58 protein-coding genes, 3 tRNA genes and 1 other RNA gene (2 of these 62 only partly in view) are annotated in these 55,688 nt (G+C 75.2%); 36 read left to right on the top strand and 26 right to left on the bottom strand.

Annotated elements, in window-relative coordinates:
- The 6 genes from ACUN9U_RS11055 to ACUN9U_RS11030 all read left to right on the top strand — a co-directional run.
- Nucleotides 1-193: the final stretch of a TadE/TadG family type IV pilus assembly protein gene (locus ACUN9U_RS11055; RefSeq protein ID WP_445485017.1), read on the top strand. It extends 290 nt beyond the left edge of the window; the window shows 193 of its 483 coding nt (coding positions 291-483); its start codon lies off the left edge, out of view; the stop codon is at nt 191-193.
- Nucleotides 193-651, top strand: a complete 459-nt coding sequence (locus ACUN9U_RS11050; RefSeq protein WP_445485016.1) for a pilus assembly protein TadG-related protein — start codon at nt 193-195, stop codon at nt 649-651. Before ACUN9U_RS11055 ends, ACUN9U_RS11050 begins: the two co-directional genes overlap by 1 nt.
- Nucleotides 648-3,716 carry a BTAD domain-containing putative transcriptional regulator gene (locus ACUN9U_RS11045; RefSeq protein ID WP_445485015.1) on the top strand — a complete coding sequence of 1,023 codons (3,069 nt, stop codon included), beginning with the start codon at nt 648-650 and terminating at the stop codon, nt 3,714-3,716. Before ACUN9U_RS11050 ends, ACUN9U_RS11045 begins: the two co-directional genes overlap by 4 nt.
- A gap of 172 nt (nt 3,717-3,888) precedes the next feature.
- Nucleotides 3,889-4,296, top strand: coding sequence for a hypothetical protein (locus tag ACUN9U_RS11040; protein WP_445485014.1), 408 nt, complete (start codon nt 3,889-3,891; stop codon nt 4,294-4,296).
- A gap of 95 nt (nt 4,297-4,391) precedes the next feature.
- Complete coding sequence (locus ACUN9U_RS11035) at nt 4,392-5,231, top strand: hypothetical protein (RefSeq protein WP_445485013.1); 840 nt, start codon at nt 4,392-4,394, stop codon at nt 5,229-5,231.
- A 443-nt stretch (nt 5,232-5,674) separates the two neighbouring features.
- Nucleotides 5,675-6,034 (top strand): hypothetical protein, encoded by a 360-nt coding sequence (locus tag ACUN9U_RS11030; RefSeq protein ID WP_445485012.1) that lies wholly within the window; start codon nt 5,675-5,677, stop codon nt 6,032-6,034.
- A gap of 124 nt (nt 6,035-6,158) precedes the next feature.
- Here the strand turns inward: ACUN9U_RS11030 and ACUN9U_RS11025 are convergent, their stop codons facing one another.
- Complete coding sequence (locus tag ACUN9U_RS11025; protein ID WP_445485011.1) at nt 6,159-7,649, bottom strand: hypothetical protein; 1,491 nt, start codon at nt 7,647-7,649, stop codon at nt 6,159-6,161.
- A 4-nt stretch (nt 7,650-7,653) separates the two neighbouring features.
- Nucleotides 7,654-8,217 (bottom strand): hypothetical protein, encoded by a 564-nt coding sequence (locus ACUN9U_RS11020; protein ID WP_445485010.1) that lies wholly within the window; start codon nt 8,215-8,217, stop codon nt 7,654-7,656.
- A gap of 475 nt (nt 8,218-8,692) precedes the next feature.
- Between ACUN9U_RS11020 and ACUN9U_RS11015 the strand changes: the two genes are divergently transcribed.
- Entirely contained in the window at nt 8,693-9,835 is a 1,143-nt protein-coding gene (locus tag ACUN9U_RS11015) for a tyrosine-type recombinase/integrase (RefSeq protein ID WP_445485009.1), read from the top strand.
- 120 nt (nt 9,836-9,955) lie between these two features.
- On the opposite strand, the gene rnpB is transcribed toward ACUN9U_RS11015, so the two are convergent.
- An RNA gene (gene rnpB / locus ACUN9U_RS11010) (RNase P RNA component class A) lies at nt 9,956-10,387 on the bottom strand.
- 61 nt (nt 10,388-10,448) lie between these two features.
- On the opposite strand from rnpB, the gene ACUN9U_RS11005 reads away from it, so the two are divergent.
- Complete coding sequence (locus tag ACUN9U_RS11005) at nt 10,449-11,246, top strand: YaaA family protein (RefSeq protein WP_445485008.1); 798 nt, start codon at nt 10,449-10,451, stop codon at nt 11,244-11,246.
- On the top strand, nt 11,243-12,511 hold the full coding sequence (locus ACUN9U_RS11000; protein WP_445485007.1) for an SLC13 family permease: 1,269 nt from the start codon (nt 11,243-11,245) through the stop codon (nt 12,509-12,511). Before ACUN9U_RS11005 ends, ACUN9U_RS11000 begins: the two co-directional genes overlap by 4 nt.
- Before the next feature lie 10 nt (nt 12,512-12,521).
- On the opposite strand, the gene ACUN9U_RS10995 is transcribed toward ACUN9U_RS11000, so the two are convergent.
- The 5 genes from ACUN9U_RS10995 to ACUN9U_RS10975 form a co-directional block, all read right to left on the bottom strand.
- The gene (locus tag ACUN9U_RS10995; RefSeq protein WP_445485006.1) at nt 12,522-12,944 is read right to left on the bottom strand and encodes a rhodanese-like domain-containing protein; all 423 of its coding nucleotides are present in this window, start codon (nt 12,942-12,944) and stop codon (nt 12,522-12,524) included.
- Nucleotides 12,941-13,693, bottom strand: a complete 753-nt coding sequence (locus ACUN9U_RS10990) for a zinc ribbon domain-containing protein (RefSeq protein WP_445485005.1) — start codon at nt 13,691-13,693, stop codon at nt 12,941-12,943. Before ACUN9U_RS10990 ends, ACUN9U_RS10995 begins: the two co-directional genes overlap by 4 nt.
- Nucleotides 13,690-14,535: a Nif3-like dinuclear metal center hexameric protein gene (locus ACUN9U_RS10985; protein ID WP_445485004.1), complete on the bottom strand. Its 846-nt coding sequence runs from the start codon at nt 14,533-14,535 to the stop codon at nt 13,690-13,692. The genes ACUN9U_RS10990 and ACUN9U_RS10985 overlap by 4 nt, the downstream gene beginning before the upstream one ends.
- An 18-nt stretch (nt 14,536-14,553) precedes the next feature.
- Nucleotides 14,554-14,626 (bottom strand) — tRNA-Val (locus ACUN9U_RS10980).
- A gap of 17 nt (nt 14,627-14,643) precedes the next feature.
- Complete coding sequence (locus ACUN9U_RS10975; RefSeq protein WP_445485003.1) at nt 14,644-15,066, bottom strand: DUF3052 domain-containing protein; 423 nt, start codon at nt 15,064-15,066, stop codon at nt 14,644-14,646.
- Between the two features lie 128 nt (nt 15,067-15,194).
- Between ACUN9U_RS10975 and fdhD the strand changes: the two genes are divergently transcribed.
- The 7 genes from fdhD to fabF all read left to right on the top strand — a co-directional run bounded on the left by fdhD (nt 15,195) and on the right by fabF (nt 24,291).
- Nucleotides 15,195-16,145, top strand: coding sequence for a formate dehydrogenase accessory sulfurtransferase FdhD (gene fdhD, locus ACUN9U_RS10970; protein WP_445485002.1), 951 nt, complete (start codon nt 15,195-15,197; stop codon nt 16,143-16,145).
- Between the two features lie 133 nt (nt 16,146-16,278).
- On the top strand, nt 16,279-19,086 hold the full coding sequence (gene aceE, locus ACUN9U_RS10965) for a pyruvate dehydrogenase (acetyl-transferring), homodimeric type (RefSeq protein WP_445485001.1): 2,808 nt from the start codon (nt 16,279-16,281) through the stop codon (nt 19,084-19,086).
- Nucleotides 19,087-19,238: 152 nt separating this feature from the next.
- A complete protein-coding gene (locus ACUN9U_RS10960; RefSeq protein ID WP_445485000.1) occupies nt 19,239-20,465 on the top strand; it encodes a PucR family transcriptional regulator in 1,227 nt (408 codons plus the stop codon).
- Nucleotides 20,466-20,577: 112 nt separating this feature from the next.
- A complete protein-coding gene (locus ACUN9U_RS10955) occupies nt 20,578-21,564 on the top strand; it encodes an ACP S-malonyltransferase (RefSeq protein ID WP_445484999.1) in 987 nt (328 codons plus the stop codon).
- Entirely contained in the window at nt 21,561-22,583 is a 1,023-nt protein-coding gene (locus ACUN9U_RS10950) for a beta-ketoacyl-ACP synthase III (RefSeq protein ID WP_445484998.1), read from the top strand. The genes ACUN9U_RS10955 and ACUN9U_RS10950 overlap by 4 nt, the downstream gene beginning before the upstream one ends.
- 96 nt (nt 22,584-22,679) lie before the next feature.
- Complete coding sequence (locus ACUN9U_RS10945; RefSeq protein ID WP_109776135.1) at nt 22,680-22,928, top strand: acyl carrier protein; 249 nt, start codon at nt 22,680-22,682, stop codon at nt 22,926-22,928.
- Nucleotides 22,929-23,040: 112 nt separating this feature from the next.
- Entirely contained in the window at nt 23,041-24,291 is a 1,251-nt protein-coding gene (fabF, locus tag ACUN9U_RS10940) for a beta-ketoacyl-ACP synthase II (protein WP_445484997.1), read from the top strand.
- A 105-nt stretch (nt 24,292-24,396) separates the two neighbouring features.
- On the opposite strand, the gene ACUN9U_RS10935 is transcribed toward fabF, so the two are convergent.
- Complete coding sequence (locus ACUN9U_RS10935) at nt 24,397-24,900, bottom strand: DUF3145 domain-containing protein (protein WP_139712483.1); 504 nt, start codon at nt 24,898-24,900, stop codon at nt 24,397-24,399.
- A 255-nt stretch (nt 24,901-25,155) separates the two neighbouring features.
- Here ACUN9U_RS10935 and ACUN9U_RS10930 point away from each other — a divergent pair, with 255 nt between their 5' ends.
- Together ACUN9U_RS10930 and ACUN9U_RS10925 are read left to right on the top strand one after the other, a co-directional pair.
- Nucleotides 25,156-25,563, top strand: coding sequence for a hypothetical protein (locus ACUN9U_RS10930; RefSeq protein ID WP_445484996.1), 408 nt, complete (start codon nt 25,156-25,158; stop codon nt 25,561-25,563).
- A 36-nt stretch (nt 25,564-25,599) separates the two neighbouring features.
- On the top strand, nt 25,600-26,352 hold the full coding sequence (locus ACUN9U_RS10925; protein ID WP_445484995.1) for a hypothetical protein: 753 nt from the start codon (nt 25,600-25,602) through the stop codon (nt 26,350-26,352).
- A 92-nt stretch (nt 26,353-26,444) separates the two neighbouring features.
- Here ACUN9U_RS10925 and ACUN9U_RS10920 read toward each other — a convergent pair whose 3' ends face one another.
- A complete protein-coding gene (locus ACUN9U_RS10920) occupies nt 26,445-26,975 on the bottom strand; it encodes a hypothetical protein (protein WP_445484994.1) in 531 nt (176 codons plus the stop codon).
- A gap of 56 nt (nt 26,976-27,031) precedes the next feature.
- Between ACUN9U_RS10920 and ACUN9U_RS10915 the strand changes: the two genes are divergently transcribed.
- The 5 genes from ACUN9U_RS10915 (at nt 27,032) to ACUN9U_RS10895 (ending at nt 29,527) form a co-directional block, all read left to right on the top strand.
- Entirely contained in the window at nt 27,032-27,181 is a 150-nt protein-coding gene (locus ACUN9U_RS10915; RefSeq protein WP_445484993.1) for a hypothetical protein, read from the top strand.
- A 53-nt stretch (nt 27,182-27,234) separates the two neighbouring features.
- Entirely contained in the window at nt 27,235-27,672 is a 438-nt protein-coding gene (gene arfB, locus ACUN9U_RS10910; RefSeq protein ID WP_445484992.1) for an alternative ribosome rescue aminoacyl-tRNA hydrolase ArfB, read from the top strand.
- Nucleotides 27,673-27,744: 72 nt separating this feature from the next.
- Nucleotides 27,745-27,817, top strand: a tRNA-Asn gene (locus ACUN9U_RS10905).
- A gap of 264 nt (nt 27,818-28,081) precedes the next feature.
- Entirely contained in the window at nt 28,082-29,413 is a 1,332-nt protein-coding gene (locus ACUN9U_RS10900) for an ATPase (RefSeq protein WP_445484991.1), read from the top strand.
- A gap of 40 nt (nt 29,414-29,453) precedes the next feature.
- Nucleotides 29,454-29,527, top strand: a tRNA-Ile gene (locus tag ACUN9U_RS10895).
- A 22-nt stretch (nt 29,528-29,549) separates the two neighbouring features.
- Here ACUN9U_RS10895 and ACUN9U_RS10890 read toward each other — a convergent pair.
- The 3 genes from ACUN9U_RS10890 to ACUN9U_RS10880 all read right to left on the bottom strand — a co-directional run bounded on the left by ACUN9U_RS10890 (nt 29,550) and on the right by ACUN9U_RS10880 (nt 32,138).
- Nucleotides 29,550-30,419, bottom strand: a complete 870-nt coding sequence (locus ACUN9U_RS10890) for a fructosamine kinase family protein (protein WP_445484990.1) — start codon at nt 30,417-30,419, stop codon at nt 29,550-29,552.
- Nucleotides 30,420-30,549: 130 nt separating this feature from the next.
- Nucleotides 30,550-31,452: a trypsin-like serine protease gene (locus ACUN9U_RS10885; RefSeq protein WP_445484989.1), complete on the bottom strand. Its 903-nt coding sequence runs from the start codon at nt 31,450-31,452 to the stop codon at nt 30,550-30,552.
- Between the two features lie 167 nt (nt 31,453-31,619).
- Nucleotides 31,620-32,138, bottom strand: coding sequence for a GNAT family N-acetyltransferase (locus tag ACUN9U_RS10880; RefSeq protein WP_445484988.1), 519 nt, complete (start codon nt 32,136-32,138; stop codon nt 31,620-31,622).
- A 55-nt stretch (nt 32,139-32,193) separates the two neighbouring features.
- On the opposite strand from ACUN9U_RS10880, the gene ACUN9U_RS10875 reads away from it, so the two are divergent.
- The 3 genes from ACUN9U_RS10875 to ACUN9U_RS10865 are packed head-to-tail and all read left to right on the top strand — an operon-like array spanning nt 32,194 to nt 34,300.
- The gene (locus ACUN9U_RS10875) at nt 32,194-33,111 is read left to right on the top strand and encodes a bifunctional methylenetetrahydrofolate dehydrogenase/methenyltetrahydrofolate cyclohydrolase (RefSeq protein WP_445484987.1); all 918 of its coding nucleotides are present in this window, start codon (nt 32,194-32,196) and stop codon (nt 33,109-33,111) included.
- Nucleotides 33,108-33,566 (top strand): GNAT family N-acetyltransferase, encoded by a 459-nt coding sequence (locus tag ACUN9U_RS10870; protein WP_445484986.1) that lies wholly within the window; start codon nt 33,108-33,110, stop codon nt 33,564-33,566. Before ACUN9U_RS10875 ends, ACUN9U_RS10870 begins: the two co-directional genes overlap by 4 nt.
- Complete coding sequence (locus ACUN9U_RS10865) at nt 33,563-34,300, top strand: HpcH/HpaI aldolase family protein (protein ID WP_445484985.1); 738 nt, start codon at nt 33,563-33,565, stop codon at nt 34,298-34,300. Before ACUN9U_RS10870 ends, ACUN9U_RS10865 begins: the two co-directional genes overlap by 4 nt.
- Before the next feature lie 16 nt (nt 34,301-34,316).
- Here the strand turns inward: ACUN9U_RS10865 and ACUN9U_RS10860 are convergent, their stop codons facing one another.
- Nucleotides 34,317-35,486 (bottom strand): SPL family radical SAM protein, encoded by a 1,170-nt coding sequence (locus ACUN9U_RS10860; RefSeq protein ID WP_445484984.1) that lies wholly within the window; start codon nt 35,484-35,486, stop codon nt 34,317-34,319.
- Between the two features lie 114 nt (nt 35,487-35,600).
- On the opposite strand from ACUN9U_RS10860, the gene ACUN9U_RS10855 reads away from it, so the two are divergent.
- The 5 genes from ACUN9U_RS10855 to ACUN9U_RS10835 all read left to right on the top strand — a co-directional run bounded on the left by ACUN9U_RS10855 (nt 35,601) and on the right by ACUN9U_RS10835 (nt 38,180).
- The gene (locus ACUN9U_RS10855) at nt 35,601-36,332 is read left to right on the top strand and encodes a GAF and ANTAR domain-containing protein (protein ID WP_445484983.1); all 732 of its coding nucleotides are present in this window, start codon (nt 35,601-35,603) and stop codon (nt 36,330-36,332) included.
- Nucleotides 36,333-36,474: 142 nt separating this feature from the next.
- Complete coding sequence (locus ACUN9U_RS10850) at nt 36,475-36,669, top strand: hypothetical protein (protein WP_445484982.1); 195 nt, start codon at nt 36,475-36,477, stop codon at nt 36,667-36,669.
- A gap of 37 nt (nt 36,670-36,706) precedes the next feature.
- A complete protein-coding gene (locus tag ACUN9U_RS10845; protein ID WP_445484981.1) occupies nt 36,707-37,240 on the top strand; it encodes a hypothetical protein in 534 nt (177 codons plus the stop codon).
- Between the two features lie 103 nt (nt 37,241-37,343).
- Nucleotides 37,344-37,727, top strand: coding sequence for an ATP-binding protein (locus ACUN9U_RS10840; RefSeq protein ID WP_445484980.1), 384 nt, complete (start codon nt 37,344-37,346; stop codon nt 37,725-37,727).
- A gap of 108 nt (nt 37,728-37,835) precedes the next feature.
- The gene (locus ACUN9U_RS10835) at nt 37,836-38,180 is read left to right on the top strand and encodes a hypothetical protein (RefSeq protein ID WP_445484979.1); all 345 of its coding nucleotides are present in this window, start codon (nt 37,836-37,838) and stop codon (nt 38,178-38,180) included.
- Between the two features lie 78 nt (nt 38,181-38,258).
- On the opposite strand, the gene ACUN9U_RS10830 is transcribed toward ACUN9U_RS10835, so the two are convergent.
- Nucleotides 38,259-39,206, bottom strand: a complete 948-nt coding sequence (locus ACUN9U_RS10830; protein WP_445484978.1) for a GAF and ANTAR domain-containing protein — start codon at nt 39,204-39,206, stop codon at nt 38,259-38,261.
- A 265-nt stretch (nt 39,207-39,471) separates the two neighbouring features.
- Between ACUN9U_RS10830 and ACUN9U_RS10825 the strand changes: the two genes are divergently transcribed.
- A complete protein-coding gene (locus tag ACUN9U_RS10825; protein ID WP_445484977.1) occupies nt 39,472-40,146 on the top strand; it encodes a class I SAM-dependent methyltransferase in 675 nt (224 codons plus the stop codon).
- 50 nt (nt 40,147-40,196) lie between these two features.
- Here ACUN9U_RS10825 and ACUN9U_RS10820 read toward each other — a convergent pair whose 3' ends face one another.
- Nucleotides 40,197-40,979, bottom strand: coding sequence for a restriction endonuclease (locus ACUN9U_RS10820; RefSeq protein ID WP_445484976.1), 783 nt, complete (start codon nt 40,977-40,979; stop codon nt 40,197-40,199).
- A gap of 160 nt (nt 40,980-41,139) precedes the next feature.
- On the opposite strand from ACUN9U_RS10820, the gene ACUN9U_RS10815 reads away from it, so the two are divergent.
- From ACUN9U_RS10815 to ACUN9U_RS10805, 3 genes are read left to right on the top strand one after another with little or no spacing between them, the layout of a single operon-like run.
- Nucleotides 41,140-42,234, top strand: a complete 1,095-nt coding sequence (locus tag ACUN9U_RS10815; protein ID WP_445484975.1) for a hypothetical protein — start codon at nt 41,140-41,142, stop codon at nt 42,232-42,234.
- Nucleotides 42,235-42,243: 9 nt separating this feature from the next.
- A complete protein-coding gene (locus ACUN9U_RS10810) occupies nt 42,244-44,256 on the top strand; it encodes a primary-amine oxidase (RefSeq protein ID WP_445484974.1) in 2,013 nt (670 codons plus the stop codon).
- Nucleotides 44,257-44,292: 36 nt separating this feature from the next.
- Nucleotides 44,293-44,496: a hypothetical protein gene (locus tag ACUN9U_RS10805; RefSeq protein WP_445484973.1), complete on the top strand. Its 204-nt coding sequence runs from the start codon at nt 44,293-44,295 to the stop codon at nt 44,494-44,496.
- A gap of 30 nt (nt 44,497-44,526) precedes the next feature.
- Here the strand turns inward: ACUN9U_RS10805 and ACUN9U_RS10800 are convergent, their stop codons facing one another.
- The 4 genes from ACUN9U_RS10800 to dnaG form a co-directional block, all read right to left on the bottom strand.
- A complete protein-coding gene (locus ACUN9U_RS10800; RefSeq protein ID WP_445484972.1) occupies nt 44,527-45,057 on the bottom strand; it encodes a mycothiol transferase in 531 nt (176 codons plus the stop codon).
- A gap of 38 nt (nt 45,058-45,095) precedes the next feature.
- Nucleotides 45,096-45,371, bottom strand: coding sequence for a hypothetical protein (locus tag ACUN9U_RS10795; protein WP_445484971.1), 276 nt, complete (start codon nt 45,369-45,371; stop codon nt 45,096-45,098).
- Between the two features lie 91 nt (nt 45,372-45,462).
- Entirely contained in the window at nt 45,463-45,825 is a 363-nt protein-coding gene (locus tag ACUN9U_RS10790) for a hypothetical protein (protein ID WP_445484970.1), read from the bottom strand.
- A 166-nt stretch (nt 45,826-45,991) separates the two neighbouring features.
- Nucleotides 45,992-47,896, bottom strand: coding sequence for a DNA primase (dnaG, locus tag ACUN9U_RS10785; RefSeq protein ID WP_445484969.1), 1,905 nt, complete (start codon nt 47,894-47,896; stop codon nt 45,992-45,994).
- A 114-nt stretch (nt 47,897-48,010) separates the two neighbouring features.
- On the opposite strand from dnaG, the gene cls reads away from it, so the two are divergent.
- On the top strand, nt 48,011-49,546 hold the full coding sequence (cls, locus tag ACUN9U_RS10780) for a cardiolipin synthase (protein ID WP_445485056.1): 1,536 nt from the start codon (nt 48,011-48,013) through the stop codon (nt 49,544-49,546).
- A 20-nt stretch (nt 49,547-49,566) separates the two neighbouring features.
- Here the strand turns inward: cls and ACUN9U_RS10775 are convergent, their stop codons facing one another.
- The 6 genes from ACUN9U_RS10775 to ACUN9U_RS10750 all read right to left on the bottom strand — a co-directional run.
- Nucleotides 49,567-50,427, bottom strand: a complete 861-nt coding sequence (locus tag ACUN9U_RS10775; protein ID WP_445484968.1) for a DUF4253 domain-containing protein — start codon at nt 50,425-50,427, stop codon at nt 49,567-49,569.
- 160 nt (nt 50,428-50,587) lie between these two features.
- Nucleotides 50,588-51,904, bottom strand: a complete 1,317-nt coding sequence (locus ACUN9U_RS10770) for a deoxyguanosinetriphosphate triphosphohydrolase (protein ID WP_445484967.1) — start codon at nt 51,902-51,904, stop codon at nt 50,588-50,590.
- Complete coding sequence (gene dusB, locus ACUN9U_RS10765) at nt 51,901-53,127, bottom strand: tRNA dihydrouridine synthase DusB (RefSeq protein ID WP_445484966.1); 1,227 nt, start codon at nt 53,125-53,127, stop codon at nt 51,901-51,903. Before dusB ends, ACUN9U_RS10770 begins: the two co-directional genes overlap by 4 nt.
- 44 nt (nt 53,128-53,171) lie before the next feature.
- Entirely contained in the window at nt 53,172-53,570 is a 399-nt protein-coding gene (locus ACUN9U_RS10760; RefSeq protein ID WP_445484965.1) for an STAS domain-containing protein, read from the bottom strand.
- 136 nt (nt 53,571-53,706) lie between these two features.
- Nucleotides 53,707-55,113 carry an MDR family MFS transporter gene (locus tag ACUN9U_RS10755; RefSeq protein ID WP_445485055.1) on the bottom strand — a complete coding sequence of 469 codons (1,407 nt, stop codon included), beginning with the start codon at nt 55,111-55,113 and terminating at the stop codon, nt 53,707-53,709.
- Between the two features lie 108 nt (nt 55,114-55,221).
- A protein-coding gene (locus ACUN9U_RS10750) for a response regulator (protein ID WP_445484964.1) crosses the window boundary here: on the bottom strand, nt 55,222-55,688 show its 3' portion. Its footprint extends 283 nt past the window's final position; 467 of the gene's 750 nt are visible here — the last part of the coding sequence; its start codon lies off the right edge, out of view; it ends in the stop codon at nt 55,222-55,224.

The following is a 55,688-nucleotide window of genomic DNA, read 5'->3' as shown; positions in this document are numbered from 1 at the left end:
CCTGCAGTGCAGTGCCTCAGAGGTGCATGCCAACACCAGCGGCTTCTCCGTGCCGGTGGGCCAACCCGCACAGGTGACGGTGTCCGTCGGCTGCACCGTGCGGTTGTCCGACATCGCCATGCCCGGCCTCAACGGCGACCGGCTCGTGACAGCAGAGGTCACCAGCCCGCTCGACCGCTACAGGGAGCGCTGATGTCACGACTCGGCGCGCCGCCCACCAGGCCATGCCGCAAAGCGGTCGGCTCACGCGATGAGGGTTCGGCCTCCCTGTTCGTCCTCATCGCCGTCGTCGCACTCATGCTGGCCATCGGCCTCGTCGTCGACGGCGGGCGCAAGGTCGAGGCCCTCCAGCGCGCGGACGCCCTCGCGCAGGAGGCCGCGCGCACGGCGAGCCAGCAGCTGATCGCTCACCGCTCAGTCCGAGGGCTCAGCCCCCAGATCGACACCGCCACCGCTCAGCAGGCAGCTGACGCCTACCTCGCTGCCGCGGGCGTTCAGGGCACCGCCACGGCCAGCGCCACGACGGTCACGGTCACCGCCACGGTGACCGAGCCGACCACCTTCCTGGCCGCCATCGGCATCGCCGACGTCAGCGCCACCGCCACCGCCACCGCCCGCATCGTGCGCGGCCTCGACCAGGAGGTGCCATGAGCGTCACCGCTCCCTCGCCGCCGACAGGCAAACCTTCTGCTGAACACCGCCGGCATTCTGCGGCCAGCCACCGGGCTCCGGCCACGGGTCGCAGGCGGCCCGTGCGCCGAGCCGGAGACGTGCTCCGTGGCCTTGGCGCCGCGGGAGCGCTCGTCACGCTGCTCGCCGGTCCGCCCGTTCTGCTCTGGCAGCTGGCGCCGGTGCTGGTGCCGACGAGCATCCCCGACGCTGGAGACTTCGTCGCGGCACTCACGACGCCCGACGACGGCACTCTCTTCCTTCGAGCGCTCGCCCTCGTCGCCGGTGGGGCCTGGCTCTCCTTCGCCGGCGCTGTCGCCCTCGAAGCGCTGGCTGCGCTCCGAGGATGGCGCCTGCCTCTCCTGCCTCTCCTGGGCGTCCAGCAGCGCATCGCTGGCGGTCTGGTGGCCGCCGTCGCGGTGCTCTTCGTGGCGCCAGCAGCTGTGGCCGCCCCGCCGGTCATGACAGCTGCTGCCGCCCCGCCGCCGAGCCCTGCGACGTCGCCGGAATCCCGGGAGACTCCACAGACCCCTCCGCTGACCGTGCAGGTCGCGGTGCACCGCGGTGACACCCTGTGGGGCATCGCTGCGCACCACCTCGGTGACGGTGCTCTCTACCCCGAGCTCGTCGACGCTACCCGCGACGTCATCCAGCCCGATGGACGGCACCTGCAGGATGCAGACCAGATCTACCCCGGCTGGATCGTCGTGGTCCCCTCGGGCTCGCCGGTCACAACGCCTCGACCTCCCGGCGCGGAGGCAGGCGCGGAGGGGAGCACCGAGACGCCGGGGGCGTCGGCGTCACCCGCCCGTGATGAGGTGCAGAAACCAGACGTCGGATCGGTCGGGCCGGTGGCTCCGCCAGCTCAAGTGCTGAACACCGCCACGTCACCATCCCCGAGGTCGGTCACCACCGAGCAGGGTGTTGCAGCCGGCGACTCCGGCGACGATGCGGTCGACGACGCAGCCGCCACCGACCTGTGGGCCCTCGGCATGGGTGTCGCCCTGAGCGGCCTGACGGCTGCCGGGATCGCCGGGCTCATCCGCCGCCGGCGCCAGCGCCAGCAGCGGCACCGCCGCCAGGGACAGCGACTTCCCACGGCCCCGCCCTCGGCGCAGACGGTGCAGCGCCAGGTGCACGCTGCCCAGGACCCGCTCAGCGTGGCGCAGCTCGACGAGGTCCTACGGGCGCTCAGCGGTCGGTGCCACCGCGACGGGAGCGACTTGCCCGACGTGCGGTCGATCCGTCTCACCGGTGGCCGCATCGAGCTGCAGCTGGTCGCGCCGGCACGCCCCACCCCGCCTTTCACGGCCACCGATGAGAACGACTCCCTGTGGCACCTCGACCGCCACGTCGCGCTGGACACCCCGGGGCCCGGGTCTGACGATCCGACTCCCTTCCCGACGCTGGTCGTACTGGGCCGGGACCTCGACGGCGGGCTCGTCCTGGTCGACCTCGAGGCCGTCGGCGAGTTGTGCGTCGCGTCTGCTCGTGGAGGCTCGGCAGACGAGGTCGAGGCGGTGCTGAGCGCCATCGTCGTCGACCTGGCGACGTCTCCGTGGGGCGCGGAGGCCGACGTCGTCGTCACCGGCTCCCTGAGCGGGCTCGTCACCACTCTCGGGGTGCCCCACGTCGAGCACACCGATGACGTCGATGGCCTGCTGGCCCAGGTCGAGCGGTGGGCCGACGACCTGCATCGGGCCGTGACCCTCGTCCCCCAAGCACGTCCTGCCGCGGGGCGCGCCTCGGGGGACTGCGGTGACGCGCTGAGGCCGCGAGTCCTCGTGATCGGTTCCACGCTCCGAGCGGACCAGAGTGCTCGCCTGGCGAGGCTGACGACCGGCTCAACGTTCCTTCCCCTCGCTGTCGTCAGCACGTCCGCCATCACTACGACGGCATGGACGCTGGCTGTGGAAGAGAACCCAGAACTCGCGCTCCTGCAGCCGTTGGGTCTGCGCCTCAGCCCGCAGTACCTCAGCGGCGAGGCCCGGCAGGTTCTCGCGACGGCGGTCCGCACCGCGACCGATATGAACCCCAGCCCACCACAGCTTCCTGCCGAAGCGTCTGACGTTATGTCCGCGGGAGACGAGGCCCAGGAGCGCCTGATCACCCCTGCACCCGTCGGCTCCTCGGCGGACTCTGCTGCGCCGGTGGCGCAGACCTCCCATGACGAGGCTTCGAGCGTGGATCGCGTTGCGCCGCTGGAGGACGTGACCGCCGAGGACGTCGGCACCAGTCGGACCGCCGAGGACTGCAGTGACCGCACCACAGCGCCTCCGCCCCGTGTCCTGGTCCTGGGGCCGGTGGAGGTGCAGGGCCCGCGGCCTGGGTCCGCCCCGAGCAACAACCTGTCGACCATGACCGAGCTCGTCGCGCTGCTCGCCCTGTACCCAAACAGCCAGCCTCACCTCGTCGACGGCCTCCTGTGGCCAGGGGAGCGCGTGCCGCGCACTCGTCGCAATCAGCTCATCTCGAGGACTCGTGCGTGGCTGGGGAGTGACGCCGACGGCGCTCGCTACCTCCCCCTCGCGACGTCCGAGGGCTACCAGTTGGCGCCGGCCGTTCGGAGCGACTGGGACGACTTCCGCGACCTGGTGGGCGACGATCCGCCGTCAGTCGCGACTGGACGGCTCGTCGAAGCGCTCGAACTCGTCCGCGGTCAGCCCTTCGCCGGCGTCCACCCGTACCGCTACGCGTGGGCCGACGTTCCGAAGCAGAGCATGATCGAGCTCATCGTCGACGTGGCCGTCGAGGTGGCCGAGCGGGCACTCGGCGATGGCGATGCGGCGCTGGCCCGCCGAGCCGCAGCCATCGGGCTGCAGGCCGAACCCGGCTCCGAGCAGCTGTGGCGGGCCGCCATGCGTGCGGAGCACCTGGCGGGCAACCGAAGGGCCCTGGAGGCCCTCGCCCAACGGTTCACGGGTCTGGCCGAGGAGCTCGGTGACGATTTAGAGGAGGAGACCCATGAGCTCATCTCACGGCTGCTTCCTCGAACTGCCCGCGACCATGACGATCTCTCGGAAGGCTCTCGTCATGTCTCGTCGTGACCTGCTGGCGCGCGCACGGCGCGCATCCGTCGTCATCTGCCTGAGCACGCTGTCGATCGTGTTGGCCGGGTGCAGTGCGGAGTATGACGCGACTCCTGCCGCAAGCACGGAGTCGGCCACGACAGCGTCTCCTTCAGCGTCATCCACGGCGGTTGCCGAGACGGACGCAGCTGTGGCCGCAGCCACAGAAGCGGTGCGCTCGTACTACTCGGTCACCGACAAGCTGCTCAGCGATCCGCAGGCATCCGTCGATGACGCCGCTTCCGTGGCCAGCGGCGAGGAGCTGGACCTCCTCCGTCGACAAGTGCAGGAGCAGCGCGTCAAGGGCCTGCACCAGACGGGCAGTGTCGTGCTCTCGGACCTCACCGCGACGGGCGCGGATCTGCAAGATCCGCCGACGGTCACGCTCGACGCGTGCGTGGACGTCTCTGCGCTGGACGTCGTCGACAGCACCGGTGCTTCTGCACTCGCGCCGGATCGGAGCACCACCTCCATCGTCCACCTCACCGTGGTGGCAGCCGGGGACGGTCGATGGACGGTCCAGCAGACCTCGGCGCAGGGCGAACCATGCGCTGGGTGACGGTGAGAGCAGCCTTCGTGCTCGCAGTCGCCCTGGGGATCGTGGGCGCTCCCAGCGCCCACATAGCGGCAGCGGCTCCCTCGGTGGCTGCGGGCGTGACGACGACGTGCCAGCAGATCGACGTGCGCACGGGCTACTGCAGGCTAGGGGTTGCTGCACCGGGCCGGGCGCAGAACGCCAACGCGTCAGGCAGCGCGTCCGGGAAATCCGCCTCGACAGCCTCCTGCTACAGCGACTGGTCCAACAAGGTCGTCCCATGCGCCGGCGCCCTCGGGTCCTGGTCCAACTCGCGAGATTGCTACGTGCAGCCCTCAGCGGAGAACCCGCTCCCCGGCAGCCTCCTCTTCGAGGGCCACTCAGACGGCGCGGTCTACAGCTGCACACCCGACATCGGCAACCAGTTCCAGACCGCCTACTCGTTCTGGGCGGCCGCACCACCCGCTGGCCCAGACCCGGCGCAACTCGCGCAAGAGGCCATCGCCACCATGGGGCTGAAAGCGATCGCCATCGGGATGGTTCCCGAGGCGGGCGCGGGCAGCGTCGGGCTGGTCGGCATGCCGGTGTGGATGTGGGTCGCCCAACCGACGGCGACGACGTTCGGTCCGACGACCGGGACTGCCGCCGCGGGCGGGGTCACCGTGATGGCCACCGCGAACGTCGAGCACGTGACCTGGGACCTTGGTGACGGGACGATGGTCATCTGCGGCCGTGGTACTCCGTACACGGATGCCGCGGGGGCGGGTCGCTCCCCCGACTGCGGGCACGTCTACACGCGCACGTCCGTCGGTCAGCCCGGCAATTCCTACACGGTGACCGCCACCAGCCACTGGGTCATCACCTGGACCGGCGGCGGGCAGACGGGGCAGGAGGAAATGGACCTGGTCTCCGACGTGGCCGTGCAGATCGGCGAAGCGCAGGCGGTCGTCGTGAGCTGAACTGCTCCGACGGGCGAGGTTGCCTGGCCGCAAGGGAGCGCCCGACGCCGCGCGAAGAGCGATCAGGCAACCGCCGCCGCCTTGGCTCGCGGGGCCGGCGTGCCTTCGCTCGTTGGCTTCCGGCGACCGCGGAAGGCCATGACACGACTTCTCAACCTCGTACGGGCCCAGCGCCGCCGGTGTAGACCGTCAAGCCGCTCTCGCCAACCCCTCGACGGCAGAGGCTCGCCGTGAGGGGAAGCGCGATGGCGAGCGTTGGCGCGCTCTTCGTGGTCGTGCTGGTCCTTGGAGGGGGCATTTACGGCTCCGCGCCGACGCCGCCTCGAGCTGGCGATGCCACAGACACCGTCTCGAGTGCTCCCCCGGTGACAGCCTTCAACGGCTCCTCGAGGGGCTGCTCCGAGCCCGACCCCACCAGGGCCGACGGTTGCCTGACCCCTGCGATGGCGTGGCTCTACGAGCAGACGCGGCTGCACTTCGGGCAGCTTCCTTCGTCGTGCTGGGACGCCCACGCCTGGAACCCCACGAGCGACCATCCCCAGGGGAAGGCGTGCGACTTCACCATCGGTACGGCCGGTCGACTCCCCGGTGCAGCGGATCGCGCGCACGGGTGGGAGATCGCCAACTGGCTGACTGCGAATGCCGCGCCTCTCAACGTCGCCTACGTCATCTGGGACGGGCGCATCTGGTCAGCCGGCCGCGCGAGTGAGGGCTGGCGAGAGTACGAGGGAGGCGGAATCTATGACGTCAGCACGCCGACCGGCGGCCACTACGACCATGTTCATGTGTCGGTGGATGGCTGATCCAGACTAGGTGCTCAGAACTAGGCCGGACCGCGGGCGCGTCGAGCGACTGACTGGCGCACCAGTGGGTGCGCTCTCACTCGTCCCTCGTCATCAGATGGAACCTAACCGGACAACTCTCGCATTACGACTCGCCAAGATTCACGGGGATGGAATGGCCGAGAAGAGTGAGGGCCGCCTGAACGACTTTGCCCAAAGGCACCTCGCGGGCCTCGATAAAAAATTCGCCGAAGTTAAGACTCATCGACCCACCCGCGTCTCCGCGAAGCATGACCTGCGACAAAATGAAGTTTTCCTTGAAGGTTTCAGACAACTGCACTATGTCTGAATAGAGGTTCGACTGACGACTGTTCACCTCAAAATCACGCGTGGCCCCGCGGAGTGAAACGCTGGCCACATCGAATTCTCTCAGCGAACCCTGCAGATCAGCCCATCCCGCCCGACTCAATCCCTGGCGACGGCTCTTCACCTTGCGACCATCATTCGTTACATGTAACCGCCAAGGCCCGATGGTCAGGCATGGCATCTTGGCGTGGATGCGCCAATCGAATGACGCAGCAGGGGACTCAATATGCACGTCGGCGTTTGGTTCGCCTCGAGGCCCCGCCGCCTGACCGTCAATGACCTCATCCTGATCTTCAGAAGAAAAATATTCCTCATTGACGGAGAGGAGAGCCTTCCCGGCAAACCAAGAATCGGCATTGGCGAGCACAAGCGGACTCAGATCGAGCCCCTCAAGAACCGTCCACATCCGCTCGAACTCATCGAAGCTGAGCATGTCCCCCAGGTGGCGCCAGTACCGGGCGTCAGTGGTCACGCCATCACGTGAGAGCAGGTATGGCAGCAAAGTCCGCAGTTCACTTAGCGTCAGCCGCTGCACCGCGAGCAGATCTTCGAATCCGGCCTGATGCACGTTCGCGCCAGCCAGTCCCGCCAAAGTAGACTCGTCACCCGCGAAAGCAACGGCGATTAATTCTGCTGACAACCGTAGCCTTGAAGCTGCGTCCTCGGTGAACAGCGCCTCAACCATGCTGAAGAATTCCGCGGCCGCCACTTGGTCGGAGTTGACGTTGTTCTCGAGCGTTGAGGCATTCTCAGCCAGTCGCTCAGCGCGGTCATCCAGGAAAAGCCCGCGGCCTCCCCGTAAGACATTCCCCCGGACAAGCTCCAGAAGCGGTGAAGTCGCAGATCCTCCCGACGATCGCCCCTCTGTAGTGACTCGGTCGAGAGCCGCGACATCGGTCAGCAGGGACCTCGGAGCTCTATCCAGCTCGCGCTCGGCCTGATCCACCACATCGTCGGCTTCGCGTGCATTGAGTGAGAGGAAGACTGGCGAAGCCTCCTCGAGAGCGATGATGTCCTTGCCCGCGACAGTCGAGCGAATGCTCGGGCGGAGGTAGATTTCCCTCTCGGCCCCGTCGCGTCGACCTGATCCCTTCCAGGTGACAGTCATATCGGGCACGAATGAGTGATTGAAGTATTCCGTTAGGTGAATCTCTGCCGCCGGGTCGAGAGCCCTAATCTCTTTCACAACAGCCTGCTTAACGCCACTAATCACATCTTCGAGGCGCACGTGACCCATGGCATCGTTGACGGCTTGCTGAAACTCGGTCATCGTCTCAGCCCTTACGCCGAAGCTTGCCCATGATCTTATTCAGCTCCTTGCGTGACATGAGCAGTTCAGGTAGCCGTGGGTATCCAACGATGAACCAGATCCGCTCGGAAAGCAACTGGATCATTTCTTCATCGGGCTCTTCGTGATTGATATAGCCCGGGTGGGCGCCGAGCGCTTCAACGATGAGCGGCCGACGATTCAGACGTAGCCACTTTTTGAGACTGAATGGGTGGGTGGTCAGCCACATGAAGTGCCTGCCAGTGTCGCGCCCCTCCCTAATTTCCCTCAACATCACACTATAGGCAGTGGCCAAAAAATCCAGGTAGTGCGCGTGCTGCTTGCCCGCCGATCTGTAGTTTTTAACCTCCGCACAAACTGGATCTCGACGCTTTCCAAGGAACATGCCAACCATGTCGAAGGTGGCCCAGTCGCCGTTTAGGAGCTGCAATTTACAGAGGGCTTCGTTGTCGTATGCCGTGACGTTGATCTCGACCAGAGTTGTCGACTCCAGGTATGACTTAGCGAGTTGAACGCCCTGCTCTCCGGCTCTATGCTCTTTTTCAGGCACGCTCAACCGCCTCTGCAACTCTCGGTCGATTCCCTGAGCCGGTGAGCCATTCCATCCTGGAATGGCTGACCTGGGGCACGCCACCACTGTACGCGAGGCGTGGCCGCAGTGCGCGTATGCCCATACGGCCACGCTACATCTCGCGGCATCCGACACGTGCGCGCGCGTTAGCGGGAGCCCTGCATCCCACTAAGACTCTCGCGCCGCCCTTCGCGCGGAGATCAGTGATTGGGCGCCGGCCCGTGTCACCCGCTGTCACCGATGGATCACGGACGGCGCCGAGCAGCCTCGCCCTTGAGCATCGGTATTCCACAGGCGGCGCTCGCCCACGGTTCTTTCCACAGATGGAATCCCCAAACCGGACCAAGCGATGCGAGAGGCCTACACATGAGACCTCGCAGCACGCAGAGCCGGGCCTCACGCATGGGCTGGCTCTTGAGTTCAGCGAAGTCGATTCTCAAGAAGGCGGTCGAACATGGCATCGGTCAGTAGGCGGAAGGGCGAGACGACGTGGCAGGCGCGCTACCGGGACGAGAGCGGAAAGCAAGTCACCCGACGCTTCGCACGGAAGGTCGACGCGCAGCGGTGGATCGACGAGGTCACCACCGCTGTGGTGTCGGGGCAGTACGTCGACCCGAAAGCTGGCCTCGTGCCGCTGCGCGACTACGCCGAGGCATGGCGAAAGATCCAGGCACACCGCCCCACCACGGTCTTGCACGTCGAAACGACGCTGCGACGTCACATCTATCCGACCCTCGGTCACCGTCCGATCGCGGAGATCCGCCCCTCCGAGGTTCAAGCGCTGGTCAAGAAACTGTCGGAGGTCCTGCAGCCAACGACCATTCGCGTCGCGCACCGCTACCTCTCGAGCATCCTCAACGCTGCCGTGGCTGATCGCCTCATCGCAGTCTCGCCGTGCAAGGGCACCCGGCTGCCGAAGGCAGAGACGCGTCGGTTGGAGCCGCTCCCCACAGAAGCGGTCCACGGGCTCATCTCCTGCGTCCCGGATCGGTACTCAGCGCTGATCGTGCTCGCCGCCGGCACCGGGATGCGGCAGGGCGAGGTCTTCGGCTTAACCGTCGATCGCATCGACTTCCTGCGGCGCCGACTCTTGGTCGACCAGCAGCTCGTCCTGGTGCCTGACCGAGCCCCCTACCTCGCACCGCCGAAGACTGCCGCTTCCGTGCGGACGATCCCCCTACCCGATGTGGTTCTTGATGCCCTCTCGGCTCACATCGCCTCGTACCCGTCTGCGGATCCTCGAGGCCTGGTCTTCACCACGGCGGCCGGCGAGGGCATCCGCAGGACCAAGTTCAGCGACAGGGTGTGGCGTCCAGCGGTCCGTGCTTCCAGCGCCCCGACCGGCACCACCTTCCACGAGCTGAGGCACTACTACGCCTCCCTGCTCATCCGGCACTGCGAGAGCGTCAAGACGGTCCAGGCACGCCTAGGACACGCCAGTGCCGCCGAGACGCTCGACACGTACTCACACCTCTGGCCAGACAGCGACGACCGGACGCGCCAAGCAGTAGACGAGGTACTGCTCCGCCCTAGCGCGCCGTTGCGCGCGGACTCGGCTACGGGAGACGAGCCGGCCACGGGCGCTTCCGGCGCCTGATCAAGTTCGTTTGTTAGCACAAAGTCGAGTGTAGTCATTCGACAGCGGAGAGTAGTGAGGACAATCTGAGGACAAGCCGGTGACCTGCGGAGGCATCTCCGCAGGTCACCGGCCGTTTTACGGACGAGTCAGCCTGTACGCCGGGTCCTGTCCCCGCGGCCGGCGAGCCGGTCGCGGGGGGCGGCCATCCATCTCGGGACGACGTCACCGCCGTCCTCCTCGCGCCCGTCCCACGGGGGGCCGGGCGCCGTCGCGGCCTACCCGGGAGCTCGGGCGGGCAGCCCTCGGACGCTCCCTGTCTGGCCTTGCTCCGGGTGGGGTTTGCCGAGCCACCCCCGTCACCGGGGGTGCTGGTGGTCTCTTGCACCACCGTTTCACCCTTGCCGCGCCGCTCCGGGCGACCGGAGGCGGCGTGGCGGTCTGTTCTCTGTGGCACTGTCCCGCGGGTCACCCCGGGTGGGTGTTGCCCACCACCCTGCCCTGCGGAGCCCGGACGTTCCTCGGCGCCGGACCCCTCGCGAGGCCCGCCGACGCGGCCGCCCGGCTGGCTCGTCCGCACGCCGAGCCTAGCGCGGCGGGTGGGCCGCAGGGTCGCGCACTACTGTTCGCGCCCGTGCTCCTGCTGCTGCCCCCCTCGGAGCGCAAGCTCCCCGCCCCGCCGGGGCGGGCCAGCACCCCCGTCGACCTGGGCGCGCTGTCGTGGCCGCAGCTGGCCGCGGCGCGCGAGCGGGTGCTGGAGGCGGCGGCCGCGGTGAGCCACGACCCGGCCGCGGTGGGCGCGGGGCCGTCGCTGGCGCAGGAGGTGGCCCGCAACGGCAGCTGGCGCACCGAACCGGCCCACCCCGCGGCCCGGGTCTTCACCGGGGTGCTCTTCGAGGCCCTCGGCCTGCCCTCCCTGCCCCGGGGCGCCGCCGCCCGCGCCGCCGAGCGCGTCCTGGTCGTCTCGGCCGCCTACGGGCTGCTGCGCCCCACCGACCGGGTGCCCGCGCACCGGCTCTCGATGGGCACCGACCTGCCGGGCGTGGGACCGCTGGCCGCGCACTGGCGCCCGCACCTGGCGCCCGTGCTGGAGGAGCTGGTCGCCGCGCCCGGGCAGGTGGTGCTGGACTGCCGCTCCGCCGCCTACGCCGCGGCGTGGCGCCCCTCGCGCGCGCTCGCCGGGCGCGTGGTGGCGGTGAGGGTGTTCCGCGAGGCCGACGGCCCCGCTGGCCCGGTGCGCACGGTGGTCAGCCACGACGCCAAGCGCACCCGCGGTGAGCTGGCGCGCCACCTGCTGCTGCGCCGTCGCCGGGAGCCCGAGACCCCCGAGGCGCTGGCCGAGGCCGCCGCGGAGGTGTTCGAGGTCGAGCTGGCCCCGGCCGCACCCGGCCGCGTCCGCCACCTCGACGTCGTCCTGCGCGGCGCCGCGTGAGCGCGGCGCCGCAGCCCCGCACGACCGCGGGAGGAGACGGCGACGGGCGCAGCGGCGCCGCGTCCTGGGCGCGTCCCTGGCGCTGGCTGCCCGAGGGCGCGCTCGTGCCGCTGCTGGCGGTGGCCGCCTCCGCCGTCGTCCTGCTCACCGGGGCCCTCAGCCCCCGGCAGGCCGGTGCGCTGCTCGACCGCACGTGGAGCGTCCTGGTCTTCCTCGTGGCCGCCGCGGTGCTGGCGGCGCTGGCGGGCCGTGCCGGCGTCTTCGAGGTGGCCGCGGTGTGGGCGGCGCGGCGCGGCGGGGGCCGCACCTGGCGGCTGTGGCTGCTGGTGGTGGGCATCGCCGTGGCGGCGACGACCACCCTCAGCCTGGACACCACGGCGGTGCTGCTCACCCCGGTGGTGCTGGCCCTGGCGCGGCGCACCGGGGCCCCGGCCTCGGTGGGGGCGCTGCTGGCGCTGACGTGCGCGTGGCTGGCCAACACCGCCTCGCTGCTGCTGCCGGTCTCCAACCTCACCAACCTGCTGGCGCTCGGCGTGCTCGAGGGCGGCCCTGCGGGCGGGGGCGTGCTGGCGTTCGCCGCGCTGACCTGGCGGCCCGCGCTGGCCGCGGTGCTGGCCACCGCCCTCGTCCTGGCCGTGCTGCACCGCGGGGCGCTGCGCACCGGGTACTCCCCGCCGCGGCCCGCGCACGTGGCCGACCCGGTGCTGCTGCGGGTCGCGGCCGCCGTGGTGGTGCTCGTGCTGCCGGCCCTGGCCGCCGGGCTGGAGCCGTGGGCGGTGGCCGGTGCGGCGGCGGTGGTGCTGGCCGCGGTCTTCGCGGTGCGCCAGCGCTCAGCGCTGAGCTGGCAGGTGGTGCCGCTGCCGCTGGCCGTGTCGGTGCTGGGGCTGTTCGTCGTGGTGGAGGCGCTCGGCCAGCACGGCCTCAGCAGCGCGCTGGCCGCCGTGGCGGGCCGCGGGGAGGGCTTCCCCGAGCTGCTGCGCCTCGCGGCCACCTCCGCGGTGGCGGCCAACGCCGTGGACAACCTGCCCGCCTACCTGGCGCTGCAGCCGCTGCTGTCCCCCGAGGAGCCGCTGCGCACCGCCGCCGTGCTGGTCGGCGTCAACGCCGGGCCGCTCATCACGCCGTGGGGCTCGCTGGCGGTGCTCCTGTGGGCGCGCGCCTGCCGCGCCGAGGGCGTCCCGGTGCGGTGGGGCCGGTTCGCGCTCCAGGGCCTGGTGCTCGTGCCGGTGGTCCTGGTGGCGGCGGTGGGGGCGCTGGTGCTGTGAGGCGCGGCGCCTAGGACTGCCGCCAGGGCAGTCCCTCGGCGCGCCAGCCGCGCGAGCCGCGGTGGCCGGCGGCGTCCAGGTCGCCCTCGAAGCCGTCCAGGACGTTGTAGGAGCGCAGCCACCCCGCGCGGGCGGCGGCGTCCGCCGCGGCCAGGGACCGGTGGCCCGAGCGGCACAGGAACACCACCGGGGCCTCGCGGGGCGCCGCCTGCTCCAGCTGCGCCAGGAACCGGGTGTTCTGGGCGCCCCCGGGGAAGCTGGTCCACTCCAGCGCCACGACGCGCCGTCCCAGCCCCGACAGGTCCGGCAGCCCCACGAAGACCCACTCCGCCTGGGTGCGCACGTCCACGAGCACCGCGCCGGGGTCGGCCACGAGCAGCTCCCACGCCTGGCGCGGCGTGAGGTCTCCCGTGCGGGGCGCGGTCCCGCTCACCGGCGCAGCTCGGGCTCGGGGGCGCGCACGAGGATCCTGTCGCACTCCTCGCACTGCACGACGTCGTCGGGCGCGGCGCTCGCGACCCGCACCCGGAAGGTGCCGGTGAAGGGCAGGCGGCACCCGCCGCAGGTCTCCCCCACCACCGGCGCCGCGCCCAGGCCGTCGCGCCGGGCGCGGACCTGCTCGTAGAGCGCCACCAGGCCCTTGTCGAGCTGGCCGATGGCCCCGGCGCGCTGGGCGCTGACCCGCTCGTGCTCCTCGCGGGCGGCGGCCAGGGCGGTGTCGCGCGCGGCCACCAGCGCGGCCCGCTCCCCGGCCAGCCCGGCGGCGCGCTGCTCCAGGGCGGCCACGGCCTGCTCGGCGACCTCCTGGCGCTCCATGACCTCCAGCTGGGAGTCCTCCAGGCTCCGCAGCCGGCGCGTGAGCGCCTCGGCCTCGGCGAGCAGCTGCTGCAGCTCCTTGGCGGGGGTGCCGCCGGCGGCCAGGCGCGCGGAGGTCCGCTGGGCGCGGGCGCGGACCTGCTCCACCTCGGTCTCGGCGCGGGTGGCCTCCCTGTCGACGTCGGAGGCGAGCGTGCGGGCGGCCACCAGCTCGTCGCGCAGGGTGCGCTCGGTGGCGTCCAGCGCGGCGACCTGCGCGTGCTCGGGCAGGGTGCGCGCGCGGTGGGCGACCTGCGCCAGGCGCGTGTCGAGCGCCTGCACGTCGAGCAGCCGGCGCTGGTCGTGGGCGGGCGCCGTCGCGCTCATCGGACGGTCCCGGCGGGAGAGGGCACGTGGAAGCTCCAGGGGTCGGACGAGCGGGTGGAGACGGCGGTGGCCACCTCCAGGTCGTGCTGGGCGAGGGCGGCGGCCAGCCGCTCGGCGGCGCCGTGCAGCCAGGGCCACTCGCTGGCCCAGTGCGAGACCTCCAGCAGCGCGGTGCCCGGTGCCAGCTCGCGCGCCTCGGAGGCCGGGTGGTGGCGCAGGTCAGCCGTCACGTAGGCGTCGACGCCGGCGGCGCGGACGCCGGCGAGCAGGGAGTCCCCGGCGCCGCCGCAGACGGCCACCCGCTCAACCCGGGCCTCGGGGTCGCCGGCCACGCGCACGCCGCCGGCCGTGCCGGGCAGCGCGTGGGCGACCTGCTCGGCGAAGGCGCGCAGCGTCAGCGGCCGCTCCAGGCGCCCCACCCGCCCCAGCCCGAGGGAGGCGTCGTGGGCGGCGGGCGCCAGCGGCTCGAGGTCCACCAGGCCGACCACGCGGGCCAGGGCGTCCGAGACGCCCGGCCGGGCGGAGTCGGCGTTGGTGTGGGCGGTGAACAGGGCCACCCCGGCGCGCACCAGGCGGTGCACCGCCCGCCCCTTCGGGGAGGTCGCGGCGACGCTGGAGGTGCCGCGCAGGAGCAGCGGGTGGTGGGCGAGCACCAGCTGGGCGCCGCCCTCCACGGCCTCGGCGACGACCTCCTCGACCGGGTCGACGGCCAGCAGGACCCGCTCGACGGGGTCGTCGGGGTCCCCGCAGACCAGGCCCGGGCGGTCCCATTCCTCGGCCCAGCCGGGCGGGTACAGCTCGTCGAGGACGGCGACGACCTGCGCCAGCGTGGGGGTGCTCACGCGGCGAGGGTAGTGGGGTGGGCCCGGCCGGGTTCGAACCGACGACGGCCGCGGTGTAAGCGCGGTGCTCTGCCAGCTGAGCTACGGGCCCCGGCGCCCCGCGCCGTCCTAGCGGCGGCCTCGGCCGCTGACCAGGCGGGTGGCCGTCCAGTCCGGGGAGGGCTTGACGGTGGAGGTGGCGAACAGCCCCGCGGTCGGGGCGGCCTCCTCGACGTCGGAGGGGCGCACGTGGCCCGGGCTGCCCGCCTTGGGGGTCAGCAGCCACACCACGCCGTCGTCGGCCAGGGAGACCAGGGAGTCGACCAGGGCGTCGACGAGGTCGCCGTCCTCCTCGCGCCACCACAGGAGCACCACGTCGACGACGTCGACGTCGTGCTCGTCGAGCATCTCCGCGCCGGTGAGGTCCTCGACCTCGTCGCGCAGGTCGTGGTCGACGTCGTGGTCGTAGCCGCGCTCCTGCACCGCCTGGCCCGCGCGCAGGCCCAGCCGGCCCGCTCCGCTCGTGGCGGGTGCCCCCGCGGTCTCGCTCACGCTCGTCCTCCCCGTGGTGGTGCCGCCTCCCGCGGAACACCCGCTGCTGCGCTGCCCGCGCCAGCCTGCCGCTGGCCGCCCGAACGCTACCGCCTCGCGCCCCCCGGCACGGGCACTAACCTGGCCGGATGGCGCGCTCGAGCCCACGCCGGCCGGTGCTGCGCCTCGACGCGGCCCTCGGCACGGCGGTCCACCGCCCCGACTCCCTGGCCGCCGAGGAGCCGCTGGAGGTGCGCGTGCGCGCGCTGCCCTCCCCGGCCGCCGAGCCCGTCGTGGTCACGATGCGCACCCCCGGCGACGACGTCGACCTGGCGCTGGGGTTCCTGCTGACCGAGGGGCTGCTCGCCGAGGCCTCCGACGTCGCGGCCGCCGTGCACTGCGGCGACCCCGACCCCGACGACGAGCACGGCCTGAGCTCGATGAACGTCATCGAGCTCACGCTGCGCCCGGGGGTGCCCGCGCCCGACCTGGAGGGCCGGCGGACCTTCGGCATGACCTCGGCGTGCGGGGTGTGCGGCACGGCCAGCATCGACGCGGTCTCCCGCCGCAGCCGGCACGACCTGCGCGAGGACCCCAGCGGCGTCGACCCGGCGGTGCTGCTGTCCCTGCCCGACCGGCTGCGCGAGGCCCAGCGCGTCTTCGACCGCACCGGCGGCCTGCACGCCGCGGGGCTGTTCACCACCGGCGGGGACCTGCTGGCCGTGGCCGAGGACGTCGGGCGGCACAACGCCGTCGACAAGGTCCTGGGCCGCGCCGCCCGCGAGGGCCTGGCCGGTGGCTGGCCGCTGCGGGGCACCGTGCTGCAGGTCAGCGGGCGCGCCTCCTTCGAGCTGGTGCAGAAGGCGTGGTGCGCGGGGGTGCCGCTGATGTCGGCGGTCTCGGCCCCCTCCTCCCTGGCCGTGGACCTCGCGCGGCGCGCGGGCATGGGGCTGGCCGGCTTCGTCAGGGCCCCCCGGCTGAACGTCTACGCCGGTGAGGAGCGCTTCGGGCCGCTGCGCCCGCAGGCCGGTGCGGCGGCGGGAGCCGCGGGCGGCCCGCCCGCTGTGACGACCGGCACCGGCGCGCCGACCACGGGGTGAACCGCGCCGCGGGCCAGGGCAGGATGGTGGTGCCCCGACGCGGCCCCGCGGCGCTCCACCTCGCGCCCGCGGGCAGCGCCGGGAGCCCGCGGCGCCACCCGCCGCGGGGACGACGAGCGATGTGGAGACCGCTGTGGCACCACGCGACGAGGTCGCTGAGCTGGGAGCCCTCGCGGGCCCCCTGCACCAGACCGACGCCGACCCGGAGGAGACCGGGGAGTGGCTCGGCTCCGTGGACGGCCTGGTCGAGGCCCGCGGGGGTGACCGCGCCTCCTTCGTGCTGCGCAGCGCGCTGGTGCGCGCGCGCGAGCTCGGGGCGCCGGTCCCCGGCCTGATCTCGACCGACTACGTCAACACCATCCCGCCGCAGGACGAGCCCGACTTCCCCGGCGACGAGGCCGTCGAGCGCCGCTACCGCGCCTGGAACCGGTGGAACGCCGCGGTGATGGTGCACCGCGCGCAGCGCCCCGGCATCGGCGTCGGCGGCCACATCTCCACCTACGCCTCCTCGGCGACGCTGTACGAGGTCGGCTTCAACCACTTCTGGCGCGGCCCGGAGCACCCCGGCGGCGGCGACCACGTCTTCATCCAGGGCCACGCCTCCCCCGGCACCTACGCCCGCGCCTTCCTCGAGGGCCGCCTGTCCGAGGACGACCTCGACGGCTTCCGCCAGGAGCTCACCTCCCCCGGCCGCGGGCTGCCCAGCTACCCGCACCCGCGCCTGATGAAGGGCTTCTGGGAGTTCCCCACGGTCTCCATGGGCCTGGGCCCGGCCAACGCGATCTACCAGGCGCAGTTCGACAGGTACCTCCACAACCGCGGCATCAAGGACACCTCCGACCAGCACACCTGGGCGTTCCTGGGCGACGGCGAGATGGACGAGCCGGAGAGCCGCGGCCTGCTGCAGCTGGCCGGCTACGAGGGCCTGGACAACCTCACCTTCGTGGTCAACTGCAACCTGCAGCGCCTGGACGGCCCGGTCCGCGGCAACCACAAGATCATCCAGGAGCTGGAGTCGTTCTTCCTGGGCGCCGGCTGGAACGTCATCAAGGTGGTCTGGGGCCGCGAGTGGGACCCGCTGCTGGCCAAGGACACCGAGGGCGCCCTCGTCGGGCTGATGAACCGCACCCTGGACGGTGACTACCAGACCTACCGCGCCGAGGACGGCTCCTTCATCCGCGAGCACTTCTTCGGGCGCGACGAGCGCACCGCCAAGCTGGTCGAGGGCATGACCGACGACCAGATCTGGTCGCTCAAGCGCGGCGGGCACGACTACCGCAAGGTCTTCGCCGCCTACCAGGCGGCGACGGCGAGGAACGGCAAGCCGACCGTCATCCTGGCCAAGACCATCAAGGGCTACGGCCTGGGCAAGCACTTCGCGGGCCGCAACGCCACGCACCAGATGAAGAAGATGACCCTGGAGGACCTCAAGGCCTTCCGCGACGGCCTGAAGATCCCCGTCACCGACGCCCAGCTCGAGGCCGACCCGTACCGCCCGCCGTACTACCACCCCGGGCCGGACGCCCCCGAGATCCAGTACCTGCAGGAGCGCCGCAAGGCCCTCGGCGGCTACATCCCCTCCCGGCGCACGTCCTCGAAGCCGCTCGCGCTGCCGGGCGACTCGGCCTACACCGTGGTCAAGCGCGGCTCGGGCAAGCAGCAGATCGCCACCACCATGGCCTTCGTGCGCCTGCTCAAGGACCTCATGCGCGACAAGGAGTTCGGGCCGCGCGTCGTGCCGATCATCCCCGACGAGGCCCGCACCTTCGGGATGGACTCGTTCTTCCCGACGGCCAAGATCTACAACCCGGAGGGCCAGCAGTACACCTCCGTGGACCGCGAGCTGATGCTCGCCTACAAGGAGTCGACCTCCGGGCAGATCCTGCACCTGGGCATCAACGAGGCCGGGTCCGCGGCGGCGTTCCAGGCGGCGGCGACGTCGTACGCCACCCACGGCGAGCCGATGCTGCCGGTCTACATCTTCTACTCGATGTTCGGCTTCCAGCGCACCGGCGACGCCTTCTGGGCCACCGCCGACCAGATGGGCCGCGGCTTCCTCCTGGGCGCCACCGCCGGCCGCACCACCCTGACCGGCGAGGGACTGCAGCACGCCGACGGGCACTCCCTGCTGCTGGCCTCCACCAACCCCGCCGTGGTGGCCTACGACCCGGCGTACGCCTACGAGATCGGCCACATCGTCCGCGACGGCCTGGAGCGCATGTACGGCGAGCGCTCCACCGACGTCCAGGACAGCGAGTCCGACCGCAAGAACCTCGGCCAGGTGGGCCTGCGCGACCCGAACGTCTTCTACTACCTGACCGTCTACAACGAGCCGATGGTCCAGCCGGCCGAGCCGGAGGGCGTCGACGTCGAGGGCATCGTCAAGGGCATGCACCGGGTCGCCCCGGCGCCCGCCGGCGAGGAGGGGGCGCCGCGCGTGCAGCTGCTCGCCTCCGGCGTCGGGGTGCCGTGGGCGCTGGAGGCGCAGGAGCTGCTGGCGAAGGACTTCGGCGTCCTCGCCGACGTCTGGTCGGTCACCAGCTGGACCGAGCTGCGCCGCGACGGCCTGGCCTGCGACGAGGTGGCGTTCACCACCCCGGGCGAGGAGCCGCCGGTGCCGTTCGTCGCCCGGCAGCTCGCCGACGCGCCCGGCCCGGTCATCGCCGTGTCCGACTGGATGCGCGCCGTGCCGGACCTCATCCGCCAGTGGGTCCCGAACGAGTACGTCTCGCTCGGCACGGACGGCTTCGGCCTGTCCGACACCCGCGCGGCGGTGCGCCGCCACTTCCACGTGGACGGCCCGAGCATCGCCTACCGGGCGCTGCAGGTGCTCGCGCGCCGCGGCGAGGTCGACCGCGGCCTGCCGGTGAAGGCCTACGAGCAGTACCGCCTGGACGACGTCAACGCCGGCACCACCGGCAACACCGGGGGCGACGCCTGAGCACCGCCTGCTGAGACCGGCCCGGGGGCCGGCCCGGGGCCCGCACGGCGTGCGGCTGCCCGGGTCGGCCCCCGGCTGCGTCCGCGGGCCGCGCCGGCCCGGGCGGCCCTCTTGGAGGAGGTCCACAACGGCGCGGCTCCTAGGCTGGCGCCGTGACCACCGCGCAGGACGCCGGCAGCGGCGCCGTCGACGCCGAGGGCGCGGCCCGCGCCCTGCAGGGCGCCACCGGCGCGCTGGCCGCCGCGGCGATCACCCGCCTGGAGGAGCACCAGCCCTGGTACGGCGCGCTCGGCCCGCAGGAGCGCTCGTGGGTGGGGCTCGTGGCCCAGGGCGGCATCGCGGCGTTCGGGGCGTGGCTGCGCGCCCCCGGACCCCGCCCGCCGGTCTCGGCCGACGTCTTCGCCACCGCCCCGCGCGAGCTGGTGCGGGCGGTCTCCCTGCACCAGGCGCTGCAGCTGCTGCGCGCGGTGGTCGACGTCGTGGAGGAGCACGTCCCCGAGCTGGCGGCCCCGGCGCACCGGGCCGACCTGCGCGAGGCGGTGCTGCGCTACTCCCGGGAGGTGGCGTTCTCCGCGGCCGAGGTCTACGCCCGCGCCGCGGAGGCGCGCGGCGCGTGGGACGCCCGCCTGGAGGCGCTCGTGGTCGACGCGCTGGTGCGCGGGGAGGCCGACGACGACCTCGCGACCCGCGTCGCAGCGCTCGGCTGGCGCCAGGACGTGCCCGTGGCGGTGCTCGTGGGCACCCGGCCGGCGGGGGCGGCGGACGCCGTCGTCGCCGACCTGCGCCGCGCCGCGCGGGCGGTGGCCGACGACGCGCTGGTCGCCCTGCGCGGTGAGCGCGCGCTGCTGGTGCTGGGCGCCGGCGACGAGGACGGACCGCTGCGGGCCGCGGGGGCGCTCGCCCCGCGCCTGGGGCCGGGCCCGGTGGTGGTGGGCCCGGTGGTCGCCGGGCTGGCGGCGGCGGGGCGCTCGGCGCGCACCGCGCTGGTGGCGCTGACCGCCGCCCGGGCCTGGCCGGAGGCGCCCCGGCCGGTGGCGGCCGACGAGCTGCTCCCCGAGCGCGTGCTGGCCGGGGACGCCGGCGCGCGCCGGGCCCTGGCCGACAGGGTGCACGCGCCGCTGGCGGCGGCCGCGCCGGCCCTGGTGGAGACGCTGCGCGCCTACCTGGCCTCGGGGCGCTCGCTGGAGGGCACCGCGCGGGCCCTGTTCGTGCACCCCAACACGGTCCGCTACCGGCTGCGGCGGGTCGCCGAGGTCACCGGCTGGGACCCGGCGGTGCCCCGCGAGGCCTTCGTCCTGCAGGTCGGCCTGGCCGTGGGCGCGCTCGCCGAGCGGCCGGGCCGGCGTCCCGGCGCGGCGGCCGGGGGCGCCGCGCCGTGAGGCGCCCTTGACCACTCCTTGACCGCTCTTGGAGGAACCCTCCAAGAGGCGCCGCCGTACTTCGTCACCCCCCGCACCCGTGCCGCGCGCCGCCACCGGGCAGGCTGTGTCGGTGCTCGCTCTCGTCTGCCCCGGCCAGGGCTCGCAGGCCCCCGGCATGCTCGCGCCCTGGCTGGAGGTCCCCGGCGTCGCGGACCACCTGCGCTGGGCCAGCGCCGTGGTCGGCCCCGTCGCCGGGGGCGACCTGCTCGCGCACGGCACCACCTCCGACGCCGGCACCATCCGCGACACGGCGGTGGCCCAGCCGCTGATCGTGGCCGCAGGCCTGGCCGCCGCCGCCGCGCTGTGGCCCGGCGGCGTCACCGGTGACGTGGTGCTGGCCGGCCACTCCGTCGGGGAGCTCACCGCGGCCGCGCTGGCCGGGGCCCTCACCCCCGAGGCCGCCCTCGTGCTCGTGCGCGAGCGGGGCCGGGCGATGGCCGCCGCCGCCACCACCACGAGCACCGGCATGAGCGCCGTGGTGGGCGGCAGGCCCGAGGAGGTCGCCGCGGCGCTCGGGGCGGCGGGGCTGACCGCCGCCAACCACAACGCCGCGGGCCAGGTCGTGGCCGCGGGCACCGCCGAGCAGCTCGCGGCCCTGGCCGCGGCACCGCCGCCGCGGGCCCGCGTCATCCCGCTGCAGGTGGCCGGCGCGTTCCACACCGAGCACATGGCCCCGGCGCGCGAGCAGCTCGCGGCGCTGGCCCCCGGCGTCCCGACGACGGACCCGGTGCTGCCGCTGCTGAGCAACGCCGACGGTGCCGCGGTGGCCGACGGCCGCGAGGTGCTGGCGCGGATCGTCACCCAGGTGGCCAACCCCGTCCGCTGGGACCTGTGCAGCGACGCCCTGGCCGCGCGCGGGGTCACCGCGCTGCTCGAGCTGAGCCCTGCGGGTACCCTCACCGGGCTGGCCAAGAGGGCCCTGCCCGGTGTGGAGCTGCTGGCCCTCAAGGGCCCCGACGACCTCGAGGCGGCGCGCGAGCTCCTGGCCCGCCACGCCACCCCGCAGCAGGCCCCGCAGACCCCGCAACCCACGCAGCCCCGGAGCGACCCCGCATGAGCAGCACGTCCTCGCTGGTCTCCTCGACCGGTCCCGGCCACGCGCGGATCCTCTCCGTCGGCGCCTTCCGCCCGCAGCGCGTGGTGACCAACGAGGAGATCTGCACCTACATCGAGTCCACCGACGAGTGGATCCGCCAGCGCACCGGCATCGAGGAGCGCCGCTGGGCCGACGCGGAGACCTCCGTGGTCGACATGGCCCAGGCCGCCTCGGTCGAGGCGGTCGAGAAGGCCGGCCTGGCGCCCAGCGACATCGACGCCGTCGTCGTGGCCACCGTCAGCCACCCCTACCAGACGCCCGCGGCCGCGGCGATCCTCGCGCACCGCCTGGGCGCGACGCCCGCCGCCGCCTGGGACGTCTCCGCCGGGTGCGCGGGCTTCTGCCACGCGCTGGCCCAGGCCAGCGACCTCGTGCGCGGCGGCACCGCCCGCCACGTGCTCGTGGTGGGCGCGGAGAAGCTCACCGACTTCACCGACCTCACCGACAGGTCCACGGCCTTCCTGTTCGCCGACGGCGCCGGCGCCGTCGTCGTCGGCCCCTCCGACGTCCCCGGCATCGGCCCCACGGTGTGGGGCAGCGACGGGGGGCAGTGGGAGACCATCAAGAACAAGCGCTCCTGGATCGAGCTGCGCGCCGCGCAGGAGGCCGGCGAGGAGGTCGTCTGGCCCGCCCTGGAGCAGGAGGGCCGCCAGGTCTTCCGCTGGGCGGTGTGGCAGATGGCCCCGGTGGCGCAGAAGGCCATCGACGCCGCGGGGATCGCGGTGGAGGAGCTGTCGGCCTTCGTGCCCCACCAGGCCAACATGCGCATCATCGACGCGATGGTGAAGCAGCTCGGCCTGCCCGAGAGCGTCCCGGTGGCCCGCGACATCGCCCAGATGGGCAACACCTCGGCCGCCTCCGTGCCGCTGGCGATGCACCGCATGCTCGCCGAGGGCCAGGCGCCCTCGGGAGGCCTGGCGCTGCTCATCGGCTACGGCGCGGGCCTGTCCTACGCCTCGCAGGTCGTCGTCCTGCCCTGACGGCGGCGCCCGGCACCCGGGCCGCACCGGACCACCAGTACCACCCCCGACCCACCCAGCCCCGGCACCGCCGGGCCGACGAAGGAGAGAGCACCCATGGCGCAGAGCGAGCAGGAGATCCTGGCCGGCGTGGCCGAGCTGGTCAACGAGGAGACCGGCCTGCCCGTCGAGAGCGTGGAGATGGACAAGTCCTTCACCGACGACCTCGACATCGACTCCCTGTCGATGACCTCGATCGTCGTGCAGGCCGAGGACAAGTTCTCCGTCACCATCCCCGACGAGGACACCAAGAACCTCAAGACCGTGCGCGACGTCGTCACCTACATCCAGCAGGCCCAGGGCTGACACCGGCCCCCTCCGGGCGGCCCGCCAGCGCGGGCCGTCCGGGCTCACCATCCGCCCCACCGATCGCCACACCGATCGCCACACCGCCACCAGCAGCACCTCGGAGGTCCCCGTGAGCTCGAGCCCGTCCCGCACGCGCGTGGTCGTCACCGGCCTGGGCGCCGTCACCCCCCTCGGTGACACCGTGCAGGCGACCTGGGACGCGCTGCTCGCCGGCACGCCGGGCGCCCACACCATCGACGAGCCGTGGGTGGAGGAGTTCGGCCTGCCGGTGACCTTCGCCGCCCGCACGAACACGCCCTCGCCCGACGTGCTGCCCAAGCACGAGGCCAAGCGCCTGGACCCCTCGGGCCAGTACGCCGTGGCCGCGGCGCGGCAGGCCTGGGCCGACGCCGGCGCGCCGCAGGTCGACCCGCTGCGCCTGGCGGCCGTGGTCGCCACCGGCATCGGCGGGGTCCACACGCTGCTGGACGCCTACGACACGCTGCGCACCCGCGGCCCGCGCCGCGTGCTGCCGATGACCGTGCCGATGCTCATGCCCAACGGCGCCGCCGGCGCCGTGAGCCTGGCGCTGGGGGCCGCCGCCGGGGCCCACGCGCCCGTCTCGGCGTGCGCCTCCGGCGGCGAGGCCGTCGCGTACGGCCTCACCATGATCCGCACCGGCCGCGCCGACGTCGCCGTCGTCGGGGGCACCGAGGCCGCCATCCACCCGATGCCGATGGCCTCCTTCGCCGCGATGCAGGCCCTGTCCACGCGCAACGACTCCCCCGAGACCGCCTCGCGCCCGTACGACACCACCCGCGACGGCTTCGTCATGGGCGACGGCGCCGGGATCATGGTGCTGGAGTCCGAGGAGTCGGCCCGCGCCCGGGGCGCCCGCATCTACGCCGAGGTCCTCGGCGCCGGCACGTCCTCCGACGCCTACCACATCGCGGCTCCCGAGCCCGAGGGCGCGGGCGCCTCGCGCGCCGTCCAGGAGGCGCTGCGCACCTCCGGCGTCAGCCCGCGCGACGTGGTCCACATCAACGCGCACGCCACCTCCACCCCGGCCGGTGACCTGGCCGAGGTCAAGGCGCTGCGCGTGGCGCTGGGGTCCGACCTCGACCACGTGGCCGTCTCGGCCACCAAGTCGATGACGGGGCACATGCTCGGCGCCGCGGGCGCCGTGGAGTCGATCTTCGCCATCCTCGCGCTGCACCACCGCCTGGCCCCGCCGACCATCAACGTCGAGGACGTCGACCCCGGCGCCGACGTGGACCTCGTGCTCAAGACCCCGCGCGAGCTGCCCGAGGGCGTCGCGCTGAACAACGCCTTCGGCTTCGGCGGCCACAACGTGGCGGTGGTCTTCGGCCCCGCCAGCTGAGCGGACGACGACGGCGAGAGCCCCCTCACCGACCGTGAGGGGGCTCTCGGCGTCGCACGGTCCCCGGAGGGCTCGCGGGGAGCCCGCCGGCGGGCTCCGGGGGCCTCAGCCCACCCGGTGCAGCCACCGGACGGGGTTGCCGTCACCGGCGTAGCGGAACGGCTCCAGCTCGTCGTCCCAGGCGCGCCCCACCGCGAGGTCGATGCCCTCGCGCAGCAGCTCCAGGTCGTCCCCGGCGCGCTCCACGGCGGCGCGCAGCCGGTCCTCGGGGACGACGACGTTGCCGTGGGCGTCCGTCACGGCGTGGAAGATGCCGAGCTCCGGGGTGTGGCTCCAGCGGCCGCCGTCGACGCCCTCGCTGGGCTCCTCGGTGACCTCGAAGCGCAGGTGCGCCCACCCCCGCAGGGCGGAGGTCAGGCGCGCCCCGGTGCCCGGCGCCCCGTGCCAGGGCACCTCCCCGCGCAGCAGGCCGGGCGCCACCGGCTGGTCGGTCCAGTCGATGGTGACCGACACGCCGACGACGTTGGCCGCCGCCCACTCCACGTGCGGGCAGACCGCACGTGGCACGGAGTGCACGAACAGCACGCCACGGGTGATCCCACCGGACATCTCGACCTCCTCCGACCTCGGCGCGTGGTGCGTCTTCCCCAACGACCTGCGACGGGACGTACAGCGGTGCGGACAGCTCGGGCGGACCGTGCAGCGCCTGCTCGTCGGTCATGATGCACCACGCGGCGTGACGACACCAGGAGGTCCGCGACGAGGCGGGCGGCGTGTCGGCCACCCGGGGGCCACCCTGCGGTCACCGGCCGGCGGGCGCGGCGGCGCGCTCAGGTCCGGCGCCCCGCGTGCCGATGGAGGGTCGTGAGCACCCTCAGCCACCTGCCCGGCTCGGTCACCGAGGTCATCCGGCCCGCTGCCATCGTCCCCGAGGACGCCGCCCGGGCCGTGCTGCTGGAGCTGGCGCGCCGCGACGTGCAGAACGGCGGCGTGTGGGAGTCCGAGCCCAGCACGTGGAGCCGCTGGGACCGCCCCTGGCAGCCCTCCGGCGAGGTCGGGCCGGCGCAGCTGCTCGGCAGCCTGCACGTCGCCTACGGCACCCCCACGAAGTACGAGATCACCATCTACCGCATCACCGTGACCGCGGCGGGCCTCGCCGCCGGCTGGACGGTGGAGTCGCTGTGCGACGAGGCGCTGGGCTACGGGGGCCTGACGCTGGCCGTGTGCCCGCGCGCCAGGCTGGCCGCCCCGCCCCGCCCGTTCCGCCACTGATTCGGCGCGCCGCCGCAGCGGCGTTCTAATGGTCCGGTGGTCGACCACCCGCGCAGACCGGCCTTCCTGGGGCCCGCAGCGATCGACGCCGTCCGCGGCGGCGGTGACCCGGCGCTGCGCGAGGAGGCGGCCCAGACCACGGCGCGCCTCATCGTCGACGGCGCCCGCGGCTCCGACGACGAGCAGGTGGCTGCGCGCCTCGTGGGCCTGGCCGACGAGCACGGGCTGGAGGTGCTCTCCTCCCTGTGGTCCGACGCGCCCGCCGACAGCCTCGCCGGCGCCCTGTGGCGCCTGTTCGCGCTGCGCCAGTGGGTGCACACCGACCCCGTCGGCGCGGCCCGGGAGTTCGAGGAGGGCCGGCGCAGCGCGCCGGTGATGGAGGTGGTCGCCGGCGTCGGCGACCCGCCGGGGCCCGACGAGGTGCGCAGCTCGGTCGACGCCGTGCTGCGCGGGCTGGCGCGCGGGGACGTGCCGACCACCTTCGAGCGCGCCGCCGCCTTCGCCCGCGTCGTGGCGGCCGGACGGGCCGCGCGGGCCGCGCAGGGGCTGCCGCCCGTCAGCGGCAGCGGGTCCGCCGACCGCCCCGGCGGCCCGACGGAGTCCGCGGTGCGCCTCGTGCGCACGGCCGAGCAGCTGGAGTCCGCGGCGCGCCAGGTGCGCCTGGAGCGGTTCGAGAACGCCTCCGGTCCTGGTCAGGACGACGACGGCGACGCCGGCGGGGGCCCGTCGGGCGGCGCGCCGCGCACAGGTCCCCCCCACGGCGCGACCGACGGGCCCGCGCGGGGTTAGCCTGGTGGTGCGTCGGGCCGCGGTAGCCCCGGGCTCCACTTGAAGCCGCTTCGAGCGGCCACGCGCCGAGAGGCGCTCCCGGCCCGACGCACCTACTCCTCCGGGCTCCCGCCCCCGCCGGCGCCGCCGGGATCGCGCGCGCCGAGCTGGTCGAGCAGGCCGCGCAGCCACCCGGGCCCGGCGCAGGCCGCCGCGGCCGGGAGCCGGGCGCGCAGCCCCCGGTCGGCCGTCACCACGAGCACGGTGCTCCCCGCCCCGTGCAGCTCCGCGGCCAGCCGGGCGATCGAGGTGTCGCCGTCCGCCGGTGCGTGGTGCACGTGCACGCCGTCGAGCAGGCCCTCAGCGCCGGCCGCTCGCGCGGTGCCCTCCAGCACGGCGTGCACCCCGGCGACCTCCAGCGGCGCCCCTCCCGGTCCCGCGACCGAGGAGGTGGCGGCCAGGGCGGAGAGCTGGGCGAGCAGCCGCCGGGCCGCTGCCGGGCGGTCGCGCCACCACCCGTCGGGGCGGGACCCCACGACGTTGGCCGCGTCGACGACCACGTCGACCACGGCCTCCACCGGTCCGCCGGTGCCCGGCCCGGCCGCACGGCCGCGGCCGTCGTCGTCCTCGAGCGCCGCGACCACCCCCAGAGCCTGTCCGGCGGTGTGCGCGGGCGGCCCGCAGGGGGTACCACTGCCCCATGAGCGAACCACCGGAGCTCCCTGACGAGGACGCCCCCTGGGCCGACGGACCGGGCCACCTCAGCGGCGAGGGCCTGCCCCTGCCCGAGGAGGTCGCCGCCCTGGAGGACCTCCCCCCGGACGACGAGGTGCCGCCGTCGCCGAGCTGAGCCCCGCCGGACCGCCCCCCGGAGCCGGCGCCGACCGTCCGGAGGGCCCGCTCGTGGTCACCGTCCCCGGGCGATCGGGCCGTGCGGCGGGTCGCCTCGTGCTGCCCGCCGAGGAGCTGCGGTGGCGCTTCTCGCGGTCCTCGGGGCCCGGAGGGCAGGGTGTGAACACGGCGGACTCCCGGGTGGAGCTCTCGTGGGACGTGGCCGGCTCGCGGGCGCTCGACGAGGCGGTGCGCGAGCGCCTGCTGGAGGCGCTGGAGGGGCGCCTCGTGGACGGGGTGCTCGTGGTGGCCGCCTCCCAGCACCGCCAGCAGCGGCGCAACCGGTCCGCCGCTCGCGACAGGCTCGCGGCGCTGGTCGCCTCGGCGGCAGCGGCGCCGCCCCCGGCGCGCCGCGTCACGCGGATCTCGGCCGGGGCCGGGAGGCGCCGGGCGGAGGCCAAGCGGTCGCGCAGCAGCACGAAGGCGCTGCGCCGCCGACCCGACTGGTGAGCCCGGACCTCCCGCGGAGCACGCACGGCGGCTGGTAGTGTCGTCCTCCGACGCAGCCCCTGGCGCGTCCGGTCCCGCATAGCTCAATTGGCAGAGCAGCCGGCTGTTAACCGGCAGGTTCTTGGTTCGAGTCCAAGTGCGGGAGCCCCACGGACGAGCAGAGCACCGGCGCTCTCACCCCCCTCCCTCAGACCCCCGCCTCCCCGGGGCACCTCGTCGCGTCCCCGCCGCGACGTGATGCCCGCGCCACGGTCCGTCGCGAGCGGCACCCACCCGGGCGGGACCGCGGGCCGTGCGGGCGGGACGCCCGGGACGGGCCGCGGCGCCCCTACTCTTCGGGCCGTTCGCGGGGCCGCGAGGTCGCCGACCGCGACCCCACCGCGACCGAGTCGAGAGGTGGGACGGCGACGTGGCGCGCAGGACCGAGGCCGACCAGGTGGTCGTGGTGGAGCGCCCCGACGGCACGTCCGAGGTGACCCTCGCCGGGAGCGTGCGGGTGGTCGAGGCCCGGTCCCGCGAGGAGGCCCGCGAGCTGGTCGGCTCCCTGGTGTCCGAGCGAGCCGCGGCGCTCGGCCGGCCGGTGCGCGTGCTCACCCGCTCCGCGGACGGCGACAGCGCCGTGGTCGTCCTCCCCTCCGGCGCGGTCAGGCCGGGCGGCCCCGAGGGCGCCGACGGCGCCGGGGACCCGGACGCCTTCGACGTCGACGCCGAGCCCGAGGCGGGGACCACCGCGGCCACCGCGGGCGCTGGCGCGGCGGGGCCCGTCCCCGACCCCGCAGGAGCGCGGCCGCGTGCCAAGCGCCCCTGGGGCTACGACTACCCCGGGGGCCGCAGCTCCTTCCTGCGCCGATCCGCGGCGGTCGTGGTCGCTGAGCGCGGCTGGCGGGGCCGCCTGAACCGGGCGGGGCTGCGGCTGGCGCCGGGTGCCGCCGAGCGCGCCGAGCGCGCCGACGCGCGCACCGCGTCGCAGCACTGGGCGGGCCCGCGCACCGTGGTCGTCGTCAACCCCAAGGGCGGGGCGGGCAAGACCCCCACCACGGCGATGCTCGCGGCGGTCCTCGCGCGCCACGGCGGCGGCACCGTGCTGGCGTGGGAGAGCAGCCAGACGCGCGGCACCCTCGGGTGGCGCACCGAGCAGGTCGCGCACGCGGCCACCTCCTCCGACCTGCTGCCCGAGGCGACCACGCTGCTCGGGCGCGGCTCCGGCGTGGCCGACCTCGCGCGCTTCGTCCACCACCAGCACGCCGACCGCTACGACGTGCTGCGCTCCCAGCCGCTGGCGCTGCACAGCGAGCAGCGCATGGACCTCGACGACGTCGACCTGCTGCACGAGGTGGCCACCACGTACTACCGGCTCGTCCTGGTCGACTCGGGCAACGACCAGTCGGAGCCGACCTGGCTGAGGATGCTCGAGCGGGCCCACCAGGTGGTGGTGCCCACCACCACCCGCGACGACCACGCGGAGGCCGGTGCGCTGCTGCTCGAGGCGCTCGCCGCGCGGGACGAGCGGTCCGCGCGCCTGGCCGCCTCCGCTGTCGTGCTCGTCACCCGGGCGGACCCCAGGGCGTCGGCCAAGGACGTGCGCCGCGTGGTGCAGGGCCTGCGCCCGCTGGCCCGGGAGGTGCTGACCGTGCCGTTCGACCCGCAGCTCGTGGACGGGCAGCTCAGGTACGACGCGCTGCGCCCCGCCACGCGCCGCGCCTGGCTGGCGGCGGCCGCCGCGGTGGGCCGCGGCCTCTGACGCTGCGGGCCCGCGCCGTCTGGCACGATCTGGCGTGCGCGCCGCGGTAGCTCAGCCGGTCAGAGCAGGGGACTCATAATCCCTGGGTCGTGGGTTCGAGCCCCACCCGCGGCACCGGTCCCGCTGGAGCCAGCGGTCACGTGCTGCGGGTCGACCGGCGGAACGGCGCGAGGGTGGCCCGGGCGGTGTCAGCGGCGCCCCAGTCGGGCTCGAACTGGGCGATGACCGCCAGGTGCTGGCGCAGCTGCAGCACCGGCATCCGCTCGCGCCACCCGTCGTCCAGCCCCGTCAGCTCGGCGTAGAGGCCGAAGCACGCGCCGGCCTCCGGCGGCGGGGCGGTGGTCCACAGGTGCGCGAGGTCGACCTCCGCCCAGGTGTAGGAGACGGCCGGGTCGATGAGGGCCGGGCGACCGCCAGCGGTGGCCATGACGTTCTGCGCCCACAGGTCGCCGTGGGTCAGGCACGCGGGGGCGTCGGGCAGGATCTCGGGCAGCCTGCTGCACAGGTGCTCCAGCGCCGCCCGGTCGGCCGGGCCCAGGGCGGCGTGGACGCGGGGCTCCTCCAGCCAGCGCAGCAGCCGGTGCTGGGCGAAGAAGGCGAACCCGTCGTCGGTCCAGGTGTTGACCTGCCGCCGGCGCCCGAGCCAGCCGTCCTGGTGCCAGCCGAAGCGCGGGTGGACCGTCGAGGTGTGCAGCCGCGCCAGCGCGTGCGCGAGCTGCGCCCAGAAGGCCTCGGTGGCAGGGCGGGGTGCGAGCGCGGCGAGCACCAGGAGGTGCTCGTCGGCCAGCAGCACCTCGGGGGTGGCCACGCCGCCGAGCTCGGCCAGGGCCTCGAGCCCGGCGGCCTCGAGGACGAAGGCGTCGGGGGCCGGTGGGTCGAGGAAGGACTTGGCGAAGACCGAGGTCCCGTCGGCCCGCCACGCCGTGCCCGCGAGGGCGGCGAGCCCGCCGGTCGCGGCCTCGACGCGGACCACGTCGGTCATCCCGGCCTGCTGGAGCCGGCTCATCAGGTGCTCCGCCGCGTCGACCACGAGCCCCCCGCCCCTCCGTCGCCGTGCCGGCCCCGGCCCTCGGCCCGCCGGGTGGCCGCCAGTGTCGCAGCGCCCGGCCCCCGGGGAGCCGGGCGCTGCGGCACGTTCAGGCCCTGACGCCGAAGCGGGCCAGCCACTGCTGGACCACGGGGATGTCCACGCGCTGGTTGCCGCCGAGGTAGCGGCAGTTCTCCGTGTAGCCGTAGCTCGTCACGGTGACGACCACGCCCTGGTAGTAGCCGGGCCCACCGGAGTCACCGGAGCAGGTCCCGCCACCACCGCGGGGGTCGTTGGGGTTGCCGTTCACCTGCAGGACCTGCGGCGTCAGCTTCTGGCCCGGGGAGGTGGTGGTGCGGCGCAGCAGCGGGTAGCCCATCGGCTGCGGCTTCTGCGGGCCGGAGACGGGCTTGCGCACCTCGGTGCCGTAGCCGACGAAGGTGAAGGCGGTCTTGGTCAGCACGGGCTGGGCGAGGGCGTCCAGGGTCCCGACCGGGGCGATCCGCTGGGGCGCGATGCCCTCCACCGGTGTGTCGAGGACGACGACGCCGACGTCGTTCCAGGAGTCGAGGTCGGTGAAGTCGGAGTAGTCCGGGTGCGTGCTCGGGGTGCCGTAGAGCCACCCCTCCTCCTTCTCGGTGCCGGTGAAGCCGCCCTGGGGGTCCGTGACCTCTGGGAACGGCGCAGGGGCTGACTCGGCGACCGTGGAGCGGAAGGTGACCGCCACCTCGCCCACCACCCCGTCGGTGCAGTGCGCGGCGGTGAGGAGCACCCTCGGGGCGACCAGCGTCGCGGTGCACCGGTAGCGGCCACCGGTGCCGTCGTAGAAGACGATGAGCGCGACGGCGGGGTGCCGCTCGCCGTCGGCCTCACCGCCGGTGATGGCGCTGGCCGGCTGCTGGGAGCTGACGGCGACCAGCCCGGTGACGAGCAGCAGCAGGGCGAGCAGCGACGCGGCGAGCCGGCCAGGGCCCCGCCTCCGCTGCGAGGTCGGCCACACGGGTCCGGTCACTGCACACCTCCTGGATCGGGCACGCCCGCAGGGGCGTCGTTGCCCGAGGACCTCACCACAGATCCTCACGTCTGTGAAGGCTCCGGGACCGCCGGGTGTCACACCGCGTAGCCGGACGTGCGCACGACGCCACCCCCTCCGGCGCGCGCCGGGGGCCCGCGCGGGCGTCAGCGCTCGGAGCGCAGCAGGCCCATGAGCACGACGTCCTCGTAGGCCCCGCGCACCCACGCGTGCTCGCGCCGGCGCCCCTCCACCACGAAGCCGACCTTCTCGTAGGAGCGCAGCGCGGCGGCGTTGGACGCGATCGCCTGCAGGTGGATGCGCCTCAGGTTGCGGCGGGTGAAGCCGAACTCCACCAGCTGCGCCAGCGCCGCCGTCCCGATCCCCCGCCCGCGGAAGTCCCTGGCCAGGCTGATGCCCGCCTCCGCGTGCCGGGCCAGCGGGTCGAAGCCGAACAGGGTCGCGCTCCCGGCGGCCCGCCCGTCCACGTCGATGACGAAGAACACGTCCTCGCGGTAGCTCGAGGCGGCGGCGCTGGCCTGCGCCTCGTAGCGCTGGCGCGGCACCGGGCCGGGGGCGCTGGGGTCGCGCTCCTCCCAGGTGTCCAGGTCGGCGGCGATGCCGTAGAGGACGTCGAGGTCGTCGGGGGTGCGGGCGCGCAGCGTGACGGTGGGGGCCTCGGGCACCGCTGCACCGTAGGCCACCGGCCGCGTGCGGGGTGCCCGGCTAGGGTCCGGCGGCATGACCGCGACCGAGCTGGACCCGTCGCCGGTGGCGGCCCGCTTCCGCGACCAGGTGCGAGCCGACGTGCAGCGCCTGGCCGAGCAGGGCCGCGCGCTGCGGGTGGTGGGCCTCATCAGCCAGGAGGAGGGCCCCGCCGCCACGTACGCCAGGTACGCGCGGCGCGGCTTCGAGGACGTCGGCATCGGCTTCGAGCTGCGGCGCACCACCCCGGCCGAGGCGGAGGCGGCCGTGGCCGCCGCCAACACCGACAGGGACGTGGACGGGATCTTCCTGTACTACCCGCTGAGCGACCGCGCCGGTGACCGCTGGCTGCGCGAGCTGGTCGACCCGCGCAAGGACGTCGAGGGCATGCACTCCTTCTGGGGCCGCCTGCTCTACGAGAACACGCGCTTCGTGGACCCCGAGCGCACCGTGCGCGCGATCCTGCCGTGCACCCCGCTGGCCGTGCTGAAGCTGCTCGAGGCCGCCGGCGTGCACAGCGACCGCGCGGACGCCCCGCTGGAGGGCGTCACGGCCACCGTCATCAACCGCAGCGAGGTGGTGGGCCGCCCCCTGGCCGCGATGCTCGCCAACGACGGCGCCCGCGTGCACTCCCTGGACCTCACCGGGTCGCTCACCTTCGAGCCGGCCGTCGGGCGGCACGCCCACGACGTGCGCTCCTCCGACATCGACAGGCGGGCCGCCCTGGCGGCCTCCGACGTCGTCATCTCCGCGGTGCCCTCGCGCGACTTCGAGCTGGTGCGCGCCGAGGAGCTGAAGGAGGGGGCCGTCTGCGTGGACGTCGCCGAGATCGCCAACTTCGACGCCTCGGTGCGCGAGCGCGCCCGCGTGGTCGTGCCCCGGGTCGGTCCCCTCACCGTGGCGATGGCAGCGCGCAACCTCGTGCGCCTCGCCTCCGCCCGCCGCCGGCCGTGAGGCTGCGCCCCGCCACCGCCCAGGACGCCCCGCGCGTCGCGGCCCTCCTGCGCACCAGCAAGGAGACCGCCATGCCGTGGCTGGCGGTGGTCCACACCCCCGCCGAGGACCTGGCCTGGGTGGCGTCGGTGCTGCTCGTGCGGCACACCACCACCGTGGCCGAGGACGGCGACGACGTCGTCGGCGTGCTGGCCACGAGCCCGGGCTGGGTCGACCAGCTCTACGTCGACCCCGACCACCAGGGCCGCGGCGTGGGACGGGCGCTGCTGGAGCGGGCCAAGGCCGGCAGCGCCGGTGACCTGCAGCTGTGGACCTTCGCCCGCAACGCCCGGGCGCGAGCCTTCTACGAGGGCGCGGGCTTCACGGCCGAGGAGGAGACCGACGGGACGGGCAACGAGGAGCGCGAGCCCGACGTGCGCTACCGCTGGCGCGCCGGGTCTAGCGTGGCGGGATGACGGGCGAGGGGCCGGGCGGACCGGGCGGGCAGCGGGCGCTGGCGGTGTGGAGCACCCTGGACGACCCGCGGGTCCTGCGCGTCCTGCTGGCCGCCCGGCCGGGCTGGCTGGTGCTCGACGCCCAGCACGGCGCGTGGACCGACCGCAGCCTCACCGACGCCCTGCTCGGGCTGACCACGGACGTGCCGGTGTGGGTCCGCCTCGCCGACGACAGGGCCAGCGGCATCGGCCGCGCCCTGGACGCGGGCGCCGCCGGCGTCGTCGTCCCCCTGGTGGAGAGCGCCGAGCAGGCCGCTGCCGCAGCGGCCGCCTGCCGCTACCCGCCCGCGGGCCGACGCAGCCACGGGCCGATGGACGCGCTGGCGGGGCGCGCGGCCCCCACCGCGGCGCAGGCCGACGCCGCGGTCGGCTGCGCGGTGATGGTCGAGACGGCAGCGGGCCTGGAGCGCGTCGCCGGCATCGCCGCCGTCCCCGGCGTCGACATGGTCTTCGTGGGCCCGAACGACCTCTCGCTCTCGCTCGGCACGTCGCTGGACGCCCTGCTGGCCGACGACGCCGAGGACGCCCCGCTGGCGCGCGTGGTGGCCGCGTGCCGCGCCGCGGGGGTGAGGGCCGGGGCGTTCGGCGGCGACGCCGCCCGCGGGCGGCGGCTGCTGGAGCTGGGCTTCACCGACGTCGTGGTCGCCACCGACACCGGGCTGCTCAGCGGCGCCGCAGCGGCGGCGCTGCGCTGAGCGGCCGGCAGCGCGCTCAGGTGAAGTAGAGCAGCCGCGCCGCGGGCACCCGCGCGGCGAGCTCGCGGTCGAACCAGCCGCGGACGTCGGCCATCGTCTCCTTGACGTAGACGTGCTTGACCGAGCCGTACTTGCCGCGCTTGGTGGCCCGCTGCCCGGGGTCCATCTCCAGCTTCGTGGCCGGGTACCACCCGAGCAGCACCTCGCGGCTCTTCGGGGAGAAGCGGTGCGTGATGACCTCGGCGGTCAGGTCGAGGTCCGGCACCCCGGCGGTCGCGGCGGCGACGTCGTCCAGGAGCTGGCCGTAGGCGTCCTGCCAGCCGGGGGCGGGGATCACCGGGGCGATGGTCAGGCCCACCGGGTAGCCCGCCAGCGCCAGGCGGCGCAGCGCGCCCAAGCGCTCGCGCACCCGCGCGGTGCCGCCCTCGAAGCGCTCCCCGCCGCTGGGGCCGGCGCTGTTGACGCTGAAGCGGACCCGCGTGCGCCCGCCGTGGGGCAGGTCGAGCAGCGGTGCGACGTCGTCGAACTTGGTGGTGAACCGCAGGCCCACCGGCCCGGCCCACTCGTGGGTGCCGACGTGGCTGATGGTGGCGGCCAGCGACCCCGTGAGGTGCTCGATGCCGAGCGGGTCGGTGTAGCAGGACGCCTCGAAGGTGGTGCCCTCCCCGTGGCGGGCGCCGCCGGTGGTCACCGCGCCGCGGCCCACGTGGGCGTCCATCGCCGAGAGCACCTGCGGCAGGTCCGCGTACACCCGCGTCACCGGCGGACCGGCCAGCGAGCCGGCCAGGTAGCAGTACTGGCAGTGCGCCGGGCACCCGGTGGCCAGGTCCAGGCGCCAGTCGGCGCTGGGCGGGATCGGCACCAGCCGGCGGGCCGACGGCGGGGAGGTGACCACCGCCAGGGTCGACTTGGCCAGCGCGTACGTGGCGCGCTCGTCCGCGCCGCGCAGCGCGGGCAGGCGGTCGGCGCGCAGCACCTGCACGTCCTCGACGCCGGCGGCCCTGACGCGCTCGAGGACCTGCTGGCCGTGCGCGGTCTGCGCGGCGGAGGCGGTCACCAGCACGCGCCGGGGCAGCCAGCGCTTGGGCGCCCGCGCGGCGAGCGCGGCCGCGGGCCCACCGGCGGCGGCCGGGGGCTGGGGGGTCAGGTGGGGGGCGAGGGCGGCGGCGGGCTCGGTGGGGGCCATCAGAGGTGTCAACACCGCCCGCGGGACGGGCCTTCCGCGCGGCTGCGACCCCGTCACCCGCCGGTCGGTCGTGATCCACAGGTGGTGGGGGGACTCGGCTGGGAGACTCGCCCGATGCACGGACCGCCCACGGCGACGCTCACGGCCCCCGGGCCTGCGCTCGACGCCTCCCTGGCCGGCCAGCTGGCCGACGTCGTGGGCGGGCTGGAGCGCGAGAGCTCCCACCAGCTCGTCCTGGACCGCACCACCGCCGCGGCGCTGGAGCTGGTGCCGGGGGCCGAGGAGGCGGGGATCTGCCTGCGCCAGGCACGCCTTCGCGTCTCCCCCGCCGCTGGCGCCGGGCAGCTGGTGGCCGGCCTGGACGCGCTGCAGGCCGAGACCGGGGAGGGTCCGTGCTGGGAGGCGGCCCTGCACGGGGTGAGCACGCGCGTGGACGACCTCGCGGCCGAGGAGGCCCGCTGGCCCCGGCTGGCGCCGCGCGCGGCCGCGGAGGGGGTGGCCAGCGTCCTGTGCGTCCAGCTGCGCGTCGGCTCGGGCAGCATCGGGGCGCTGAAGGTGGTGGCGGCGGCGCCAGGCGCCTTCTCCTCCCGGTCGGAGCAGGTCGGGGTGCTCCTGGCCGCCCACACCGCCCGGGCCATCCTCGACGCCCGCACGGCGGAGGACCTGCGCCGGGGGCTGGCGCACCGCGACGTCATCGGCCAGGCCAAGGGCATCCTCATGGAGCGCCACCGCATCACCGCCGACGAGGCGTTCGCGATGCTGGCCCGCTCCAGCCAGCACACCAACCGCAAGCTCCACGACGTCGCCTTCGACCTGGCCGCGACCGGTGAGCTGCCCGGACCGTGACGCCGCGCGCGCCGGCAGCCGCCCGGCGCCTCCGGCGGTGGCCTCGGGCCGGGGGTGCTCGGCTCGCCGGGCCGGCCGACCGGTGCCAGCATGATCTTCGGGGCGGTGCACGCCGCCCCTCCCACCGATCCCGGGAGACCCCGTGCCCGCTCTCCTCGCCGCCGGCCTGCGCCGCTGGCTGCTGCTGTCCGTCGCCGTGCCCGTCGGCGCCGCCGTCGCCCGCAGGGTCGCGCGCGGCATCGAGGCGCGCCGCGGCCCGACGTCCGTGACCAGGGGTCTGACCAGGGCCGCGGACGCCGCCCAGCGCCGGGGGCGCCGGGGCCGCAGCGGCCGCTGAGGCGGCTCGGCGCTGCGGCGTCCTCTACGGTGGGCCCGTGCTCGACGGTCCGCCGACCCACCCACCCGGAGAGGACGGCGCCCCGCAGGGCGCCCGGCCCACCGGCGGTGACCCGGCGGTCGACGAGGACGAGCTCGCCGAGGAGCAGTCCGCGGCGCTGCGCCGGGCCGAGGACCTGAGGCAGCGCTCCAGGGACGTCCGAGACCCCGCTGAGCGCTTGCGCCTGGCGGCCCAGCGGGACGCCCTGGCGGACCGCCTGGACGACATCGCGGAGGCCTTCGACGCCGCCGCGGACCGCCGCGACAGGGACGCCGAGGCGCGGGACACCCGGGCGCTCGTCCGCGACCGCGCAGCGGCCGACCGCGCCCGCGAGGCCGGCGTGCCCGACTCGGGGGCGCTCGACCGGCACCACGCCGCCGTCGCCCGGGACTGGGCCGCCAGCGACCGCCTCGAGGCGCGCACCGACCGCCGCCGGGCGGCGCAGGCGCGGCGCACCGCGGCCGACGAGCGTCGCGCCTCCACCACGCAGCGTGAGCACCGCGCCACCGAGGATGACCCCGGAGGTCGCTGACCGGCGAGGACGTCGTCCCCGGCGCTGTGCGGGCGGTCCGCACCACCACGGGCGGTCACCGCTTCGACGGGTGCCGTGTGCGCAGCACCCCTACCCTCGGAGGGTGGAGCCCGGGTCGACAGTCCTCGACGCGATGCCCAGCTCCATCGCCGCTGCGCGCGCCGTGGTGCGCGAGCGCTGCCGCGCCGCCGGCGCCACGGACCTCTCCTGCGACCTGGCGGTGCTGCTGACCAGCGAGGTGGTCACCAACGCCGTGCTGCACGCCGCGAGCAGGGCGCGCCTGAGCGTGGTCGCGACCAGCGAGGCGGTGCACGTCGAGGTCGGTGACGACAGCACCGAGATGCCGCGGGTGCTCCGCCTGCGGCGCGGCTCCCCGCACGGGCGGGGGATGGCGCTGCTGGAGGACCTCGCCGGCGCGTGGGGGGTCCGCGAGGAGCCGGGCGGCAAGGTGGTCTGGTTCACCGTCTCCAGCGACCGGCAGCCCTGACCGGACGCGGTCCGCGCTGCGGCCTCAAGGTGGGGCGCCGGCGTCCCGACGTGGTGGGTACCCCCGAGGAGCCGGGGGTGATGCACCGCGCCGGAAGGACCCACCCCCATGACGACCATCAAGGCCTCCTGCCCCACGTGCGGCGACGTCGAGCTGACCCCGCCGCAGGTGCGCCTGGTCGTCTGCACGGTCGCGGAGTGGAGCTTCTACGCGTTCGGCTGCCCGCGCTGCGTCGAGGAGGTGCGCAAGCACGCCACCGACGACGTCGTCCGCCTGCTCACCACCGGCGGGGTCCCCGCCGAGCGCTGGTCGGTGCCCGCCGAGGCGCTGGAGGAGCACACCGGCCCGAGCATCGGCTGGGACGACGTGCTGGACTTCACCCTGGCGCTGGAGACCGCCGACGTGGTGGCCGCAGCGACCACCGCCGCCCTGCGCCCCCGCCGCGTGGGCTGAGCCCCCGCCGCGAGCGCGGCTCCACCGCCCTCAGCCCCGGCCGGGGCTGCTGAGGGGCGGTCCAGGTGGTCCGCGGGGTCAGGCGTGGGGGCGGCCCGCAGCCCGCTGCCGCGCCCGGGCCAGGGCGGCGCGCAGCGGTTCGTCCAGCGTGGTGTCGCTGGGCGCCGCGGCCACGAGCAGGCCGATGTCGCGCACCTTGACGTTGCGGTCCTGGCTCATGACGACCATCGCGCCGAAGGCCTCCTCGGCGGTGCAGCCCAGCCGGCTGGCCACCGCGCCCTTGGCCTGCTCGATGGCGGCGCGGGACTGCATCGCCAGGGTGAGGTTCTCCACCTCCGAGGCCAGGTGGGCCGTGCGCCGAGCGGCCCCGAGCACCGCCGAGACCACCTCCGCGTAGGCGGCCACCCTGTCGGGGTCCAGGCCCGGCGCCGAGCCGTAGGCGTTCAGGACCCCCACGACGTCGTCTCCGCTGCGCAGCGGCACGGAGGCGGCCGAGCGCACCTGCCCGCCCGCGGTGCGCCGCGCCAGGCGCGACCAGCGCGGGTCGGAGCTGAGGTCCTCGCTCCAGATCGGCTCCCCGGTGCTGTGCGCCAGCAGGGCCGGGCCCTCGTCGGCGGCCCACTGCGCGCCGTCGACGGCCTGCGCCTGCGCGGAGTCGGCGGCGCTGTCCGTGGGCTGGGAGGGGTGCCCCGTGCTGGCGCTGGCCGAGGTGACCCCCGGCACCGCCGCTGACGCCGCGGCAGCGGCGGCGGCGAGCACCGCGTGGCCGTCCGCGCCGCCGGCCGCCAGCTGGACCAGGTGCGCGAGGGAGCGCAGCGCGGCCGCGCCGGCCGGCTCCGCCGTGCCGCGTCCGTCTGCCGGCGCCGCCTCGGCGGCCTCCGGGGACGGGCGGACCGCACCGCGGGGGCGCTGCGGCACGACGTGCTCGCGGTCGGTGGCGGCCAGCTCGGAGGCGAGCTGCACCGGGCAGGCGCCAGCGGGCTGCGCCGAGGACGCCGACGGGGTGGATGAGGACTGCGCGGACACCAGGGGTCACCCTCCGACTGACCGGAGACACCTGGTTTCGATGCCTCACCATTGTGCCAGGCGGCTCCCGGGCCTGGGACGGGTGTTCGCCCCGGGGGCCCTCGGGGACCACCGGGGCGAAGGCCGTCGGTCGCCGCGCGCTCACCCGGCGGCCGCCCGGCGAGCGTCGCGGCGCGGTGGGCGGGCAGGATGCGACCGTGCCCACCACCGCAGGTCGCACCGGGTCCGGGGTGCTGCGGGCCGTGCCCGTGGCGGGCGCCGGCCGGTGAGCGCGGGCGAGGCGGCCCGGCTGTGGCGGCGCGCGGCCACGGCCCAGCACGGGGAGGGCTACGCCGAGGCCTACGACGAGAGGTTCCGCGCGCTCGCCGCGCAGGGCGAGGACGTCCACGGGGAGGCGCGGTGCGTGCAGCGGCTGGCACCGCCGCCGAGCCGGGTGCTGGACGCCGGGTGCGGCACCGGCAGGGTCGGCGCGCAGCTGCGGGCGCTGGGCCACGACGTGGTGGGCGTCGACGCCGACGCCGCGATGGTGCAGGTGGCGCGCCGCCAGCACCCCGGTCTGCCCTGGCTGGTGGCCGACCTGGCCGAGCTCACCCCGCAGCAGGCCGGCGGGTCCTTCGACGTGGTGCTGCTGGCGGGCAACGTCGTCCCGTTCCTCGCGGCGTCCCTGCCGGCCGCTGCCCGCCGGTGCGCCGCGCTGCTGCGTCCCGCAGGGCTGCTCGTGGCCGGCTTCGGGCTGGACGCCGACCACCTCCCCGAGGGCTGCCCGGTGGTGCCGCTCGCCGTCGTCCTCGGCGCCTTCGGCGCGGCCGGACTGGTCACCGAGGAGCACTGGTCGACGTGGGACGGCGACCCCGCCGGACCTGGTGGTGGTGCCGGTGGCGACGACGGCTACGCGGTGCTGGTGCTGCGCGCCGCACGAGGCGCCGACGCCGGCGGGTAGGCGGGGACGGGCGCCTCCGCGCCCGTCAGCCGCCGACGGGCGCGAGCGGGTCAGCCCGCGTCCGCGGCGACCGGTGGAGCGGCGGCGTGCTCGGCGAGCCACCGGCCCAGGCGCTCGGGGGCCAGCAGCTCCACCCCGAAGCCGCGCGCCGCCTCCAGCGCCGCGGGGGTGGCGCCGGCGCTCGAGGCGATCACCGCCTCCGCGCCGGGGTAGGAGGCACGGGCACCGACGAGCTCGGCGACCTCGGCCGCGGTCACGCGGACACCGGGCTGGTGGTGGCAGCGGACCAGGAGCGTGGCTCCGCCGCGGCGCGCCACCACGAGCGTCGCCGCGGGGTCGAACGGGTCGAGGCGAGCCTCCAGCCAGCCGTCGGCCCCCAGCGCCCTGACGACCGCCCCCACCAGCTGCCGGGGCGTCTTCCCCTCCGGCACGCCACCGGGGCCGGAGGGGGCACGGCGCCCCTCGACGGCATGGTCAGCGGCCCCGACCCCGGCCCCGTCCTCGGCCCCGTGCGGCCGAGCGGGCGCGACGGGCGCCGCGGACCCGGTGAGCGCCGAGGGGGCAGGCGGCACCGCCGCGCTCCAGCGCCCGGGGGCCTTCGCGCCCGGGCGGCGCAGCCCCAGGGCCACCGCGCCCGCCAGCGCGCACAGCACCGGCGGCCCCCAGTGCCACCAGCCCATCCCCTCCCAGCTGCGCGCCACCTCGTGGCGCCCCAGCACGGCCGCCAGCGCGAGCAGCGCCACCGCGGCCAGCAGCGCCCACCAGACCGCGTCCTGGCGCCGGGACACCGCGGCGTGCGCACGCTCCCGCTGCTGTCCCGTCTGCTCGAGCACCCCCCGATGGTGGCGAGCCCGCCGGCCCGGGGGTGGACGACCACGCCGGGCTGCCCCTCGACCGGCAGACCCGGGACCACCCCTCGGCGCCGACACGGTCGCCACCGCGTCGAGGCCCCGCCGGCGGGCGCGCGGGCACGGCGGCCAGCACCCTGGGCGGGTGAGCATGCAGCTGCGCGTCACGCGGGAGCGCCGCCGTCCGCGCGCCACCGGGCAGGAGGCCGGCGTCCACGGCCTGCTCGAGCACCTGCGCGGGGGCGGCGGGGCGCCGGCGCGGCCGGTGCCCGCGGCCGAGCTGCCCGGCGACCTCACCGGCGACGGGCTCACGTGGGCCGCCGACGACGCCGCCGACAGCACCTGGTGGCCGCAGGGCGTCGCCGCGCTCGAGGGCGGGCGGGTGCTGCTGGTCGGCTGGTACGAGAGGCCCACCGGGCCGTGGTGGCGCCGGCGGGTGCCGCGCTCGCGGGTCAGCGTGCTCGACAGGTCCGACCCCGCCCGCCCCCGCTACGCGCACGTGGAGCTCGTGGTCGGGCACCACCGGCCGCTGGGCTGGCTGCGCCCCCTGGGGGCGGTGCCGGTGCACGCCGGGGGCCTGGCGGTGGTGGCCCCGCCCGGCGGGAGCCGGCTGCTGCTGGTCGCGGACACCCTGTTCGGGCTGCGGGTCTTCGCCCTGGACGACCTGCGCCGCGCCCCCACCGCGCCGGGCGGGGCGCCCCGCTGGGTGCTCCCCCAGCGCCGCGCCGTCAGGGCCCCGCTGCTGCGCGCCGGCCTGGGCGCCTCCCGCTTCCGCTTCTCCTTCACCGGCGCCGGTCACCTCGGCGCCGAGGGCCCGGTGCTGGTCAGCGGGGAGTACCGGCGCGCCGGGCAGCGGGGGCCGGGAGGCGCCCCCCGCCTGGTGGCCCACCGGCTCGACCCGCGCACTGGGCTGCCCCTCGGCGCGCCCCTGGCCGTGCACCCCGACCAGCCGCCCCGGATGCAGGGCGTCGCGCTGCTGCCGCCGGCCGCCCCGGGCGCGGGCCCGACCTGGGTCGTCTCCGCCAGCGCCGGGCACGAGCGCTGCGGTGACCTGCACGTGGGCGCCCCCGGCGCCTGGCGCACCCACCGGGGGGCGCTGCCACCGGGCTGCGAGGACCTCGACCCCGCCGACCCCGCCGACCCCCGCTCGGTGCTGTGGGGCGCCAGCGAGCACCCCGGGCGGCGCTGGGTCTTCCCCGTCCACCTCCCGGCCCTGGGAGGTGTCGGCGCGGCGTCCTAGGGTGCGCTCGTGAGCACTCCGTCGTCGCTGTCGCCGCTGCCGTCGCCGACCCACCCCCTGGTGCCCCTGAGCGCCGCGGAGCTGACGCGCAGCCGGGAACTGCTCGCGGCCAGCGGCCACCTGGCCGAGACGATGCGCTTCGCGTCGGTCGCGCTGGCCGAGCCCCCCAAGGCCGAGCTGGTGGCGTGGCGCGAGGGCGACCCGGTGCCCCGCCGCACCCGGTCGGTGCTGTGGGACCGCGCCGACAACCGCACCCACACCGCCGTCGTCGACCTGGTGGCCGCAGCGGTGGAGGAGTGGCGCCACCTGCCCGACGAGGTCCCCAACTTCACCGTGGACGAGTGGCACGAGGCCGAGGAGGCCCTCAAGGCCCACCCCCGCGTGCGCGAGGCGCTCGCGGCCCGCGGCATCACCGACCTCGACCTGGTGCTGCTGGACACCTGGACCTACGGGCGCGAGGTGATGCCCGAGCAGTGGCGGGACCGACGGCTGGGCTGGGCCGACGTGTGGCGGCGCGAGACGCCGACCGGCTCCCCGTACGCGCACCCCGTGAGCGGGCTGAAGTTCGTGCTCGACATGAACACCCTGGAGCTGCTCGAGGTCCACGAGGACGACGACCCCGCGCGCCGCGCCGTCGGTGCGGTGGACGCCTCCCCGGCCGTCGTCGGCGAGTACGAGGCCGACCTGCTGCCACGAGCGCTGCCGGGCTTCGCCGTCCGCGAGCCGCTGGCCCCGCTGGAGATCACCCAGCCGTCCGGCCCGGGCTTCTCCGTGGTCGACGGGCTGCTGACGTGGGACCGCTGGCAGGTGCGCCTCGGCTTCACCCCCCGCGAGGGCCTCGTGCTGCACGAGCTGCAGTGGGTCGAGGGCGAGGAGCGCCGCACGGTGGGCCACCGGCTGTCGTTCGCGGAGATGGTCGTGCCCTACCGCGACCCGTCCTTCGACCACTACCGCCGCACCGCCTACGACATCGGCGAGTGGGGCCTGGGCTACATGACCACGTCGCTGGAGCTGGGCTGCGACTGCCTGGGCGAGATCCGCTACCTCGACGCGGTGCTCACCGACTCCCGCGGCGAGCCGTACACGGTGACCAACGCCATCTGCCTGCACGAGGAGGACGACGGCGTGCTGTGGAAGCACGTCGACGCCAGCGGCCGGGCCGCCGTGCGCCGCGCGCGGGTGATGGTCATCTCCTTCCACGCGACGGTGGCCAACTACGAGTACCTCGTCTACTGGCGCCTGCACCAGGACGGCGCGGTCAGCTGCGAGGTGCGGGCCACCGGGATCATGGTCACCACGCCGCTGCCGCCCGGGGAAGCGACCCCGGCCACCGGGGTGCTCGTGGACGAGCGCACCTACGCCCCGATCCACCAGCACTTCATCGTGGCCCGGCTCGACCTCGACGTCGACGCGCAGCCCGGGCAGCTGCCCACCAACACGGTGGTGGAGGTCGACTCGGTGGCCGAGCCGGTCGGGCCGGGCAACCCCTACGGCCTGGCGGTGACGACGCGGAGCACCCCGGTGCGCTCCGAGCGCGAGGCCGCACGCAGCACGGACGCGTCCGTGGCGCGCACCTGGAAGGTCACCAACCCGCAGCGGCGCAACGCCCACGGCGCACCGGTGGCCTACAAGCTGCACACGCCGTCGGCGATCCCGGCGCTGTTCGACCCGCAGGCCCCGCAGTTCCGGCGCGCCCCGGTCATCGGCAGCCCGGTGTGGGTGACCCGCCACCACGACGACGAGCTGTGGCCCGCCGGCGACAACCCCACGCAGTCCGCCGAGGACACCGGCATGAGCCGCTGGGTGGCCGACGAGGAGCCGCTGGAGGAGACCGACGTCGTGCTGTGGCACGTCTTCGGCATCCACCACGTGCCGCGCCCGGAGGACTGGCCGGTCATGCCGTGCGACCCGGTGGGCTTCTCCCTGACGCCGGCGGGGTTCTTCGACAGGAACCCCACCCTCGACGTCGCCCCGCCCGCTGGTCACGGGGGCGGAGCGGACGGGGGCCACTGCCACGCCTGACCTCAAGGGCCGCGCCCTGCCTGCCGATGGTGGGGCGTGGCCCAGCAGATCGTGGTGAAGAACCGCCAGCAGATGGCGGCCGAGACCGAGGACGCCCTGCGCGACGCTGCGCACGCCGGCGCCCTCGACCCGCAGGGCACCGGCGCGACGCACTTCTGCCGCCGCACCGGCTACACGCTGCACTCGGTCGGCTTCGACGACGAGGGCCACCCCCAGACCTGGGTCTTCACCCGCGGCTGAGGCCCCGCGCCGCCGCGCCGCCCGGGGCGGCTACCGGCGGCGCAGGACGCCGGCGGCGTACGCGGCCTGGCCGGCGTGCTGCAGGTCGTCGCCCAGCACGCTGGTGAGCCGCACGCCGAGGGTGACGGGCGGGTCCCAGGAGGTGTCGACGACGCGGTCGAGGTCGTCGGGCGACAGCCCCGCCAGGTAGGCCGACGTGCGCTCGTGGACGGCGTCGAGGTAGCCGCGCAGCAGGTGGGCGGGCGCCCTGACCGCCAGCACCTGCTGCTCGTCGAAGCCGTAGCCGATCTCGTCGTCGTCCAGCGGCAGGTCGAAGCGACGCGCCCAGCTCACGCCGCCGCCGCTGCCAGCGGCCGGGGAGATCCACACCTGCTCGGTGCCCGCGACGTGGGCGACGTGGTCGTCCTGGACCCGCGCCAGGTGCCACACCAGCCAGGCGACGGTGTTGGTGCCCGGCTCCAGCGGCGTGCGCAGCTGGTCCTCGCCCAGGCCCTCCAGCGCTGCGGCGACCACCTCGCGCACCTGGTCGAGCCCGCCCTGCAGCACCTGGGTCGCGTCCACGCCGCTCCCCTACCCCGTGCGCGCTCGCCCCAGCACCGTCAGACGGGCTCGATCTGCTCGGCGTCGAGCCAGGTGCACACGATGTCCCCGCCCCCGGTGGTCCACACCACGCGGGCCATCCACCCCGCACCCTCGCGGCGCCACTCCAGCACCAGGCCGGGGTGGTCGGCACCCGTGGCGTGCACCCAGCAGTGCACGCGGCGCTGCGGGCGGCGCTGGGCGAGGGCCTCCTCCGCGGCCAGGCGCGTGCTCTCGTTGGCGGCGACGAGCCACGCCGGCAGCCCGGTGCTCGCCCGGTTGCTGCCGCCTGCCACCCGGCCAGGATGGCACCACCCACCGCCCTGGGGCGAACGGGTGTTCGACCCGCGGTCGGTCAGCGCGCTCCGCTGACCCTCGGTGACGACCTCAGCTGGCGTCGGCGACGCTGCGCGACGGGGCGGTCCCGGCGGCGGCCCCGTGCGCCTGCTCCAGGGCCGCCCGGCGGCGGCGCCAGCGCTCCAGGCCCTCCGCGGCGGGTGCGGCCGCGGTCGCCGCGCTGCGCGGCGACGGCAGGGCGCGCGCGCCTGGCAGGGTCACCTCCGGGTGCGCCGGCACGTCGTGGACCACCCCGGGCACCAGCCGGGTCCAGCCCGTGCCGGTCCAGACGTGCGAGGCCTGCGCCGACCAGCCGTTGCGGCTGATCGTGACCCGCTCGCAGTCGGGGACCGCGGGGTCGAGGTACAGGTCGCCCGGGAGCGGACCAGGCGTGGGGCGCGGCGCTGCGATCACCTCGAGAACGGTAGGGCGCACGCGGTGACGAACCGGGCAACGACACGCTGCGCCACCACTTCGGTGCACAGGGTGACACCCGGTCGTCGCCATCCTCCCACGCGGGGTCACGCGCTCACCACGCAGCGTGAGCTGCGGAGGCCTCGGCGCTCGAGGTCGCGAGGCGTCACACACCGCCCTCGGAGGCCTCCGCGCGCATGCGCTGGCGCTCGGAGGCCAGCGCGAAGAGCTCGGCGTAGGCGTCCGAGGCGGCCTCGTGCTCCCCCGCCGCCTCCAGCCGCTGGGCGCGGCCCTTGAGGGCGGCCTCCCGCCGGGCCAGCTCGCGCAGGCGCACGTCGAAGAGGAGCCCGGCGGCCAGGCGCCCCAGCCCCTCGGTGGAGTCGGCGGGCAGCGGCACCACCGCGAGCGCCCCCAGCAGCGGGCGCACCTGGTCGGCGGTGCCGTCGGCGCTCGCCTCCATGACGTGCTCGACCCAGGAGACCCCCGCCGTGCGCCCGGAGGCCACGCCGCCGGCTGCGCGCACGGCCTCGTGCACCGCGCGCGAGGGCGCCAGCACGAAGGCGTCCTCGGGCAGGGCGTCGAAGGCGTCGGGCACCGCCGACGGCGCCTGCACGACCAGGGCCAGCAGCTGCCGCTCGGCGTCGGCGACGGCGTCGCGCTCGGCCGGCCTGCCGCTCGGGCCGCGCTGGCCGCCCTGGCCGGCCTGGCCGGCCTGGCCCGCGCGGGGCCCGGCCCCGCGCGCCGCGCGCGGCACCTCGCTGCCGACGGCGCGCTGCACCGCGCCGAGGTCCATGCCGAGCATCCGCGCCAGCTGGCGGGTGTGCTCCTCGCGCAGCTGGCGGTCCTTGATGCCAGCCACCACGGGCGCGGCGGCGCCGAGCGCCTTGACGCGGCCCTCGGCGGTCTCCAGGTCCCAGGTGGACAGCACCTGGCGCACGGCGAACTCGAACATCGGCCGCTTGGCCTCGACCAGGGCCACCACGGCCTCGTCGCCGTCGGCCAGGCGCAGGTCGCACGGGTCCATGCCGCGCGGCTCGACCGCCACGTAGGTGGCCGCCACGAACTCCTGGTCGTGCTCGAAGGCCCTCAGCGCCGCCTTCTGGCCCGCGGCGTCGCCGTCGAAGGTGAAGACCACCTGGCCGGCGCCGTCGTCGTCGCCGAGCATCCGGCGCACGATCCCGACGTGGTCGGAGCCGAACGCCGTGCCGCACGTGGCCACCGCCGTGGGCACCCCCGCCAGGTGGCAGGCCATGACGTCGGTGTAGCCCTCGACCACGACCACCTGCTTGCGGCGCCCGATCTCCTTCTTGGCCAGGTCCAGGCCGTAGAGCACGTGCGACTTGCGGTACAGCGGGGTCTCGGGGGTGTTGAGGTACTTCGGGCCGGAGTCGTCCTCGGTGAGCCGCCGGGCGCCGAACCCGATGGTCGCGCCGGTGACGTCGCGGATGGGCCAGACCAGCCGCCCGCGGAACCTGTCGTAGGGGCCGCGCTGCCCCTGCGCGGCCAGGCCCCCGGTCACCAGCTCCTCGGTGGTGAAGCCGCGCCCGCGCAGGTGGTCGGTCAGCGCCCCCCAGCCCGAGGGCGCGTAGCCGACGCCGAACTGCTCGGCCGCGGCCCTGTCGAAGCCCCGGTCGGAGAGGAACTGCCGGCCCACCTGCGCCTCGGGGGAGAACAGCCGCTCGGCGTAGAACTCCGCGGCCACCCGGTGGGCGTCGAGCAGGCGCTGGCGCTTCCCGACGTCCTGCGCCGGGCGCGCTCCGCCGCCGTCCTCGTAGCGCAGGGTGATGCCCGCGCGGGCGGCCATCGACTCCACGGCCTCGACGAAGGTGGTGCCGGTGGTCTTGACCAGGAAGTCGAAGACGTCGCCGCTCTCGCCGCACCCGAAGCACCGGTAGCGCGCCGTGGAGAGGCGGACGGTGAAGGAGGGCGTGCGCTCGTCGTGGAAGGGGCACAGGCCCTTGAGGGAGCCGACACCAGCGGACTTGAGCACCACCTGCTCACCGACGACCTCGTCGATCCGCACCCGCTCGCGGACGGCGTCGACGTCCTCGCGCCGGATCTTCCCCGCCACCCCAGGAGTCTAGGTGGCCCCCCGCCAGGTCCGGTCGGGCGACCCGCGGCTGTGGAGGGTGCGCGCCGGGCGCTTCCGCGCAGGTCCCGCGCCTACCCTGCGGACGTGACGGACCTGCTCGAGAGCCTGGGCGACCTGCCCTCGCTCGCGCCCGCCCTGCCCCTGTGGCTGAGCGTGGCGCTGCTGGCCGTGGACGCCGTCATCCGCGTGGTCGCCGTCGCCGTCGTCCCGACCAACCGGCGCCCCTCCTCGGCGATGGCCTGGCTGCTGGCGATCTTCTTCCTGCCCTACCTGGGCATCGCGGCCTTCCTGCTCATCGGCTCGCCCAAGCTGCCGCGGGCGCGGCGGCAGAAGCAGCGCACCATCAACAAGATGATCATGGCTCGGACCGAGGGCATGGACCTCGTGCGCGAGGACGACCCGTGGCCGCCGTGGCTGGCCTCCGTCGTGCGCCTCAACCGCCGCGCCGGGGCGATGCCGCTGGTCACCCGCAACGCCGCGGAGGTCTGCACCGACTACGACGAGGTGCTGCTGCGGCTGGCCGAGGAGGTCGACGCCGCCCGGCGCTTCGTGCACGTGGAGTTCTACATCCTCAACCTCGACGACGCCACGCGCCCGCTGTTCGACGCCATGGCGCGGGCGGTGGCGCGCGGGGTGGTCGTGCGGGTGCTGCTCGACCACGTCGCCTCGCTGCGCACCCCCGGCTACCACCGCACGCTGCGGGCGCTGGACGACCTGGGCGCCCTGTGGCACGAGATGCTGCCGGTGCAGCCGCTGCGCGGCAGGTTCCAGCGCCCCGACCTGCGCAACCACCGCAAGATCGTCGTGGTGGACGGGCTGGTGGCCTTCACCGGCAGCCAGAACGCCGTGGACCGCGGGTACCACAAGAAGCGCTACGGCCGGCGGCACCTGGCCTGGCAGGACGTCATGGTCCGCTTCGAGGGGCCGGTGGTCGCCGAGGTCAACGCGCTGTTCATCACCGACTGGTACTCCGAGACCGACGAGCTGCTCGAGGCCGAGGCCGAGGCCGCGATCCCCGCCCCGCTCGAGGGCGGCACCGCCGACGCCGCCCCGGTGGTCGCCGCCGGCCACCAGGGGCTGCTCGACTGCCAGGTGGTGCCCAGCGGCCCCGGCTTCGACGGGGAGAACAACCTCAAGCTGTTCAACGCGCTCATGTACTACGCCCAGCAGCGCGTCATCATCACTAGCCCGTACTTCGTGCCCGACGACTCCCTGCTGTACGCGGTGACCACGGCCGCCGAGCGCGGGCTGCGGGTGGACCTGTTCGTCTCCGAGGTCGGCGACCAGTGGCTGGTCTTCCACGCCCAGCGCTCCTACTACGAGGCGCTGCTGCGCGCCGGGGTGCGGATCTTCCTGTACCCGGCGCCGTACATCCTGCACGCCAAGCACGTGACCATCGACGACGACGTCGCCGTGGTCGGCTCCTCCAACATGGACATCCGCTCCTTCAGCCTCAACCTGGAGGTCTCGGTGATGGTGCGGGGGCGCTCCTTCGTGGACGACCTGCGCGCCGTGGAGGACTCCTACCGCGCCGTGAGCCGCGAGCTGCTGCTCAGCGAGTGGCTGCAGCGGCCCTGGCGCAGCAAGCTCTTCGACAACGTCTGCCGGCTGACCTCAGCGCTGCAGTAGCCCTCCACCGCCCTGCGCGGTCACGCCAGGCGGACGTGCCACCAGCCGGCGCCGCGCAGGGCCGGCCCCAGCAGCTCGGCGGCCCGCGGGAGGGGCTCGACCAGGTCTGCGCGCAGGAGTGCCGGCGCCACGGCCAGGACCTCCTGCGCCGCCGCGAGCGCGTCGTCCGCCGTCGCCGGCGGGTCCTCGACGCGCAGCGCGAAGGAGCCGGCGCCGAGCGCCACCAGGTGCGCCCCCCACTGGTCCTGCCAGTACTGCAGCACCACCGACAGCTCGCGGGCGCTGAGCCCCGCGTCGACCGGCGCCCACCCGAGCACCGCAGGCAGCTGCCACGCGTCGTGGGCGTCGACGACGGCGACGACCCCGTCCTCGAGCGCCGGGGGTCGCTCGGCCACAGCCCGGGTGACAGCGGTGACGGTGGTGACCGGGGTGGTCCCGCGGTGCATCCCCAGGCGCTCCTCGCGCACAGCGAGGTCGTGAGCCGACTGCCAGCGCCGGTCGAGCAGCAGCGGCCCGTCCTCGACGTCCAGGTCGGCCAGGACCTCGAGGGGCTGCGGCGCCTCGGTCAGCGCCTCCTCCCACCCGTCGTCCACGACGACGGGCCGCCAGCGGGACGGCGCGCTGCGCAGCGCCTCCTGCAGCTGCAGAGCCGAGGCGCCCGGGGCGACCGGCAGCTCCCAGCACACGACCGCTGCGCCGTCGGCCCCGAGAGCGGCTGCTCGCGGTCGCTCGGTCGCGGGGACCGCCGGCAGCAGGTCAGCCAGGTCGGCCGGGACCGCAGGTGCAGGACGCTCACCGGGTGCAGGCGCAGCAGCACCCGCGTCCCCGGTCGGCGCCTGCCCCGCCAGGGCCGTCTGCAGCCGTCGGAGGAAGGAGGGCACGTGCCGACGGTAGCGAGGGCGCGCGGGCCCCGCGGTCCACGGTGCGGTTCCGGCCTGGAGACGAGCACGGCCGCGGAGGCGGCCAGCGCACCCGCGTCGCCCGGTGCACCGGCGGGCAGCTCGCGCTGCGCACCACCTGGGCGCGCCGGGTGCGGACCGCTCAGGGGTAGGTCATCACCAGGCGCGCGTGCCAGGCCAGCGCGCTGGTGTCGGTCAGGGAGGCCACCTGGTCCACGACGGCGCGCAGGCGGCCGGCGTCGTCCTCGGCCTGCGCGTGCCAGGCCGCGAAGGGCCGCTCCATGACGTGCGGCGCCTCCAGCAGCGCCCGCACGAGGTCGGTGACCACCTGGCGCTCCTCGGCGTAGGTGGAGGCCTTGTCCCGGCTGGTGAGCACGAAGGCGGCGGCCACCCCCTTGAGCGTGGCGATCTCCACCTCGGTGGCCCGCGGCACCACGAGGTCCGCGGCGTACCGCGTCAGCGGCCCGGGCCCGGCGACCGCGCGGGTGGCGTGCTCGGCGGCGGCGCAGAACCTGCCGATGAGCTGGCTGGTCGCGTCCTTCAGCGCCGCCAGCGAGTCCCACGAGCCGTCGTAGTGGTCCACCCAGTACGGCGCGGCCAGGAGCCTGTCGAGGGCGGCCTCGACCTCGACGTCGGCGGCGTCGGGCAGGTGCCAGGCCCGCACCGCCTCGGCGATGGGCCCGCGCTCCTCGCGGGAGGCCAGCGCCCGCAGGTCCAGCCGGCCGGCCACGACGGCGTCCTCCACGTCGTGCACGCAGTAGGCGATGTCGTCGGACAGGTCCATCACCTGCGCCTCGATGCAGCGACGCCGGTCGGGGGCGCCCTCGCGCAGCCACGCGAAGACCTCGTCGTCACCGTCGCGGCCGGCGGCCCCGGCGCTGCTGCCGGCGTACACGCCGAACTTGCGCGTCACCCCTCGCGGGTCGTCCCCGGAGTGCCAGGGGTACTTGGTGGTGGCGTCCAGGGCGGCGCGGGTCAGGTTCAGCCCCGCGGGGCGGCCGTCGGGGAAGCTGGTCTTGGGCTCCAGGCGGGTCAGCAGCCGCAGCGTCTGCGCGTTGCCCTCGAACCCGCCGATGGCGGCGGTGAGCTGCGCCAGGGCCGACTCCCCGTTGTGCCCGAACGGCGGGTGGCCCAGGTCGTGGGACAGGCAGGCGGTGTCGACCACGTCGGGGTCGCAGCCCAGCGCCCCGCCCAGCTCCCGCCCGACCTGCGCGACCTCCAGGGAGTGCGTCAGGCGGGTGCGCGCGAAGTCGTCGAAGCCGGGACCCACCACCTGGGTCTTGGCACCCAGGCGCCGCAGCGCCGAGGAGTGCAGCACCCGCGCCCGGTCGCGGGCGAAGGCGCTGCGGCGGTAGCTCTTGGGCGCCTCCGGGGCCCAGCGGGCGCGGGCGTGCTCGCCGTAGCCGCTGGCCTCCCCGTCGACCTCGCAGTGCGCCCCCCGCTGCACCGGTGCGCTCACCCGCCCGCCGTCGCTGCCGGGTCCAGCTCGCCGGCGCGCACCACCGCCAGGGACTCCCCCGTCAGCGCCCGGGAGTCCAGCCAGCCCTCGGGCAGCACCACCCGCGGCGCCGGGGAGGTGCGCCCGCGCGAGCCCTCGGCGGCCTCGCCGGGGTGGGGCTGGTCGAGGTCGAGGGTGTCGATGAGCGCGTCGAGAGCGGCGAGGGAGTCGACCAGGCCCAGCTGGGCGCGCAGGTGGCCGCCGACGACGTAGCCCTTGAGGTACCAGGCGACGTGCTTGCGGATCTCCCGGCAGCCGCGCAGCTCGTCGCCGAAGTGCTCCACGAGCAGCTCGGCGTGGCGGCGCAGAGTCTCGGCCACGAACCGCAGGCCCGGGCGCACCCGGTCGGGCTCGCCGCGCATCGCGGCGGCGAGGTCGGCGAACAGCCACGGCCGCCCCAGGCAGCCCCGGCCGACGACGACGCCGTCGCACCCGGTGCGCTCGACCATGCGCACCGCGTCCTCGGCGGACCAGACGTCGCCGTTGCCGAGCACCGGGATGCTCCTCACCGCGTCCTTGAGGCGCGCGACGGCCTCCCAGTCGGCGGTGCCGGCGTAGCCGTCGGCGGCGGTGCGCCCGTGCAGGGCCACCCAGGCGGCGCCCTCGGACTCGGCGGTGCGGCCGGCGTCGAGGTAGGTGAGGTGGTCGGGGTCGATGCCCTTGCGCATCTTGACGGTCACCGGGACGTCGGGGCCGCCGGGGCGCTGCGCCGCGCGCACGGCGGAGCGGACCACGTCGCGGAAGAGCTCGGACTTCCACGGCAGCGCCGAGCCGCCGCCGCGGCGGGTGACCTTGGGCACCGGGCAGCCGAAGTTGAGGTCGACGTGGTCGGCGAGGTCCTCGGTGACGAGCATCCTCACCGCCGCGCCGACCGTGGCCGGGTCGACGCCGTACAGCTGCACGCTGCGCGGGCTGGCGCCCGGCTCGTGCTGCACCAGCCGCAGGCTCTCCGGGGTGCGCTCGACCAGCGCGCGGCTGGTGACCATCTCCGAGACGTACACGCCGGCGCCGTGCTCGCGGCACAGGCTGCGGAAGGGGGCGTTGGTCACCCCCGCCATCGGGGCGAGGACCACCGGGACGTCGACGACGTGCTCCCCGAAGCGCAGCGGCGGCAGCAGCGGCGCGGCCGGCTGCCCGCCGGGCAGCCGGCCGGCGGACGGGCGCGCGTCGAGTGCGGTGCTCACGGCACCATCCTCGCGCACCCGGCGACCGCCGGGGCCCGGCGCGCTCAGCCGACCCTGGCGCTGCGGTTCTCCTGCAGGGCCGAGGGCACGTCGGGGTGCAGGGGCATCACGTGGTGCATGCCGGTGACCCGGAACAGGGTGGCCACCCGCGCGCCCGTGGAGACCAGCTCGAAGGTGCGCCGGTGGGCCCGCGAGAGCTTGTAGCCCTGCACCAGCACCCCGAGCGCGTAGGAGTCCATGAACGTGACGGGCCGCAGGTCGACGACGACGTGCTGGGCCCCGGCCGCCGACTGCGGGCGCAGCAGCGAGCGCAGCGCCTCGCGCAGCTCGGGCGCGGTGCGGATGTCCAGGTCGCCCGCGACGCGCACCACCACGACGTCACCGGTGGCCCGCAGGTCACCGGTGAGGCTGCTGACGGTGGTGGTGCTCGTCGTGATGGTCATGTCGCTCCCCGGCGGCGGACCGCCCCTCGTGCTCAGGTGGGTCAGGCCGTCGACCGCGTCCGATCATCCCAGCGCCGGCGCGCGCGAGCACCCCGGGTGGGCGCCACCTCGCCCGTCTGCCACGCGCCGGTGCGGCTCAGGGCCCGACGGCGGAGGCGTCCGGCTCGGGCTGGTGCTGCGCCGGGGGCGCCGCGGGCGCCGGGCGGTCGCGCGGCATGAGGAGGACGGCCAGCAGGAGGACCACCGCGAGCCCGAGCGCCCCGAGGAAGACGAGGTGGACCGCGTCGGACAGCTCCCCCGGCCCGACCGACCCGCCGTCGGCGGAGCGGCCGCCCAGGGCGGCGTTGACGACGGCGCCGAACACGGCGATGCCCACGGCACTGCCGGCCGAGCGCGCGAAGACGTTCAGGCCGGTGACCACGCCGCGCTCGCCCCAGCTCACGGCGGCCTGGGCGGCGATGAGGGTGGGCGCCGCGGTCAGGCCCATGCCCAGCCCGATGACGAAGGAGGCGCCGGCCACCGCCAGCACGCCGGAGGAGGTGCCCAGGGGCAGCAGCAGCGCGCAGCCGCCGACCACGACGACGGCGCCGGTCACGGCGGTGGCGCGCATGCCCAGGCGCAGGTAGAGCCGCCCGGACTGGGAGGCGGACACCGGCCAGCCGAGGGTGAGCGCCGCCAGCGCGAAGCCGGCGACCAGGGGGCCGGTGCCCAGGGAGACCTGCACGAAGGTCGGCACGTAGGAGGTCAGGGCGAGCAGCACGGCGCCGATGCAGGCCGAGGCGGCGCTGGTGGTGACCAGCAGGCGGCGGCGCAGCAGGTGCAGCGGGACGACGGGGTCGGCCGCGCGCCGCTCGACCGCGACGAACACCGCCAGCAGCAGCACCCCCGCGGCGGGCACGCCGACGCCGAGCGGGGAGGCCCACGCCCAGGCCTGGCCGCCCTCCAGCACGCCGAGCACGAGCAGCGCCAGCGCCGCGGTGAGCAGCGAGGCGCCCAGCACGTCCACCCGCACCCGGCGCCGCTGGGCGCGCTCGTGGAAGCGCCAGCCGATGGCGGCGGCGGCCACCAGGCACAGCGGGACGTTGACGAAGAAGATCCAGCGCCAGCTCGTGTACTCCGAGAAGACCCCGCCGAGGGTGGGCCCGACCACCGAGGAGACGCCCCAGACGCTGGCGATGTAGCCCTGCACCTTCGCGCGCTCGGCGACGGAGTAGACGTCGCCGACGATCGTCATCGACATCGGCTGCACCGCCCCGGCGCCCAGGCCCTGCACGGCGCGGAAGACGACCAGGGAGCCCATGCTCCAGGCCGCGCCGCACAGGACCGACCCGAGCAGGAAGAGCCCGATGCCGACGAGCACCACCGGCTTGCGCCCGAAGACGTCAGCCAGCTTGCCGAAGACGGGCACGGTGACCGCCTGGGCGAGCAGGTAGGCGCTGAACAGCCACGGGAACTGGGAGAAGCCGCCGAGCTCGGCCACCACCGAGGGCACGGCGGTGGCGATCACGGTGGCGTCGATGGCGACCAGCGCCGTCGAGAGCATCACGCCCAGCAGCACCGGGCCGCGCTCGGACCGCAGCCCGACGCCCCCGCTCGTGGCAGTCACCCTCCCCAGGCTAGGTGCCGCGAGCAAGCACCACCCGGCGGCTGCTCAGCGGCGCCGGGCGGGGCGGTACTCCACCTCGGGGCGCCCGGTGCCGCCGTAGCGCTGGTGGCGCTCCAGCTCGCCCACCTCGGTGAGGTGCTCCAGGTAGCGGCGGGCGGTGACCCGGGAGGTGCCGCAGCCGGCGGCCACCTCCGAGGCCGACGACGGCGCCGCGGCCACCGCGCGCCGCACGGCGTCGAGCGTCTCGGCGACCAGCCCGGCGGGCAGCGCGCCGGAGGCCTCGCCCGGGGCGCGCAGCGCCGCGAGGGCCCTGTCGACGTCGTCCTGGCCCAGCGGTCCGCCGCCGTCGGCGGCCAGCTGCGCGCGGTAGTCGAGGTAGCGGACCAGCTTGTCCTCGAAGGAGCGGCGCGCGAAGGGCTTGAGCAGGTACTGCACCACGCCCAGGGAGACCGCCGAGCGCACGGCCGCCAGGTCGCGCGTGGAGGTCACGGCGATGACGTCGCCGGTCCAGC

Source organism: Quadrisphaera sp. KR29 (genome assembly GCF_052644995.1).
The sequence above is the reverse complement of the archived record's forward strand: the minus strand, read 5'-3'. Positions and strand labels throughout refer to the sequence as shown.

What these genes read in the sequence shown, in the direction of transcription:
- ACUN9U_RS11030 (WP_445485012.1), top strand. Translation starts at nt 5,675, where the DNA reads ATGGCGTGGCTCTACGAGCAGACGCGGCTGCACTTCGGGCAGCTTCCT.
- ACUN9U_RS10875 (WP_445484987.1), top strand. Translation starts at nt 32,194, where the DNA reads ATGACCGCGACCGAGCTGGACCCGTCGCCGGTGGCGGCCCGCTTCCGC.
- ACUN9U_RS11015 (WP_445485009.1), top strand. Translation starts at nt 8,693, where the DNA reads ATGGCATCGGTCAGTAGGCGGAAGGGCGAGACGACGTGGCAGGCGCGC.
- ACUN9U_RS10915 (WP_445484993.1), top strand. Translation starts at nt 27,032, where the DNA reads ATGAGCGAACCACCGGAGCTCCCTGACGAGGACGCCCCCTGGGCCGAC.
- ACUN9U_RS11050 (WP_445485016.1), top strand. Translation starts at nt 193, where the DNA reads ATGTCACGACTCGGCGCGCCGCCCACCAGGCCATGCCGCAAAGCGGTC.
- ACUN9U_RS10990 (WP_445485005.1), bottom strand. Translation starts at nt 13,693, where the DNA reads ATGAGCGCGACGGCGCCCGCCCACGACCAGCGCCGGCTGCTCGACGTG.
- ACUN9U_RS10855 (WP_445484983.1), top strand. Translation starts at nt 35,601, where the DNA reads ATGCACGGACCGCCCACGGCGACGCTCACGGCCCCCGGGCCTGCGCTC.
- fdhD (WP_445485002.1), top strand. Translation starts at nt 15,195, where the DNA reads ATGGCGCGCTCGAGCCCACGCCGGCCGGTGCTGCGCCTCGACGCGGCC.
- ACUN9U_RS10945 (WP_109776135.1), top strand. Translation starts at nt 22,680, where the DNA reads ATGGCGCAGAGCGAGCAGGAGATCCTGGCCGGCGTGGCCGAGCTGGTC.
- ACUN9U_RS10950 (WP_445484998.1), top strand. Translation starts at nt 21,561, where the DNA reads ATGAGCAGCACGTCCTCGCTGGTCTCCTCGACCGGTCCCGGCCACGCG.
- ACUN9U_RS10865 (WP_445484985.1), top strand. Translation starts at nt 33,563, where the DNA reads ATGACGGGCGAGGGGCCGGGCGGACCGGGCGGGCAGCGGGCGCTGGCG.
- ACUN9U_RS10860 (WP_445484984.1), bottom strand. Translation starts at nt 35,486, where the DNA reads ATGGCCCCCACCGAGCCCGCCGCCGCCCTCGCCCCCCACCTGACCCCC.
- ACUN9U_RS10890 (WP_445484990.1), bottom strand. Translation starts at nt 30,419, where the DNA reads ATGAGCCGGCTCCAGCAGGCCGGGATGACCGACGTGGTCCGCGTCGAG.
- ACUN9U_RS10755 (WP_445485055.1), bottom strand. Translation starts at nt 55,113, where the DNA reads ATGCTCTCGACGGCGCTGGTCGCCATCGACGCCACCGTGATCGCCACC.
- ACUN9U_RS11025 (WP_445485011.1), bottom strand. Translation starts at nt 7,649, where the DNA reads ATGACCGAGTTTCAGCAAGCCGTCAACGATGCCATGGGTCACGTGCGC.
- ACUN9U_RS10760 (WP_445484965.1), bottom strand. Translation starts at nt 53,570, where the DNA reads ATGACCATCACGACGAGCACCACCACCGTCAGCAGCCTCACCGGTGAC.
- ACUN9U_RS10835 (WP_445484979.1), top strand. Translation starts at nt 37,836, where the DNA reads ATGACGACCATCAAGGCCTCCTGCCCCACGTGCGGCGACGTCGAGCTG.
- ACUN9U_RS11045 (WP_445485015.1), top strand. Translation starts at nt 648, where the DNA reads ATGAGCGTCACCGCTCCCTCGCCGCCGACAGGCAAACCTTCTGCTGAA.
- ACUN9U_RS10935 (WP_139712483.1), bottom strand. Translation starts at nt 24,900, where the DNA reads ATGTCCGGTGGGATCACCCGTGGCGTGCTGTTCGTGCACTCCGTGCCA.